The organism is Sphingomonas kaistensis (assembly GCF_011927725.1).
GTDB classification, from domain to species: domain Bacteria; phylum Pseudomonadota; class Alphaproteobacteria; order Sphingomonadales; family Sphingomonadaceae; genus Sphingomicrobium; species Sphingomicrobium kaistense.
In genome coordinates this window covers 1,895,217-1,949,710 of sequence record NZ_JAATJC010000001.1, presented here as the reverse complement: position 1 = coordinate 1,949,710, position 54,494 = coordinate 1,895,217, and the positions used below count along the sequence as shown (strand labels likewise).

The following is a 54,494-nucleotide window of genomic DNA, read 5'->3' as shown; positions in this document are numbered from 1 at the left end:
TCGACCACGAAGAAGCCCTGCTGGGCACGGACCTTGCCGGCCCCGCCACAGGTGTTGCAGCGATCGGGCACGGCGGCGCCGCGCGCGCCATCGCCTTCGCACGGCTCGCACGGAGCCATGGTCTCGATCTCGATCGTCGCCGACTTGCCGGCGAAGCTTTCCTCCAGCGTCAGTTCGAGGTCGTAGCGGAGGTCCGCGCCGCGCGCCGCATTCTGCCGGCCGCCGCCGCCACGCGGGTCCATGAACTCGCCGAAGATCGACGAGAAGATGTCGGAGAAGTCGGGGCCACCGCCGCCGAACCCGCCGGCTCCGGCACCGCCGTTCTGGAACGCGGCATGACCGAAACGATCATAGGCCGCGCGCTTCTGCGGGTCCTTCAGGCAGTCGTAAGCCTCGTTCAATTGCTTGAACTTGGCAGTGCGCTCCGGACAGCCGCCATGGCGGTCGGGATGGCATTCCATCGCCGCCTTGCGGAACGCGGCCTTGATAGCCTTGTCGTCGGCGCCGCGCTGGACGCCGAGCATTTCGTAATAATCGATGTGGACGGTCATGACGCAACCTCAAGCCGTCGTCCCCGCCGAGACGGGCCCAGCGGGGACGACGTAATCATCACGCCTTCTTGTCTTCGTCGACTTCGGAATATTCCGCGTCGACCACTTCCTCATCGGACGCCTGGGCGTTCTCGGCCGTATCGGCCTGGGATTGGTTGGTCCCGCCGCCCTGCTGGCTCTCGTAGATCGCCTGGCCAAGCTTCATTGCGGACTGGGTCAGCGCATTGGCCTTGGTCGTCATCGCGTCCGAATCGCCGTTTTCGATCGCGGTCTTGGTTTCGGCGATTGCGGTCTCGATCTCGGTCTTGACCTCCGGACTGACCTTGTCGCCATGCTCGGCAAGCTGCTTTTCGGTCGAGTGAACGAGGCTCTCGGCCTGGTTCTTCGCCTCGGCCGCGGCGCGACGCTTCTTGTCGTCCTCGGCGAACTGTTCGGCCTGCTTGACCATGTTGTCGATGTCGGAATCCGACAGGCCACCCGAGGCCTGGATGCGAATCTGCTGTTCCTTGCCGGTGCCCTTGTCCTTGGCCGACACGTTGACGATGCCGTTGGCGTCGATGTCGAAGGTGACCTCGATCTGCGGCACGCCGCGCGGCGCCGGGGGGATGCCGACCAGGTCGAACTGCCCGAGGACCTTGTTGTCCGCGGCCATTTCGCGCTCACCCTGGAAGACCCGGATGGTGACGGCGTTCTGGTTGTCGTCGGCGGTCGAGAAGACCTGGCTCTTCTTGGTCGGGATCGTCGTGTTGCGATCGATCATCCGGGTGAAGACACCGCCCAGCGTCTCGATGCCGAGGCTCAGAGGAGTGACGTCGAGCAGCAGCACGTCCTTGACGTCGCCCTGCAGGACGCCGGCCTGGATCGCAGCGCCGATGGCGACGACCTCGTCAGGATTGACGCCGGTGTGCGGCTCCTTGCCGAAGAACTCCTTCACGACCTCACGCACGCGCGGCATGCGGGTCATGCCGCCGACCAGCACGACCTCGTCGATCGCGCTGGCGTCGAGACCAGCATCCTTGAGCGCCTTCTTGCAGGGCTCGAGGGTGCGGTTGATGAGGTCGGCGACCAGCTTCTCGAGGTCGGCGCGGGTGATCGTCTCCACCAAGTGCAGCGGGGTGGTCTGGCCACCCTCCATGCGGGCGGTGATGAAGGGCTGGTTGATCTCGGTCGTCTGGGCCGACGACAGCTCGATCTTGGCCTTTTCCGCAGCTTCCTTGAGGCGCTGGAGGGCGAGACGATCCTTGCGGAGATCGATGCCTTCCTTCTGCTGGAACTTGGCCGCCAGATGCTCGACGATCTTGGCGTCGAAATCCTCGCCGCCAAGGAAGGTGTCGCCGTTGGTCGACTTCACCTCGAACACGCCGTCACCGATCTCCAGCACCGACACGTCGAACGTGCCGCCGCCCAGATCGTAGACCGCGATCGTCTTGCCGTCGTTCTTCTCAAGCCCGTAGGCGAGCGCCGCGGCAGTCGGCTCGTTGATGATGCGAAGCACTTCAAGGCCGGCGATCTGGCCGGCGTCCTTGGTCGCCTGGCGCTGCGCGTCGTTGAAGTAAGCGGGAACGGTGATCACCGCCTGGGTGACCGTCTCGCCGAGATAGGCCTCGGCCGATTCCTTCATCTTCTGAAGCGTGAAGGCGCTGATCTGCGACGGGCTGTAGTCCTGCCCACCGGCATTGACCCAGGCGTCGCCGTTCTGGCCCTTGACGATCTTGTAAGGGACCAGCTCGGTGTCCTTCTTGGTCACCGGGTCGTCGAAGCGGCGGCCGATCAGGCGCTTCACCGCAAAGATGGTGTTGTCGGGATTGGTGACCGACTGACGCTTGGCCGGCTGGCCGATCAGTCGCTCGCCATCCTTGGTGAAGGCGACCACCGAGGGAGTGGTGCGCGCGCCTTCGGCATTCTCGATGACCTTGGGCTTGCCGCCCTCCATCACCGCAACGCAGCTGTTGGTCGTGCCGAGATCGATCCCGATCACTTTCGCCATATTCTTCTACCCTTTCACTCGCCCCCGGACGCCCATTCGAAGGCGCGTCCGTGTCATGTTTCTGGCGGCGATATAGGGAGGGTGAAAGCGGCGACAAGGAGTGGGTGTTGCACGGACGCAATACGGCCTTGCGAACAGCATCAGTGCGCGGGAACCATTCGGGCGCGGGCGCCCAGACCAGCGCCGGGGCGCTTGTCGTTGGGCGTCAGATCATCGCCATGCCGCCGTTGACGTGCAGCGTCTGGCCGGTGACGTAGCCGGCCTCGCGGCTGGCGAGATAACAGACCGCGGCGGCGACATCCTCGCCGGTGCCCATCGCACCGCTCGGGATCTTGCCGAGGATGGCGGCACGCTGCGCCTCGTTCAGCGCATCGGTCATGGCCGAGGCCATGAAGCCCGGCGCCACGCAGTTCACCGTGATATTGCGGGTGGCGAGCTCCTGCGCGACCGCCTTGCTCATGCCGACCAGGCCGGCCTTGGAAGCGACGTAATTGGCCTGACCCGGATTGCCGGTCTGACCGACCACCGACGTCACGCTGACGATGCGGCCGAAGCGCGCCTTCATCATCGGCTTGGCGGCGGCGCGCATCAGACGGAACGCGGCTTCGAGATTGATCGCGATAACGCTTTCGAATTCCTCGTCCTTCATCCGCATCAGGAGATTATCACGGGTCACGCCGGCGTTGTTGACGAGGATGTCGAGCTTGCCGCCGAGCGCCTCGACCGCCTGCGGCACGAGCGCGTCGACCGCCGCTCCGTCGGACAGGTTGCAGGGCAGCGCGACGTGATCGCCGCCGAGACCGGCGCGGAAGCTTTCCAGCTTGTCGGCATTGGAGCCGCTCACCGCCAGCCGAGCGCCCTGGGCAGCCAGGGCTTTTGCAATGGCGCTGCCAAGCCCGCCCGAAGCGCCCGTCACGAGCGCGGTCATTCCTTCCAGCGAAAACATCATGCAATCTCCTTGGCGAGCGCTTCGACGTCTTCCATCGTCACCACGCTCGTGATCTTTGCGTCGGGGGCGATGCGCTTGACCATCGCGCCCAAGACTTTGCCGCCGATCTCGACGAATTCCTCGACCCCGGCGGCGTGCATTTCCAGAACGCTTTCGCGCCAGCGGACCATGCCGGTGACCTGCTCGACCAGCAGTTCGCGGATACGGGCCGGATCGCTGACCGGCGCGGCGATGACGTTGGCGTAGACCGGGACGACCGGGGCCTTGATGTCGGTACCGCCCAGTGCATCGGCCATGGCGTCCGCGGCCGGCTGCATGAGCGGGCAGTGAAAGGGCGCGGACACCGGCAGCAGCACCGCGCGCTTCGCACCATGATCCTTGGCGATGGCGATCGCACGCTCGATTGCGCTGCGGTGGCCAGAGATCACCACTTGGCTCGGATCATTGTCGTTGGCGACGGTGCAGACCTCGCCCTCGGCCGCGGCAGTCGCGATGGCCTGCGCCTTGTCGAGATCGGCACCGAGCAATGCAGCCATCGCCCCCTCACCCACCGGCACCGCCGCCTGCATCGCCTGACCGCGCTTCTTGAGCAGCCGCGCGGTGGTCGAAAGGTCAAAGCTCCCGGCGGCGCAGAGCGCGCTATATTCGCCGAGGCTGTGGCCGGCGACGAAGTCCGCCCTGGACGCCAGATCCAGCCCGAGCGTCCGGAGCACCGCAATGCTGTGCGCCATGATCGCGGGCTGCGCATTCTCGGTCAGCGTGAGGTCGGCTTCCGGCCCCTCGCGCATCACCCTGAAGAGATGCTGGCCGAGCGCTTCGTCGACTTCGGCGAACACGTCGCGCGCGGTGCTGCTCGCGTCCGCAAGGGCCGCGCCCATGCCGACCGACTGGCTGCCCTGGCCCGGAAAAAGAAAAGCGCGCATCAATCGTCCTGTAGCTGCTAACGGATTGCCCGGGGGGCTAGGCGCACGCGGCGCCGATGCCAAGATGGCAGAGGCTAAGCGAATGCACGACCACGTCGAGAATCTGGTGGACCTGGTCGAGGATGCCCCGCCGCCGCCGCCTCCCCCGCCGCCGGCCAAGCGCCTCGGCCGGATGATGAGCCTGGCGATGGTGGTCGGCACCATCGTCGGGTCGGGCATCTATCTCCTCCCGGCGCAGGTCGCGCCTTATGGCCCCAATCTGGTCGTCGCCTTTGTGCTGACCGGGGTCGGGACGTTCCTGCTCGCGCTGTCGATGGCGCGGCTTGCCGCAGCGCTGCCCGGCGGCCCCTACAGTCATATCGCATCGGCCTTTGGCGACCGCGCGGGATTCCTTGCCATGTGGAGCAGCATGCTGTCGCAGGTGACCGCCGCCGCGGCGACCGCCATCGCGGTCGGCGGTGCGATCGGCGAGGCCTTTCCGGGGTCCCGCACGCCGATGTCGGTGACGGTGATCGGTATCTGCGCCTTGCTCGCAATCGCCGCGGTCCAGTCGCGTGGCGCGCGGTCGGCGGGGCGGTTGCAGGTTACGGCGGTATTGATCAAGTTACTTCCGCTGGTGCTGGTGCTGGTGCTCGCCCTGGCGCTGGTGGCGCGCGGTGGAAGCGTCCAGCCACTGGCGCCGGTTCCGCTCAGCCTCGGCGCCATCGTCGCCGCTGCGGCGCTGATGCTGTTCGCCTTCACCGGTTTCGAAGCCGGTTCGATCAGCGCCAACGTCACCGACAAATCGCAGGAATCGGTTCCTGCCGCGACGATCAACGGCACCGCCTTCGTCGCCGTTCTCTACCTTGCCGCGACGCTAGCGGTGCTGTGGTTGCTGCCGAGCGCCATCGCCGCCGCGTCCCCCACCCCGATCGCCGACGCCATCGCGCCCAGCCTCGGCGCCTCGGCGCGGACCATCGTCGCGCTGGTCGGCGCGGTGAGCGCGTTCGGGACGTGCAACGCACTGATCCTGCTGGCGGTGGAGACGGCGCGCGCGCTGGCCTTCGCCGGCGACCTCCCGCAGTCCCTTGCCGCGACCGACCGCAACGGCGTCGCCCGTACCAGCCTGATCGCCAGCATCGGCCTAGCCGCGCTGATGGTCGTCGGAAGCATGAGCGAGGATTTCCTCGCAACCTTCAACTTCGTCGCCCTTGTGTCAGCGGTCGGAGCGCTGGTGCTCTATCTCGCCTGCGCAGCGGCGGCGTGGCGGTTGCGCGTCGTCGGGCCGCTGATCGCCATCCCTGCCCTCGTCTACTCGCTGGCGATGTTCTGGGGATCGGGCGGCGAGGCCGTGCTGTGGGCGGCGGTGCTGGCCGTCGCCGGCCTCCCGGTCCGCTGGATCAGCCGGCGACGGGCGAACGAGGAAGCCGTGCCTCCGGCACCAGCCGCCTGAGCTTTCGCGCAAAGCTGCGCAGCGCGACTTCGGACCGGCCGAGCGGGCCCGGCTCGTAGGAAGGCGAGCGCATCCCCGCCTGCACCCGGGAAATCAGCTCGGTATCCTCGGCATTGACCCGGCGATTGATCCGCCAGTTGAGATAGCGGGCGGCCTTCATCTCGCGCCGGTCGTCGGGGAGAGCGTAGCTGATCTCGCGGATGACCGTCCGCTCCCCCGACAGCGGCAGGAACTGCATGAAGTCGACCTGATCGGGGTAGATGTCGAAGGCGAGGTTTGGCCAGAACTTGAAATACAGCCACTTGCGGCGATGGCTCGAGGGCAGATGCGAGGCCTCGGGGAGAAGCTGCTGATAGGCCCGTTCCGACAGGTTCGAGGACGGCTGCTCGACCAGATCCCCCTCCATCCGGTCGACATGCTCGAACGCATCGACCTTGTAGCCCTGGCCGAACAAGCGGGTCAGGCCGGGGTGGCCGACCGGAATATGCAGCGCGTCCGAATAATTGTCGGCGATGGTCTTCCAGTTGAGCGCGCGGGGCCGCAGCGTGACCCGCCCGATCGCGCGTAGCTGCGCGAAGCGATAGGGAGCGATCTCGGCCTCATGCTCCGCCATCATGGTCGCCACGGACGGAGCGCCGGGTTCCAGCGTGACGAACAGGAAGCCGTGCCAGCGTTCCAATGCGACGGGCTTGAGGCCGAGGGTCGCAGGATCGAGGCCCGGATAGTCGGTGCGGTGCGGCACGCCGACCAGGCGCCCGTCGCGGGCATAGCTCCAGGCATGATATGGACAGGTCAGGACCTTGGCGCAGCCGCCCGTCCCGTCCACCAGCCGCGATCCGCGATGCCGGCAGACGTTGGCAAAGGCGCGCGCTTCCCCGTCGTCGCCCCGGATGACGATGATGCTTTCGCCGAGATAGTCGAGCGTCCGCCAATCGCCCGGCGACGCGATGTCGCTGTCGTGGCACACCACCTGCGGCGCGGCACGGAGGAAGGCGCGCTGTTCGGCCGCGAAGAAGCCTTCGTCCCAATAGACCCAGCCGGGCAGGCTGAGATCGTCGAGCGGGTCGGCGACGGGGCGGAGCTGGGTGGCCATGGCGCTGGATGCCATGCACCACACGTGCCGGTCCAGCCTAGCCCTTGCCCATCAGCGCCAGCACTTCCTTGCGGCTGCGTTCGTCGGAGCGGAAGGTGCCCATCATCCGGCTGGTGGTCATGATCACGCCGGGTGTATTGACGCCGCGCGCCGACATGCAGGCGTGGGTTGCCTCGATAACCACCGCGACGCCCTTTGGCTGGAGGTGCTCGCAGATGCAGTCGGCAACCTCGGCAGTCAGCCGCTCCTGCACCTGCAGGCGACGGGCAAAGCCATGCAGCACGCGTGCCAGTTTCGAGATGCCGACCACCCTTGTGTTGGGAAGATAGGCGATGTGCGCCTTGCCGATGATCGGCGCCATGTGGTGCTCGCAATGCGACTGGAAGGGAATATCCTTCAACAGCACGATCTCGTCATAACCGCCGACCTCCTCGAAGGTGCGGTAGAGATGCGCGGCGGGATCCTCGCCATAGCCGCGGGCATATTCCTTCCACGCCCGGGCAACGCGTGCCGGGGTGTCGAGGAGGCCTTCGCGGTCCGGGTCGTCGCCGGCCCAGCGGATCAGGGTCCGGACCGCCGCAGCAACCTCGTCCGGGACCGGGATCTTGGGAGGCGCCGCGACGAGGTCGCCGTCATCGGGGGTGTCAGACATGGCTGGGCTGGTCCTTCTGGATGTCCGCCGCGACGGCTTGGGCCTGGTGGCGGATATCGGGCACTGCGACGATCTCCCAATACCGGCCTTTGGTCAGCGGACCGAGTGCCCATAGCCGCTCCCCCGCCCGGCTGCGGTCATCGACATCGAGACCCATTGCAAAGGTGTCGGTGCGGATGGCGCCTTGGTCGAGGAGGCTGCGAAGAAGCGGGTCGGCTGTGCGGCGAAGGTCGCCAAGCGGGCCGGTGCAGTTGAAGGCGGCGCCGACCTCGCGGACGACCTTGCGGCCGTCGCGCCTCGAGATCGCGACCTTCAGGCGACCATCAACCGCTTCCATTAGTCCGACCCGTCCGGCGACGATCTCGAGCCGTCCGGCCGCGACAAGCTCGCGAAGCTGCTCGGCAACCTGGGGGGCGATGCGGTGGCGGTGGACGTCCCACCACGGCCGCGCATGTCGCATGAAGCGGCGTTGCTCTTCCGCCGGAAGCTGTTGCCAGAGGGCGTGGCTGTGCGGACGAAGAGCATCGATGACGGCCCTGAAGCCGACCGCGGCGGAACGGGCGCGAAGCCAGCGCCAGAGCGCCAGCACATTGCCCTGGGGAACCTCGTTCAGCTCCACGGGCGCCGGTGCGGCGGGCGGATGCACATGCGCCCGCGGGATCAACCCGCGCCTCGACAGGGCGGTGATGCGGCCCTGGTGGCCCGCCGCGACGAGCGACAGCACCGTATCGACCATGGTCAGCCCGGTGCCCAGGATCAGGACGTCCGAACCTTCAGCGGCGACCCGCTCGACCCCGGCATGCGCCGCGTCGCTCCACGGGTTGTTGAAGAACAGCTCCGGAGGAAGCGCTGCCGAACCCGGGAATGGCGTCGGAGGCTGGTTGCCCTGGGCCAGGACCAACGCCGAGGCCGCGATCCGCCGGCCGTCGGACAGGGTGACGTCCCACCCGTCATCCTGCCGGCGCGCATCCAGCGCCATGGCTTTGACCGCGTCGACCCCCGGTGCAGCGGCAAGCTGTTCACCAAGGTAGCGCCCGAAGGCGCGGCGCTCGACAAAGGTCGCGCCTTCCTCGTCCCCGCACCATCTGGCGAAGTGGTCGGGCTGATCGGGCCAGGCACTCATCTTGGCCGAAGCGACATTGAGCAGGTGCACCGGCTCTGTGGTGGAATAAGCGACGCCCCTGCCAAGGCGCCCCGACCCGTCCACCAGCACCACCGGGACGTTCCCTGCGGCGAGGTGGGCGGCGGTCATCACCCCCGAGAAGCCACCACCGACAATGACGACAGGACGAGCCCCCTCCGGCTCAGATCTCATAATCGGGCCAGGCGTGGGGATCGGGCGCGTCCGCCTTGCGGCGCATCATGTAATCATGGAGCCCGCTGACCGTTCGGCCAGCGGTTTCGGTGAACAATGCGGGTACGACCGCGTGGACCAGACAGGCGACCCCGCCGCCGATCATGCGCAGTCCGATCATCACGGCACCTGTGCCGTGACCTGCCCAGCCCATGCCAAGCGATCGGGGATGGTCGAGGAACAGCCGGCCAATCACATTCGCCTCCCCTGGCGTAGTTGGTGACCCCGACTGGATTCGAACCAGTGGCCTACAGATTAGGAATCTGGCGCTCTATCCTGCTGAGCTACGGGGCCTTGCCGCACCCTTTAGAGGATGGCGGCGGTGAAGATCAACGCAGCGTGGGAGTCAGCGCTGCTCGACCGGCGGAATGGAGCGGCGATGCTTCAGCGCCGGCACCCGGCCGCGGACCTCCGCGATGCGGGCGGGATCGAACTCGGCGAAGGCCAGACCCGGCGACCCGTCCATCAGCAGCAGCAGCTCGCCCCACGGATCGGCGACCAGGCTGTGCCCGTAGGTCGCCCGGCCGTCTTCATGGGCACCGGCCTGCGCCGCCGCGATCACGAACAGCCCCGCCTCGATGGCCCGGGCCCGCAGCAGCACTTCCCAATGCGCCTGACCGGTGGGCACGGTGAACGCGGCCGGCACGGCGATGGTATCGGCGCCCGCTTCGGCAAGCGCGGCAAACAGCGCCGGGAAGCGAATGTCATAGCAGATGGTGAGCCCAAGCCGCCCGACCGGCGTGCCGTCGACCACCACGGCGGTCGTTCCCGGCGCATAGCTGGCCGATTCCCGCCAGCTTTCTCCCGTCGGCAGGTCAACGTCGAACAGGTGCAGCTTGTCATAGGTCGCGCGCACCTCGCCCGCCGGATCGATCACGAACCCGCGGTTGGCGAGCAGGCCGTCGTCGCGCTTGATGGCAAGGCTGCCAAGATGCACCCACACGCCTTCCCGGGCGGCGGCATCGCGCACCGCCCCCAGGACCGGGTCATCCGCTTCGGTCCTGAGGTTGCCAGCCGCCCGCGTCCGGTCACGGTCAAGCAGCCCGCTCATCTCCGGGGTGAACAGCATCGCCGCGCCGCCGGCCCGCGCCTGGTGCACCGCTTCGACCAACGCCTGGCCGTTCCGTGCGGGATCGATCCCGGTCTGCGCCTGAAGCAGTGCGATCCGGCTCATGCCGCGAGCAGGGTGTCCAGCCGTCCCTCACGCTCGAGCGCGAACAAGTCGTCGCAGCCGCCGACATGGCGGCCGTCGATGAAAATCTGCGGCACGGTCATTCGGCCCGACCGCTCGATCATCTCGTCGCGCTTGGGCCCGCCAGCGTCGAGATTGTAGGTCACGGCCTCGATCCCTTTGGCGCGAAGCAGCGCCTCGGCGCGCACGCAGTAGGGGCAGGTGGTCTTGGAGTACATTTCGACGTTGGCCACGGTATCTTGCTCTCCGGCTGTGCTGGGTCTTGGCCCTAGATAGAACTTCAACCGCCAAGTGCCAGACTTGGTGCCCTCACTTCAGAACCCTGGCGAAGGCGAGCAGCTCGACCGAGCCCGCCCCGGCGCGGCGAAGCAGCCGGGCGCAGGCCTCGGCGGTGGCGCCCGTGGTCATCACGTCGTCGACCAGGATGAAGGAGCGGCCCCTGATCTCCGCCCCGGGGCGGATCGCGAACGCATTCTCGACCGTCTTGCGGCGCTGGGCGGGATTGAGCCCTTTCAGCCGCGGCGTGGCGCGGGTCCGGCGCAGGAGGTCGGGATCGTAGGTCCGACCAAGCGCGCGCGCCAGCAGCACCGACTGGTTGAACCCCCTCCCCCACAGGCGCCAGCGGTGGAGCGGAACCGGAACCAGCAGCGCCTCGGGATCAAGCTCGGCGAGCGCCCGCTTCATCGTGCTGGCCATGGTCCGCGCCAGCGCGATCTTGCGTCCGTATTTGAGCCGCATGGCGATCGACCGCGGAATCTCGCCATAGGCCAGTCCCGCCCGGATCCGGTCGAGCGGCCCGCGCGACCCCTCGCACTCCAGGCAGAGGTCCTGCACCCCCGCCGCAAGCGCCAGGCCGCAGCGATCGCAGCCGCCGCCGAGGAAATCGAGGGTGCTCCAGCAGCCGCCGCAGAAGAGATCGACTGCCGGCGTGATGTCTCCGCAACCTGGGCAGCGTGGCGGAAGCGCAAAGTCGAGCAGCCAGCTTCCCGCTGTCCGCACCCCGCGCAAGGCCCCCGCCTGGATCATCGCCCCTTGTCCGTCAGCTTGGGCGATCCCACAAGGGGGCATGGCCGAAACCCTGTTCGACGAGCCGGCACGCCGCCGGCGCCGCCAGCGCGCGCTTTCCCGCGACCCGCGCCCATTCCTTGCCGAACGGATCATCGACGAGTGGCTGGAACGGCTCGCACCGATCAGCCGCCGCTTCGGACAGGTGCTGGTGACCGGCGTCCCCGCCGCGCTGCACCCCCGGCTGGCGATGGTCGGCGACATGATCCGCTTCAGCGACACGATTGACGCGCTTGCCGAGGAGGAAGACGCGAGCCTCGACCTGATCCTGGTCATGGGCGAGATCGACTCCCGCGACGAATTGCCGATGCTGCTGCGGATCATCGCCTCCCGCCTGGCGCCGGGCGGCCTGCTTGCCGGCGCCATTCCCGGTGGACAAAGCCTGCCCGCGCTGCGTGCCGCGCTGCATGCCGCGGACCGCGACGGCGGCGCCTTCGCCGCCCGCAGCCATCCGCGGATCGAACCCGGCGCGCTTGCCGGTTTGTTGTCCGAGGCTGGCCTCGCCGATGCCGTGGTCGACATCGACCGCCTTACCCTGCGCTATCGCTCGTTCGAGCGGCTGATCGGCGACCTGCGCGACCACGGCGCCACCAACACCCTCAAGGCGCGCCCGCGCCAGGGGCTCGGCAAGGCCGGGCTCCATTCCGCGCGATCCGCCTTCGCTGCCGCCGGCGACGGCACAGCGACGACCGAACGGGTCGACATCCTTCATTTCGCAGGGTGGAGCCGGACCGGATAAAAAAGGTCCTTAACCGGAAAGCAAGAACATGCTGCGACTGTTTCGTTAACCGCGCAACACTAGCACCATCTGCGTGGACGTGGACCAGAGGAGGGTGGCTTGGACGCTATCCGAACGATGTTGCGCAGGTTGCGCGCTGACCAGAGCGGCGCAACGGCGATCGAATATGGATTGATTGCAGCCTTGCTTGCAGTCGCCTGCATTACGGGCATGTCTGCCCTTGGGGGCGGCTCGAACGGCATGTGGGGCAAGATCGGGGACTTCGTCGGTACGGCCACCAACAAGGTCAACTGACAGGCGTCGTTCTCTGGTCGTGAAGCAGCCGGTGCCCTCCAGAGGCACCGGCGTCATGCATCGCGTCCGCCGATCAGCGGCGCTGGCCGAACACCACCAGCTTGACCTTCTGGCCCGGGACCAGGCGCGCGTTCGCGGTGAGTCCGTTGAGCGACAGGAACCGCTCGGCCTGGAAATCGCGATACGCCATCCGCCCTGCCAGGCTCTGCACCGTGTCGCCATTGCGGACGGTGTAGACGTCGATCACCCGCGGGCGGATCGCCGATGCTTCCTGCGCGGTGACCCGGCGCAGCGAATTCACCATCGACGTGAAGGGCCCGACGCCCTGCCCGCCGCGGGTCAGCATGGTGAAGTCGTAAGCCGTATTCTGGTTGAACGCATAGGCGAACACACTGACGTCGACGACACCGTTCGAGGTTTGCGCGCGCCCGACCACATATTCGACCGGGATGCCGTTCACCGTGGTGCGATTCTGGTCGACGAGCTGGATCTGGGTCCGTCCACCGGTCAGCTCCTGCAGGCGCTGCTGGATGTAGGCCTGGAGGTTGCCCGAAAAGCGCCCGGTCTTGAACTGGGCCTGGCCGCCCGATCCCTGGATGGACACGGCGTCGGTGCCGTTCTGCATCAGGTAGCCGGTCGGCACGGTGAAGGCGAGGCGAAGGTCCGGATGCACGAAAGTGCGCCCGTCGATCACGCCCTGCGCCGGATCGTCGTCGACGAACACGCCGTCGAGCTGCGCCAGGAACTGATCGCGATTTCGCAGCCCGGTCCCGGCCCGACCCGTCTGGCGGGCAAGCTGCGAGGCCTGAGCGACGCGGTTGTCGCTGTTCGGATGGGTCGTCGCCCATTCCGGCGTGGAGCGGTTCTCCTTACCCTGCACCCGCGCCTCGAGCGCGGTGGCGCGGCCGAGCGCGGCGAGCATGCTGGCCGACGCCGCCGGGTCGTAGCCGCCGCGGGCGAGATAGCTGATGCCAAGCCGGTCGGCGTCATATTCCTGGCTGCGGCTGAAGCGCAGGGTGTTGAGCTGCGAACCCTGCTGGGCGAGCTGCCCGATCGCACTGCCGATCCCGCCACCGATCACCGACCCGATGATCGCGCCGAGGATGCCGCTGACGGCATTGCGCTGCGCCGCCGACTGGCGGGCCTGGGCATGGTTGGCGGCGACGTGGCCGGTTTCATGGCCGAGGACAAAGGCGAGCTCGGCCTCGTCGTTCATCAGGCCCATCAGCTGGCGGGTGATGTAAATGTAGCCGCCCGGCACCGCGAACGCATTCTCGACAGCCGAGTTCAGCGTGGTGAAGCGGAACGCGCCCGCATTGACGCCCGAATAGCTGGCGACGCGGCGGCCGACGCCCTCGACATAGGCCGCACGCGCGCCGGTCTCGGCGCCGCCGAATTCCTGGATCACCGCCGGATGCTGCTGCTGCGCTTCCTGCACGTAGCGCGTGGCAAGGCCGCGGCTGGCAGTCTGGGCGGACAGGGCGACAGGAGCGGCCGCGACCGCCGCTGCGCTCAGGAGGAAAAGGGTCTTGGGCATGAAGATATCCGTACAGAAGGTGGTTTTCGCCTTCCTGAACGGAACGGGGCCGGTCCGGTTCCGGCCATGGGACTGCTGCAGCGGCGGCGCTTAAAGCCGGCCGTGCTGGTCCTCGGTCTGGAACATCCGATCCACCTCTGCGACCAGATCCTTGAGATGGAACGGCTTGCTCAGCATCTTCGCTTCGGGCGCAGTCCGCCCGCTCTGCAGCGCGACCGCGGCAAAGCCGGTGATGAACATGACCCGGATCGAAGGGTCGATCACACCGGCCTTCTGCGCCAGTTCGATCCCGTCCATTTCCGGCATGACGATGTCGGTCAGCAGGAGGTCGAATGATTCGGCTTCCAGCAGCGGCATCGCCTCGGTCCCGCAGCCGACGGCTTTCACGCTGTAGCCGACGCGCTCCAGCGCACGCGCGAGATATTCGCGCATCGAACTATCGTCTTCGGCAAGGAGAATCTTGATCATGAGGAGACACTCTTATGCCCGGAAGCTTTAAGATTTTCTAGGCGGAACAACGCCAGGCCGCTCCGGATACGAAGAAAATAGGCACCGCAGCGACTTGGCCTTATCACCCCCTGCAACTTCATTGCGCCGTGACGGAGCTTCCGCCTTGATCCCCCGCCCCACCGAAGCCGGACGCCTCGCTCCTCCGCGCCTGATCCCCGGGACCGGGCGGTGGCCGATCCTGCTGTCGGTGCCCCATGCCGGCTGCAACTATCCCGACTGGCTGGTCCGCCTCAGCCGCCGCGGCCGGGACAGCCTGCGGCCGCTGGAGGATCCGCTGGTCGACCGGCTGGTGTGGCGGGCGCAGGCGCTCGGCATCGCCTGCGTCATCGCCGATGCCCCGCGCGCCGCGATCGACTGCAACCGGGCCGAGGACGAACTCGACCCGGCGGTGATCAACCTGCCACCTGGAACGGGGCACGACGGCTGGCGGGTGCGGTCCGGGCTGGGGCTCGTTCCCGGGCGGCTGGCCGGTGCGGGCGAATTGTGGCGCAGGCGGATCGGCCGCAACGAGCTGGAGGCCCGGCTCGACACGGCATGGCGGCCTTTTCACCGGCTGGTCGCCGAACAGCTCGCCCTGCTGCACCGCGCGCACTCCGAGGTGCTGCTGCTCGACTGCCACTCCATGCCGTGGCGGGCCGGCCAGGCCGAGCTGGTGATCGGTGACCGCCACGGAACGACCGCGGCGGGATTCGTTGCCGACCTCGCTCGCCAGGTCGCCGAACGGGAAGGCTTCCGCGTCGCCTGCAACGACCCCTACGCCGGCGGCCATGTGGTCGCGGCCCATGGCGCGCCGGTGCGGGGCATCCATGCACTCCAGCTCGAGCTGGACCGGCGCTGCTACCTCGATGCGTCGGGCCGCGAGCCCGGCCCCGGCTTCGACCGCTCGGCCCGGCTTATCCAGGCTCTCGCCGAACGGCTCGGCTCGGCACTGCTCGATCGCCAGGCCCCGCCCCTCGCCGCCGAATAAAAAAAGCCCCCGGCCGAAGCCGAGGGCTTGTAGTTCAAGGGGAACGCAGCCGGTCCGCGAAAAATCACGCTTTCCGGTGCCACCCCAAGGTGGTGGCGACGGCGGGGTGGGGCAAGCCGGGCCGGCCCTCACCCTGCCGCGCTTGAATCACGCCTCGGCGGACTGCAGGGCCGGGCTCGCCACGCCGGCAGGTCCCTTGCCCTGCTCGACCTGGCGGGCGAAGATCTCGCGGGTCTGCGACAGGCTGAACAGGTGCGCGAACAGCAGCGGCAGCAGGCCGCTCTGGTTCATCTTGCGCAGTTCGTCGCCGCGAAGCTCCCGCAGCTTCTCTTCGTCGACCATCTGGAAGCCGCGATAGATGAAGGGCTGCTCGGCGCCTTCGGGCTGGATCGCGACTTCGCCGTCCATCAGCAGGCCGGCCTTCTTGAGCTCGGCCATGAACAGGCCGGTGCGCTGTCCGGCTTCCTCGAACTGCTCGCAGAACTGCAGGATCGCCTTGGTCGCCTCGCTCGGCTGGTCCCCGTCGAACAGCGGCTGACCGTCCTCGAAGTCGCCAACCGCGCCAGACGTCGGATCGACGCACAGCGACAGCTCGTCGCCTTCGCTGTTCAGGCGGGCGAGGAGAAACGGATAACGGCGCAGGTAGGCCGGGAGGTAGGTCTGGCGATCGATCGGCTGGCCTTCGGCGTCGATGAACGTGTTGACGCCCTCGTTGAGCCCCATCAGCGCCAGCGGAACGGGGTCCTCGCCGGCCGAGAAGATGATCGGATAATGGCGCTGGGCGAGCGAAAATTCGTCCACCGTCAGCGGAATGGCGTGAACGTTGGCGGCCCCGGGCAGCGACTGCAGGCCGCGCACCTTCAGCTTGCCATGCTGCTGGCTGCTGACGGGTTCGAGCTGATTGTAAAGGAGCGGAAGGCCGGTGTTCGGCGCAGCGGAAGCCATTGAACTCTCCTGATATCCTGGGATGGGGAAGGCCCGCCAGCCGGCCCCGCTTTAAGACGTGGTGGGCCGCGCTCCTATGCGGGCTTGCGGGTGCTTGCAAGTGTGGCACCATCCTGTGCACAAAAGCCACGCAAGTTCAGCCTGAGTTCAACGCCCGGCACCCAGTTGCATGATCAATCCCCCGGCGCTGCCCGGCGCTTCACCACAGGTGTCCCAAACCTTCATGCTGTTGTCCTTTCCCCTGCTTGCCTGGCTCGCCTCCTTCAGCGGGGTGGCGGAAATGCAACCGGTGGCGGTGACCCGGCTGGTGGTGCGCGAGGAAGTGATCCTGCGGGTACCGGTGATCAGGCCCCGGTTGCGCCGGCCGATGCGGTGGGAAGAGAAAAAGGGACCCAAGTGCATCGGCGCCGACCAGATCGTCGCCGCTGCCCTGGGCGACGAGCGATCGGTCGACTTCCTGCTCAGCGATCGCAGCCGGATCCGGGCGCGGATGGACGAGGATTGCCCGACCCTCGATTTCTACGGCAATTTCTACATCCAGCCCGAAGACGAACGGGTGTGCGCCAAGCGCGACGAGATTCGAAGCCGGATCGGCGGTTCGTGCCGGATCGAGCGCTTCCGGCGGATGGTCCCGAAACCCCTCTGACACCTGCTCCGCCGACCGTTTTCTTGACAGGAACGGCAGTTTGGCCCACGGCGCGAAGCGCCTCGCCTGCCCTTGTTGCACAGCTGGCCTTTTCTCTTATCCGGATATCTTGATGCCTTTTGCCGATCTCGGCCTTTCCGACGACCTGCTGCGCGCCATTGGCGATAGCGGCTACACCGAGCCTACCCCGATCCAGGCCGGTGCCATCCCCCCCGTGCTGATGGGCAAGGACCTGGTGGGCATTGCCCAGACCGGGACCGGCAAGACTGCCGCCTTTGTGCTGCCGATGATCGACATCCTGGGCGAAGGCCGCAGCCGCGCCCGCATGCCGCGCAGCCTGATCCTCGAGCCGACCCGCGAGCTTGCCGCCCAGGTCGCCGAGAATTTCGAGAAGTACGGCAAGTATCACAAGCTTTCGATGGCGCTGCTGATCGGCGGCGTGCAGATGGGCGACCAGATCAAGGCGCTCGAGAAGGGTGTCGACGTGCTGATCGCCACGCCGGGCCGGCTGATGGACCTGTTCAGCCGCGGCAAGATCCTGCTGACCGGCTGCGACCTCCTCGTGATCGACGAAGCCGACCGCATGCTCGACATGGGCTTCATCCCCGACATCGAGGACATCTGCACCAAGCTGCCCAAGCAGCGGCAAACCTTGTTGTTCTCGGCGACCATGCCGCCGGTGATCCAGAAGCTGGCCGCCAAGTTCCTGACCGATCCCCGGCGCATCGAAGTGTCGCGCCCGGCCTCTTCCAACCTCAATATCGAGGCGCGACTGGTCGAAACCCGCAGCGACAAGAAGCGCGACGTGCTGCGCGACCTGCTGCGCGCCGAGGACGTCTCCACCGCGATCATTTTCTGCAATCGCAAGACGACGGTGCGCGAGCTGGCCACCAGCCTCAAGCGTTCGAACTTCGCCGTCGGCCAGATTCACGGCGACATGGAGCAGGCCGCGCGCATTGCCGAGCTCGACCGCTTCAAGGCCGGCGAGATCAATATCCTGGTCGCCTCCGACGTCGCCGCCCGCGGGCTCGACATCAAGGGCGTCAGCCACGTCTTCAATTTCGACGTGCCGTGGCAGCCCGACGATTACGTCCATCGCATCGGCCGCACCGGCCGCGCCGGGGCCAAGGGCAAGGCGTTCACCCTCGCCACCCGTGAGGATGGCGAAGCCGTGTCGCAGATCGAAAAGCTGACCGGCACCAAGATCCAGCGGCTCGGGCAGGACGCCAAGGTGGGAGGCGACGAAGAGCCGGCGCCGGCGCAGGAAGAGAAGCCCAAGGCCAAGCGGCCGTCGCGGCGTTCGGGCAAGGCGGAAAGCGATCGTCCGGGCAAGGCGGAAAGCGACAAGGCCGAGGCCAAGCCGCAGCCCGCGCCGCGTGCCAGCGAGTCGGTGCCCGAGGAAGAGAAGGCACCCTCACCCCGCGCGAGCGAGCCCAAGCGCCGCGAGGAGCCGAAGCCGGCCCCTGCGCCGCGCAAGCCCGCCCCTGCACCACGCGCCGCGGACCCCGCCGGTGACGACGACTGGAACGGCCCGATGCCGAGTTTCCTGTCGGTGTCCCTCGGCAGCTAAGCCATGGACGTCACCGTGTACCACAACCCGGCATGCGGGACGTCGCGCGGCGTCCTCGCCATGCTCGAGGAACGCGGGATCGCGCCGCACGTGATCGAATATCTGAAGACCCCGCCGAGCCGCGAGGAAGTGAGGACGCTTGCAGCGAATGCCGGCGTCCCGCTCCGTGCGCTGCTGCGCGAGAATGCGCCGCCGTATGCCGAGCTCGGCCTTGCCGACGAAAGCCTGCCGGACGACGCGCTGCTGGACGCGATCGGGCAGCATCCGATCCTGCTCAATCGCCCGATCGTGGTGACGCCCAGGGGCACCGCCCTGTGCCGGCCCAAGGAGCGTCTGCTCGACCTGCTTTAAGCGTTATCGCGGCCGTTAACGCTCCACCATCGCCGGCCCGCGCCGAGCCGAGCTTCCCCTCCCCGCGCCGCCGTCTATCTCCATTCTCTCAAGGAGATAGACATGGCCTGGAACATCGCCCGCTCGGAAGCCCTCGCCGATCCCGACGCCGCGCGCCGAAAGGTGCTGGGGCGGCTGCAGCGCCTCAGCGAGCTCGAGGATGCGGAGCTGCAGGTGGTAAACATCCTGATCGACGCGGTGCTGATGGCCGAGGCCTATCGCGGCGCCCGGCACCAGGTGACGTTCCTGCCTGAGATGACCCGCAGCGTGGACCACCTGCTGCGCGACCTCGCAATCCTCGACAAGGCGGACGAGCTGGCGTCGGCCTGAGGCGGCGGACAATCTGCTAGGCGTTCGCCGCCTTGCGGCCCATGATGCCCGCTCGGGGTTCGGGGGGGCAGACGAAATGAAAACGACGATCGCGCTGGCAATCGCAGCGCTGGCACTCGCGCCTCCCGCTTCGGCGAAGAAGGCGGCGCAAGCGCCCCCGGCCCGCGCCTGGAGCCTGCCCGACCGCGAACTGATGGTGCCGGTCGAAGGGGGCCGGGTGTGGGTCAGCATCAACGGCGACCTCAACGCCGCGGCCGCCCCGGTGATCTTCATTCACGGCGGGCCCGGCTCGACCCATACCGCCTTCGGCGGGCTGACGGCGCTTGCCGACCATCGCGCGGTCATCCTCTACGACCAGTTGGACAGCGGCATGTCCGACCATCCCGAAAACCCCGCGAACTGGCGGGTCGAGCGTTTCGTCAGCGAGCTGGAAGCCATTCGCAAGGCGCTCAACGTCGAGCGCTGGCACGTGGTCGGGCACAGCTGGGGATCGGCCATCGCGCTGGAATATGCCGCGCGATATCCCACCCATGTGGCCTCGACCGTGCTGGGCGGCACGTTCATCTCCGCGCCGCACTGGATCCTCGGGACCAATCTCCTGATCCGCGATCTTCCCCTGGAGGTGCAGAAGGATATCCTCGCCTGCGAAAGCGACAGGCGTCCCCCCGCCGCGACCTGCCAAGCGGCGGAAACGGCTTTCTATGCCGCGCACAACGGCCGCCCCGACGCGCCGCCGCCGTCACCCGAAGCCCGCGCTTATGTCGAGCGAACCAAGGGCAAGGGCTTCAACGGCAAGCTCTACAACGCGATGTGGGGGCCGAGCGAATTCTCGGCGCAAGGGATGCTCGCCACCTATGACGGTACCCCGCTGCTCGCCAAGCTGGACGGCAAGCGCACCTTATTCATGGTCGGCCAGTTTGACGAAGCGCGCCTCGACACCGTGCGCGATTACGTGCGGCTGACCGCGGGCGCCGAAATGGCGGTGGTCCCGGGGGGATCGCACGCCTTCTACGCCGAGCGCCCGGCGGAGACGGCAGGCCTGCTGCGCGGGTGGCTGTCGCGCAAGGACGCGAAGTGAGCCTGCCTTCTTAATCAGCCCTTCCGGCCGGCCCGGTAGCGCGCGAGAAAGTCCCGGGCGTGGGCCGCCAGCCGCCCTTCGCCGATCGCGTCGCGCAGGCCCTGCATCATCCGCTGGTAGAACCACAGATTATGCTCGGTCATTAGCATTGCGCCGAGGATCTCCTGGCTGCGCACGAGGTGGTGAAGATAGGCGCGGCTGTAGGTCGAGCAGGCCGGGCATGGGCAGCCCTCTTCCAGCGGCCTCTGGTCCTCTGCGTGGGCAGCGTTGCGGATGTTGAGCGGCCCGTCGGCGGTGAACGCCTGGCCGGTGCGGCCGGAGCGGGTCGGGAGCACGCAGTCGAACATGTCGATGCCGCGGGTGACCGCTTCGACGATGTCGTCGGGTTTGCCGACGCCCATCAGGTAGCGCGGTTTGTCGGCCGGTAGCTGCCCCGGCGCGAAATCAAGGCAGCGCAGCATCGCTTCCTGCCCCTCGCCCACCGCAAGCCCGCCGACCGCATAGCCGTCGAAGCCGATATCGATCAGCGCGTCGGCGCTTTCGCGGCGCAGTTTCTCGTCGAGGACGCCCTGCTGGATCCCGAAGATGGCATTGGCGTCGGCATGGGCCTCGCCGCGGTCGAACTCCTCGCGGCTTCGGCGCGCCCAGCGGATCGAGCGGCCCATCGCCTCGCGCTGTTTCTTCTCGGGCACGTCGGGGCGCACCAGTTCGTCGAACTGCATCACGATCGAGGAACCCAGCAGCCGCTGCACCTCGATCGAGCGTTCGGGGCTGAGAAGGTGGCGGGAACCGTCGAGGTGGCTCTTGAAGGTCACCCCTTGCTCGGTGACCTTGTTGAGGTCGCTGAGGCTCATCACCTGATAGCCGCCGCTGTCGGTCAGGATCGGGCGGTCCCAGCCCATGAAGCGGTGCAGCCCGCCCAGCCGCGCCACCCGCTCGGCGCCGGGGCGGAGCATCAGGTGATAGGTGTTGCCGAGGATGATGTCGGCCCCCGCCGCGCGCACGCCCTCGGGCTTGACCGCCTTGACGGTGGCGGCGGTGCCGACCGGCATGAAGGCGGGGGTACGGATCTGCCCACGCTGCATGGCGATGGTGCCGAGCCGGGCGCGGCCGTCGGTGGCGTGGATGGTGAATTGGAAACGGGAGGACATGGCGGAGCCCCTATCCGGTTGCCCCGAGCCAAGTCGAGGGGCGAGGTTCTCGACTTGGCGCGGACCGAGCGGCTACGGGCGGAGGCGTGATCGACCTCTGGCTCTATCCTCTTCTCACCGGAGTCGCGCTGATCGCGGGCTTTATCGACGCCATCGCCGGGGGCGGCGGACTGATCATGATGCCGGCCCTTCTGGTCAGCGGCGTGCCGCCCCTCCAGGCGCTCGGCACCAACAAGCTGCAGTCGATGTGCGGCACCTTCGTCGCGATGCGCAACTATGGCGCCAAGGGGCTGATCGACTGGCGCGCAAACCTGCCGACCGCACTAATCGTGTTCGCCGGATCGGCCAGCGGTGCCCTGCTGGTGCAATATGTCGAGGCACGCACCCTGGCGCTGGTGATTCCGCTGCTGCTGCTCGCCAATGCCGTCTACATCCTCGTCAGCCCGCGGATGAGCGACGAGGACGCCCACCAGCGGCTCAGTGCCGCCGGCTATGCCCCGGTGGGCGGAGCGATCGGGCTGTACGATGGCTTCTTCGGGCCCGGGACCGGAAGCTTCTTCACCTCCACCCTCGTCGCGCTGCGCGGCTACGGGCTGACCCGGGCGACGGCGCTGTGCAAATATTTCAACTGGACCAGCAATGTCGCGGCGGTGCTTCTGTTCGCCTTGAGCGGCCAGGTGCTGTGGCTGCTGGGCGCCAGCATGGCAGTCGGCGCGATGGCCGGCGGCTGGCTCGGCAGCCACACGGCCATGCGCTACGGCGCGAAACTGATCCGGCCGCTGCTGGTCACCGCCAGCATTGCCATGACCGCGCGGCTGCTGTGGGGTTACTTCAGCGGCGGCTGACGCAGGCTGTCGCGGATCTCGCGGAGCAGCAGCACTTCCTCGGTGGGGCCGGCGGCTTCTTCCTCCTTCATCACCTTGGCCGCGGAGCGGACCAGCAGGAAGATGATGAAGGCGAGGATCAGGAAGTTCACCACCACCGTGATGAATTGGCCGTATCCCAGCAGCGGCACGCCGGCCTTCTTCAGGGCCTCGTAATCGGTCAGCGACCCGGTGTAGCCGGCCGGCACATCGCCAAGGCGCACGAAGTAACTGGAGAAATCGAAGCCGCCGAAGATCGACCCGACCACCGGCATGATGATGTCGTCGGTGAGACTCGTCACGATCGTCCCGAAAGCGGCGCCGATGATCACGGCGACGGCGAGGCCAAGGACGTTGCCCTTGGCGATAAAGGCGCGGAAGTCCGACAACATGCGACATCTCCCCTGGTGGTCGTGGACGCGATGATGACACGGACGGTGCGGCAAAGGCCAGCCTTTAGGCCCGTGGCGCGAAGCAGGGTCCGCGCCTATATCCGGCCCATGCTCAGTGAGGCGCAGCAACGGCGGCAGACGCGGATCGGCCTCGCCCTCGCCGGGGCGATCATCCTTGCCTTCGTCGCGCTGCACGTCTGGTCGGTGTTCTTCCTGACGCTCGGAGGCTGGAACTGGGCGCTGGCCGTGCCGGTGGTGGCGACGTCGACCTGGCTCAGCGTCGGTTTGTTCATTATCGCCCATGACGCGATGCACGGCAGCCTTGCGCCGGGCCGGCCGCGGGTGAACCTGCTGGTGGGCCGGCTGACGCTGTTGCTCTACGCCGGCTTCTGGATGGACCGCCTCCGTCCCAAGCATTTCGACCATCACAAGCATGTCGGGACCGAGGGTGATCCCGACTTCGCCGCCGACCATCCGACGCGATTCTGGCCGTGGTACCTGCAATTCATGGTCCGCTATTTCGGGCTGCGCGAGTTCCTGGTCCTGAGCGTGCTGGTGTGGAGCTACGTGCTGATCCTCGGCGCGCCTCTCGGTAACCTGCTGCTGTTCTGGGCGCTTCCCTCGATCCTCTCCTCGCTGCAATTATTCTACTTCGGCACCTTCCTGCCCCACCGGCACGAGGACGATCCATTTGCCGACGAGCACCGGGCGCGCAGCAACGACTTCGGCGTGGTCGCCTCGCTGCTGACCTGCTTCCACTTCGGCTATCACCGCGAGCATCATCTGAGCCCCGGCACGCCGTGGTGGGCGCTGCCCTCCAAGCGCCGCGAACTCAGCCTCTAGCTCCCACTTTGGCGCGCATCGCCTTTCTCTGCCCGCCGTTCGCGGCGCATCTGGCGAGCTTTCGCGCGCTCGGTGAGGTGCTGCGCGAGCGAGGACACGAGCCCTTCTTCCTGCTCAATGCCGGTGCGACGGGGGCAACCGGCGACATCCCCATCCACCATGTCCCCGCGCGCCCCGGCGATCCCGCGATCGGACGGGTGCTAGCCGCGGCGGAGAAGCCGGGCGGGCTGGTGGCGACCTTGCGGACCATCGCCGACAGCGCGGCGCTTACCGATCAATATTGCGAGGGCGGCCGCGAACGGCTCGCCGCGCTCGGGGCCGATGCAGTGGTCGGCGACCAGATGGAGCCTGCCGGCTTTCTCCTTGCAAAGGCGCTTGGCCTGCCCTTCATCGGGCTTGCCTGCGCGGTCCCGATCGACCCGGCGCCGGGTGTTCCCCTGCCCTTCCTCGACTGGCCATTCGAGCCTTCCGCCGAGGGCAAGCATCGACGCACCGCGACCATCGCGAGCGCGCTCAGCCGCAGGCAGAACCAGGTGATCGCCGGCTGGGCCGAGCGGTTCAGAATCGGGCCTCATGGCAGCCTGCAGGATTGCCTCGGCCCGGTGCAGATCGCGCAAATAGTGCCGGAATTCGACCTGCCGCGCCCACGGCCCCTGCCCTTCGTGCCGGTCGGGCCGTTGCGCCGCGCCGAGGAACTCGCCGACCGTCCGCTCCCCTTCGCCAGGCCCGACAAGCCCTTGGTCTTCGCCACCATGGGCACCCTGCTCGGCGGCGACCTCAAGCTGTGGCGAGCGCTCGCCAGGGCATGCCGCGAAGCCGGGACCGCGCTGGTGCTGGCGCATGGCGGGCGGCTGAGCGACACGGAAGCGGCAAGCCTCGACGTCCACCACGCCGCTGACTTCCTGCCCTATCGCAGTGTGATGAAGGGTGCCGCGCTGGTCATCACGCACGGCGGCAGCAACACGGTTCTGGATGCGCTGGCCTGCGGGGTGCCGCTGTTGGTGCGGCCAGTTGGGTTCGACCAGCCCGGCAACCTCGCTCGGGTCCGCCATCATGGGCTGGGCGAAGAATTGGCCAGCCTGCGCCGGCCGGGCGCGCTGGCCGCGCAGATCAAGCGGCTGGTCGCCGACGATCCGATGCACGACCGCTGCGGCAAGGTCGCCTCGGCCCTCGCCAACGCCGGCGGCACGGCGCAGGCGGCGACAATCGTCGAAAGCGTGCTCTGCCCCTGACGCTCAGCCTTGCGGCAGGAGCAGGCTCGAATCGCCATAGCTGTAGAAGCGATACCCTCCGGCGATCGCGTGGGCGTAGGCGCGCTGCATGGTTTCGAGGCCCATCAGCGCGCTGACCAGCATGAACAGGGTCGACTTGGGCAGGTGGAAGTTGGTCATCAGCCCGCCGACCGCTTTCCAACGATAGCCGGGCGTGATGAAGATCGCAGTATCCCCTTCGAACGGTCGGACCAGCCCGTCCTCTCCCGCAGCGCTCTCGATGAGGCGCAGGACGGTGGTGCCGACGGCAATGATCCGGCCACCGGCCGCGCGCACCGCATTGAGGCGATCGGCTGTCGCGGCGTCGATGCGGCCCCATTCGGCGTGCATCCGGTGATCGGCCGTATCCTCCGCCTTCACCGGCAGGAAGGTGCCGGCACCGACGTGCAGGGTCAGCGTTTCGCGGGCGATCCCCGCGGCATCGAGCGCGGCAAGCAGGCGCGGGGTGAAGTGAAGCGACGCGGTCGGCGCCGCCACCGCGCCCTCGCGCGCCGCGAACATGGTCTGGTAATCTTCCGCATCGTCGGCATCGATCGCACGCTTGGATGCGATGTAGGGTGGCAGCGGCATGGTGCCCGCACGGGTCAGCAGCAGTTCGACCGGCTCCTCTCCGGCGAAGCGTAGCAGGAGGGCGCCGTCGCTGCCCTTCTCCTCGCACACGGCCTCCACCCCGCCGCCGAACGTCACCGTGTCGCCGACCCGCACCCGCCGTGCGTTGCGGACAAACGCCCACCAGGCACGCAGGTCGTGACGCTTGTGCAGCGTCGCGCCGATGGATGCTTCACCGCGCCGGCCTTCGAGCTGCGCCGGGATCACCTTGGTATCGTTGAAGACGAGGACGTCGCCGCGCCGAAGCAGGTCGGGCAGGTCGCGGACGGCGCGATCTTCCAGCCGCTCGCCGTCGACCAGCAGCAGGCGCGAGCTGTCGCGCGGCCGGGCCGGGCGCAGCGCGATATTCTCCTCGGGGAGGTCGAAGTCGAACAGGTCCACCTTCATGGCCCCGCCCCTACTGGCCAACCTCCCCGCGGGGAAGCCGGCGACCTAGCCGCCGAGCGTGGCGCGGACGATTCGGGTCGGTTCGGCCGGCGGCTCGCCCGGCGCGATCTGGTCGACGAAGTTCATGCCCGACACCACGCGGCCGAAGACGGTATATTTCCCGTCGAGCGAGATGCGCGGCACGAACATTATGTAGAACTGGCTGTTGGCGCTGTCAGGGCTCGCCGCGCGGGCGGCCGCGACGGAGCCGCGCAGGTGCGGCAGCGCGTTGAACTCGGCCTTCACATCGGGAAGCTCGCTGCCGCCGGTACCGTCGCCCTTTGGGTCGCCGCCCTGCGCCATGAAGCCGGGGATCACGCGGTGGAACAGCAGGCCGTTGTAGAAGCCCTGCCGGGTCAGCGTCTTGATCCGCTCCACCGCCAGCGGGGCGGCGTCGGGACGAAGCTGGACGACCACCGTGCCGCCGTTCGAAAGCTCGATCGACCACCGGTTGGAAAGATCGGCGGCGACGTTGGCCGGGGCATTGATCGGCAGCGGCGCGGGCGTCGCGGCCGGAGCCTGGGCAAACGCCGGAGTGGAAAGCAGCGCCAGCAGCGGCAACGCGAAAGTGAGCTTCATTTCTTCCCCTTGTGCCCGATCCGGGCGGCCACGTCGGCGGCCACGGCTGGCGTGACGAACTTGTTGATATCGCCGCCATAACGGGCGATTTCTTTCACCAGCCTTGACGCGATCGGCTGAAGCGAGACGTCGGCCATCAGGAAGACCGTTTCGATCCGGTCATTCAGCTGCTGGTTCATCCCGGCCATCTGATATTCGTATTCGAAATCGGCCACCGCGCGCAGCCCGCGCAGGATCATCGCCGCGCCTTCGACCTCCGCGAAATCCATCAGCAGGCTGTCGAACTGGGTGACCGACACGTTGGGCAGGTCGGCGACTTCCCGCTCGACCATCGCCATCCGCTCCTCGACGGTGAACATCGGCTGCTTGGAGGGATTGGTCGTGACCCCGATCACCAGCTTGTCGCACATCCGCGCGCCGCGCTGGATGATGTCGAGGTGGCCGAGCGTGATGGGGTCGAACGTGCCCGGATAAACGGCGGTGCGGCTCACCGGTCGCGCTCCACCGCATAGCGGGCGATGGCGCGGAGCAAGTCCGCTTCCTCGCCGTGACCGTGCAGATGCTCGATCGCCTGGGTGACCAGCATTTCGGCCTGCAGCCGCGCGCGGTCGGGGCCGAGCAGCGACACGAATGTGGCCTTGCCGGCATCGGCATCCTTGTTCAGCTTCTTGCCCGCCGCGCTCTCGTCGCCTTCATGGTCGAGGAGGTCGTCGGCGATCTGGAAGGCGAGCCCGACATTGCGGGCATAACCGCGATAGGGCGCACGGCCATCTTCGGCGACACGGCCCATGATGACCGCTGCCTCCACCGCATATTCGATCAGTGCGCCGGTCTTGAGCTGTTGCAGCCGGGTGATGGCCGGCAGGTCGAGGAACTGGCCCTCGGCGGCGAGGTCCATCGCCTGTCCCCCGCCCATCCCGTCGATGCCCGACGCCTTGGCCAGCTCGACCACCAGCTCGGAGCGGACGAACGGATCCTCGTGCGTGGCATCGTCGGCGAGCAGTTCGAAGGCGAGCGCATGGAAGCAGTCGCCGGCCAGCACCGCAGTGGCCTCGTCGAACGCCTTGTGCACCGTGGGCTTGCCGCGGCGCAGGTCGTCGTCGTCCATGCAGGGAAGGTCGTCGTGGATCAGGCTGTAGACGTGGATCGCCTCGATCGCGGAGCCAGCCCGAAGCGCGCGATCCTCGTCGATCCCGAACAATCGCGCGGCGGCCACCGTCAGGAGCGGGCGAAGCCGTTTGCCGCCGCCGATGCCCGCGTGACGCATCGCCTGGCACAGTCGGTCGCGGCCGTCGCAGCGGTCGGCCAGCGCATCCTCGAACAGGCGGTCGACCCCGGCCGCGATCCGGCGCGCTTCGCCGAGCAGGTCGGTATCCTCGGCAGCGGCTTCCATCATTGCGCCTCGAACGGGCGGGTACCGGCCGGCTGCCCATCGGGCCCGAGCGCGATGGCGTCGATCCGCGCCTGGGCCGACTTCAGCCGTTCCTCGCACAAGCGCTTCAGCCGGTCGCCCTCCTGGTAGAGGTCGATCGACTGGTCGAGCGGCGCTTCGCCGCGTTCCAGCAGGCGGACGATGTCCTCGAGCCGCGCCAGGGCGGCTTCGAACGACAGGGTTTCGGGAGCAGTGGCCATAAGGGAGGGATTAGCTTGCCCCTCCCCAGAAGCAAGCCGCAGCAAGCCCTTACTTGCGGAACGGATCCGCGATGCCGGGCACGATCTCGCCCGGGGCCAGGCCATGCTCGTCGCGCTGGGCGTCGAGGGCGGCGGCTTCCGCGTCGCGGACATGCTGTTCGCGCTCGGCCCGCAGCTGTTCGATCAGGCTGGCGCGATCGGTGTCGAGACGGCCGTCGTCGACCTGCTCGATGCCGGCGGCCTTTTGCGCCTTGGCAACCGCCGCATCCAGTTCGCGCTGCGAGGTCAGGCCGAGGGTAACCGGGTCCTTGGGCTGGATGTTGGCGATGTTCCAGTGGCTGCGGTCGCGGATCGCGGCGATGGTGGTGCGGGTGGTCCCGATCAGCTTGCCGATCATCCCGTCAGACACTTCCGGATGGTTCTTGATGATCCAGGCGATTCCGTCCGGCTTGTCCTGGCGCTTCGACACCGGCGTGTAGCGCGGACCCTTGGTGCGGGTGACCTGCTCGGGCGCCTTGAACATCTTGAGGCTGTAGTTCGGGTCGGCCTGGCCGCGCTCGATCTCCTCATGCGTCAGCTCGCCCGAACGCAGCGGATCGCGGCCGGTCAGCTTGGTCGCTGCCGTATCGTCGGCGATGGCCTGAACCTCGAGGATGTGGAGGCCGCAGAATTCAGCGATCTGCTCAAAGGTCAGGCTGCTGTTGTCGACCAGCCAGGCGGCGGTCGCATGCGGCATGAGCGGGGTTGCCTGGGTTGCCTGGGTTGCCTGCGGGGCTTGGGCCATGGTTAGTCTCCGGACACAAAAAGGGCCGCCCCGATGAGGAGCGGCCGCGTATGCATTACTACTTAGAACGAAAGGGGGGCGTCGGCAAGATCGCCGATCAGTTCTTCGCGTCGAGCTTGGGACCGAACCACACCCCGAAAGACGTCAGCCAGCCTTGCTCGCAGTAACGCGGAATATAGTCGGTGGGCTTGAAGGACTGATCGCATCGGATCGCCCGAGGGGAGAGGTCGGTCTTCCATTCGGGCCAGACCAGCAGGAGATGCTGGGGGTCGGCTCGCCACGCCGCCACTTCCTTCCGCCAGCTCGGGCCTTCGGCATAGATGTCGGTCGGCCTGAGATAGTGCACGACGCCGACGAACAGCAGCAGACCCACCAGCATGCGCGGGGTTCGCCGCTCGGCTGCATCGGCACGGGTTGCGAGGCAAAGGAAGCAGAGCGAAAGCATCACCAGCGGAATGTAATTGTAGCGCGGCCCCGCAAGGGCGAAAAAGGGAGCGAAGGCGGCGCCGGTGACGATCCCGAAGCCGAGGCTGACGGAGGCAACCCCGACCGCTGCGGCAAACAGCCAAAAGGCATCGTCTCGTGCCTTTAGAGTGGCCGCGAACAGTGCGGCGAAGACGAACACCGACAGCGTCCCGAGCACCCACAGATTGGGACCGCCCTTGACCAGGCCAACCGCTGCGGCGAACCCGAAGAAATCGGCGCCGGTCAAACCACTGAACAGCAATACCGGGAGCCGGATGAACATTGCTGCGGCCAGATTGAGCGGGTCGAACGGCACGCCTCGCAGCGGCGTCGAATGGTAGAACAGCAGCATCTGGATCGCTGCACCGCTTGCAAGGATTGCGAACTGCCAGAAGCGCCTGCGGTCACGTTCGACGAGGCCGCGGAGGGCGAAGAGCGGAAGGAAGACGATTGCGGCCGGACCGCAGAGCGGGGCCAGGAAAAGGATCGATCCCTCGAACACTTTGCGAAGGCGACCATTGCCGGCCTCGAGTGCAGCAATCAGACCGACCGCCAGCGCCAGGTGAAACTGGACGTGCATCGCGTTGAGGAAAACCTCTTCGGTCGTCGGCATGAGCACGAGGATCAGCAAGGCGACCAGGCGCACGCGCAGATCGGCGAGCCACGGCGACCTGCTCTTCATGATGAGGATGGCCGGCACGAGCTGCGACAGGAGCCCGACGATCATCGTGAAATAGGGGGCATATTCGAGTGGCAGCGTCCCGCTTCGGACCAGGGTCGCGAGCGCGAGCGTGGAGGCATTGGCCGCAAGGTTCAGATAGCCACCGAAAGGCCGGAACAGGGCCTCGGACGGAAAATGCCAGGCAGAGGCAAGGAACACGGTCGCTTCCTCGTCCTGGAAGCGGCCTTCGCTCCAGGCGAGCGGCAGTCGAAACGCCACGAGAAGGCCGAAGACGAGCAGGGCCGGCAGCCCTAACCTGAGCCATTCTCTCGCCGGTCCAGCAGTCGATTGGATGGCCGTGATACGCGTCATGTAACTCATGATGCCGAACCTAAACCGACATCCTTAACAATCGATCTACCATGAAGGCGCGCTTCGGAGCCATTCGATCGACGAAGCTTTGGCGTCCCAATTCCCGCCGGGCGGGACGATCAGGCCTCGCTTGCCAGCAGCACGATCTTGCCGACGTGGGCCCCCGACTCCATCCGGGCGTGCGCGGCCCCGGCTTGCGCCAGCGGAAAGGTGCGGTCCATCACCGGGCGCAGTTGGCCGCTGTCGACGAAGGGCCAGATTTCGCGGCGTAATTCCTCGGCGACCAGACCCTTGAAGCCGATCGGGCGCGGCCGAAGCGTCGATCCGGTGAGGGTCAGTCGGCGACGCATGACGTCGAGGATGTTGAGTTCGGCCGTCACTCCGCGCTGGGTGGCGATCGACACGTGGCGGCCATCGTCGGCAAGGCAGGAAAGGTTGCGCGGCAGATAGTCGCCGCCGACCATGTCGAGGATGACGTTGGCCCCTGCCCCGCCGGTCAGCCGCTTCACTTCCTCGACGAAGTCCTGCGTCTTGTAATTGACCGCCGCCGCAGCGCCCAGGCCGAGCGCCGCAGCGCATTTCTCGTCGCTGCCGCAGGTCACGATCGCCTTGACGCCGAGCAGCCGGCACAGCGAGATCGCCATGGTGCCGATGCCGCTGGTGCCGCCGTGGACCAGCACCCAGTCCCCCTCGCTGGCAAAACCGCGTTCGAACAAATTGACCCACACGGTGAACAACGTTTCCGGCAGCGCCGCCGCCTCGGCCATGCTCAGCCCGTCCGGCACCGGCAGCGCGGTGGCGGCGGGAGCGATTGCATATTCGGCATAGCCGCCACCCGCGATCAGCGCGGTCACCCTGGTGCCGATGTGATGGGTCGCACCCTCGCCTGCCGCGACGACCGTACCGGCGATCTCCAGTCCCGGGATGTCGCTGGCACCCGGCGGCGGCGGATAGAAGCCGCGGCGCTGGAGAACGTCCGGGCGATTGACCCCGGCCGCGGCGACCCGGACCAGCAGCTCGCCCGCCGCCGGGATCGGCACGGGGCGGGTGACTGGCACCAGCACCTCGGGGCCGCCCGGCTGGCTGATCTCGATGGCCGTCATGACGTCCGGAAGGTCCATAGTGTCCACGTTCCGTTAGGGTTTCGCTAAGCCATAGTCGCTGAACGGGCGCGGCAAAGCGAAATCTTGGCGAAGAAGTCACGCAGCGTGTTGACTTGTCGGACCTCGGCTCCGACCTTGTGGGCATGGACGATGATTTCTTCTCGTCACGCCCCGAGGATCCACTGGTGCTGCTTGCACGCCAGGACCTCGACCCACTCAGCTTCGACGAGCTGGATGCCCGTATCCTCGCCCTCGAGGCGGAGATCGAACGGGTCCGCTCGCACAAGGATACGGTTTCCCGTCACCGTTCCGCGGCCGATGCGCTGTTCAAGCGATAGCCGCCGCACCTGCAGCTTTTTGGCCGCCCTTGCAGCGGCCGCGACGCCTCACAAGATAAGAAGTTAAGAACGCCGGGTGCTTTGTCGCTCCCCGGCCAAGGAGTCCCCCCCAAATGCCCAGTTTCGCCCGCGACCTCGAACAAACCCTGCACAATGCGCTTGGGGAGGCGAGCCGCCGTCGTCACGAATATGCCACGCTTGAGCATCTGCTCATGGCGCTGATCGACGATGGCCATGCTTCCAAGGTGATGACCGCCTGCGGCGTGAACCGCGATGAGCTCAAGGCCACCGTCAAGCAGTACCTGGACGGAGAGCTTGGCGCGCTGGTCGCCGACAGCGGCACCGATCCGACCCCCACCAGCGGGTTCCAGCGCGTGGTTCAGCGCGCGATCCTGCACGTCCAAAGCTCGGGCCGTGACGAAGTGACCGGCGCCAACGTGCTTGTGGCGCTCTTCTCCGAGCGGGAAAGCTATGCGGTCTATTTCCTCCAGCAGCAGGACATGAGCCGGCTGGATGCGGTAACCTACATCAGCCACGGCGTCGGCAAGGGCGAGAATGCCGAAGGCGCCCAGCCCGCGGCCGGCACCGAAACGCCTGAAACCAAGTCGGACAAGCCGGGCGCGGACAAGAAGGAAAGCGCGCTCAAGCAGTTCACCGTCGATCTCAACGAAAAGGCCAAGAACGGCAAGGTCGACCCGCTGATCGGGCGCATGGCCGAGGTCGACCGTACGGTGCAGATCCTCTGCCGCCGGTCCAAGAACAACCCGCTCTATGTGGGCGATCCGGGCGTCGGCAAGACCGCCATCGCCGAAGGCCTCGCGCGCAAGATCATCGAGGGCGACGTGCCCGAGGTGCTGAAGCCCGCGGTGATCTACTCGCTCGACATGGGCGCGCTGTTGGCCGGCACCCGCTACCGCGGCGATTTCGAAGAGCGGCTGAAGTCGGTCGTGACCGAGCTCGAGAAGCTGCCCCACGCGATCCTGTTCATCGACGAGATCCACACGGTGATTGGCGCAGGCGCGACCAGCGGCGGGGCGATGGATGCGTCCAACCTCCTCAAGCCCGCACTGTCGGGCGGGTCGATCCGCTGCATCGGGTCGACCACCTACAAGGAGTTCCGCAACCACTTCGAGAAGGACCGGGCGCTGCTCCGGCGCTTCCAGAAGATCGACGTCAACGAGCCGACGGTCGAAGACACGATCAAGATCATCGCCGGCCTGCGCTCGAGCTTCGAGGAGCATCACAAGGTCCGCTACACCCCCGATGCGATCAAGTCGGCGGTTGAGCTCAGCGCGCGTTACATCCACGACCGCAAGCTGCCGGACAAGGCGATCGACGTGATCGACGAGGTCGGCGCGATGCAGATGCTGGTGCCGGTGGGCAAGCGCAAGAAGGTGATCACGCCCAAGGAGGTCGAACAGGTCGTCGCGACCATGGCGCGCATCCCACCGAAGAGCGTCAGCACCGACGACAAGAAGACGCTCCAGAACCTGGAAGCGGACTTGAAGCGCGTCGTATTCGGGCAGGACCTGGCGGTCGAGCGGCTGGCCTCGGCCATCAAGCTCAGCCGGGCGGGCCTGCGCGATCCCGACAAGCCGATCGGCAATTACCTGTTCTCAGGGCCGACCGGCGTCGGCAAGACCGAGGTGGCGCGCCAGCTCGCCTCGATCCTCGGCATTCCGCTGCAGCGCTTCGACATGTCCGAATATATGGAGCGCCACTCGGTCAGCCGGCTGATCGGCGCGCCCCCGGGCTATGTCGGCTATGACCAGGGCGGCCTGTTGACCGACGCGGTCGACCAGCAGCCGCACAGCGTGCTCCTGCTCGACGAGATCGAGAAGGCGCACCCGGACCTGTTCAACATCCTTCTGCAGGTGATGGACAACGGCAAGCTGACCGATCACCACGGCAAGACCGTCGATTTCCGCAACACGATCCTTATCATGACCACCAATGCCGGTGCGTCGGACATGGCGCGGGAGAGCATCGGCTTCGGGGCGATGAGCCGCGAGGACGTGCAGGAAGACGCGATCCGCAAGATGTTCACGCCCGAATTCCGCAACCGCCTCGATGCGGTGGTGCCGTTCGGTTACCTGCCGCCCGCGGTGGTTGCCCGGGTCGTGGACAAGTTCATCTTGCAGCTGGAGCTTCAGCTGGCGGATCGCGGCGTGCACATCGAGCTCGACGACGAGGCTCGCGAGTGGCTCACCGCCAAGGGCTATGACAAGCTCTATGGCGCGCGTCCGATGGGTCGCCTGGTGCAGGAGAAGATCAAGCAGCCGCTGGCCGAGGAACTGTTGTTCGGCAAGCTGGTCCACGGCGGCGAGGTCAAGGTCCGCCTGAAGGACAACAACCCGGTGTTCGAGATCACGCCTGCGGCACCGGCCAAGGCCACCAAGCCCAAGAGCGCCAAGGGTCGCCGCGCCCGCGTCGCGGAACAGCCGCAGCCGCAGCCGCAGCCGGAGGCCAATGCTCAGCCGGAAACGGGCGAGCAGCCGGAGACCCCGGCAGCCGAGTAAGTCTGAAGTGTCGAAAATGGGAGGAGGTCAGGAGCCGCGTGCTTCTGGCCTCCTTTCTTTAGGAAGCATTCCTGGAGCGCGCCACCGCGGCCTCGAGCAGTTCGACACCGATCAGGTGCGGCGTCTTCCACACTTGTTCACGCCAACCCGCAAGTTCGAGCCGTTCCACTGCAAGGATTAGGGCGAGCCCCTGCTTCTGGCTCCACCATTTGGACCGCGTACCGAAGCCGCTCATCGCCTCGGCGGTGGACAGTGCGCCGCCCTTGGGATCGATTAGCCAGCTATAGCCGACATATTGACCCGCGCCTTCCATCGACAGGAACAGATCCTCGGCCTTGCCGAGCCGCCGGTCCTCACCGACGAACCAGCGGGCCCGGCGCGCTTTCATCTTGGCGAGCGCCTGCCCTGCAAGCGCGCGAGCAGCCTTGTCGTCGGACGCCGCCGCTGCCGCGAACAGCAGCCTCGTCTCCTCCTCGACGGATGCGGAAAAGGCCACATTCTCCTCGAACTGCTGCTGGATGCTGTCGTCCGAAAAGTCCTCGGGAAGCCCTTCTTCCTTCGGCAACTTGCTCAGACGCTCGAACAGCGCCGTCTGCGCGACGTGGCTCGCTTCGTGGAGCAGCACCGCCCTGGTCAATCGATCGAGCCCGAGCGATCCGCCCGGAATCTTTCCCGCGGCCCACAGGCTGGGCAAGGCCATGACAAAGGTCGGGCCTCCCTGCTTGCCCTCACCGGCAAAGCTGGTGACCGTTGCCGGGATGCGGGTGCCGTCGGCCAGCAGCACCTGGCCATCGTGACGGCTGGCCGTCCAGCGTGCGGCGGTGTTGCGCTGCAGGGCTTGGCGGCTTTCCAGTCGGCACCTCGCGTCGAACAGGATCACCGTCACATCCGCCGGCGGGGTCAATTCCGGCAGACGGCGAAGCTGCAACCGCCAGGCCGCGGTAGCAGCGTGGATCCACGCCTTGTCGGCCGGACCGGGTGCGCAGGCCGAAGCCAGCGCCGCCGCCGCCGCCGCCGCAAGGATCACTGCTTGGCGTCGAGCTCGATGGTGCCGCTGGTGCCGCTGCCCTGCGGCGCGAAGCGCATCAGGAAGGTGGCGCCATCCTTGGTCTTGCCCTGCAGCGCGCCCGCGGCCATCGCCGCCTCCACGCCCTGCGCCTTGAACTGGTCGACGAAATAGGTCGCCACTTCCTGCGGAGTCGCCGGCGCGGTGAAGGTGAAGTTGACCTTACCGGGCTGGTCCTTGCCGGCATCGAGATTGAAGCCGGTGAGGGTCGCGCCGGGCATCATCTTGACCCCGTCGATGTCGAAATTGGCGTTGCTCATCACCCCGGTGGGAAGCTTGATCTCACCCTTGGCGAACGGAAGGTTGAAGGCGACACGGCCATCGGCGTCGGCCTTCATCTGGACGGTTTCGTCCCCTTCGGCCGGGTTTCTGACCTCCGCATCGCAAGCGGCTAGCAGAAGCAACGGAGCGAGAGCGGCAATCCTGAGCATGAAAAATCCTCCCCTTGAGGTGTATTGCCTACATAATACGCCGCTGCACGACGTCAAGTCAACCGGAGGCTGGCGCCGCCGCGGGAAAGATGATTGATTGCCGCCAGACACTCAGGGGGACAGGGCATGACGGGCAAGACGATGATGATGCTGGTGGGCGCGCTGCTGGGCAGCGCCTCGGCGGCTCCGGCCATGGCGCAGGCCCCGGCGCCACCTCTCTCGCAGATCGCCGCAGTGACCCCAGCCCCGTCCCCGGTCTTCTCCGGCGGCGACCTGTTCAATCTCAGCTATGCCTCCGACCCACAGGTCAGCCCGGACGGCAAGCGCATCGCCTACGTCCGGATGAGCGCCGACGTGATGAGCGATCGCTATCGCCCGAGCATCTGGCTGATCGACACCGCGACCGGCCGGCAGGAACCGCTTGTCGCGGGCAGCGGCGCCCACAGCAGCCCGCGCTGGTCGCCCGACGGGCGCCGCCTGGCCTATGTGTCGACCTCCGAGGGTCCCGGCGCGCAACTCTTCGTGAAGTGGTTGGACAGCGGCCAGGCAGCCCGCATCACTGGCCTTCCCGATGGCCCCTCCGACATCGCCTGGTCGTCCGACGGCCGCCGTATCGCCTATCTGATGCGGGTGCCCGGCGAAGGGCCGAGCATCGGCAAGGCGCCGCCCAAGCCCGAAGGCGCGACCTGGGCCGAGCCGCTGCAGGTCATCGACCGCCTGCAATATCGCAACGACGGCTCGGGCAACGTCCGCCCGGGTTTCGAGCAGCTGTTCGTGATCGACGCCGACGGCGGCGCCCCGCGGCGACTGACCAGCGGGGGCGTTCCCCTCAACGGCCCACTCGACTGGGCGGGCGACAGCATCATCCTCAGCGGCAATCGCAGCCCGAGCTGGGAACGTGAGCCGGTCGAGAGCAACCTCCTCGCGGTCGACAGCAGCACCGGCGCGGTCACCGAACTGACCCGCCGCAAAGGCCCGGAAGGCTCCGCCTCAGTCTCTCCCGACGGCCGCACCATCGCCTTTCTCGGCTTCGAAGACGACGGCCAGGCCTACAACCAGGCCGGTCTCTACCTGATGAACCGCGACGGATCGGACATGCGGCGGATCGCCTCCGAGTTCGACCGGTCGATCGACAACGTCCAATGGTCGGGCAACCAGCTGGTTATCGGCTTTGAAGAGAAAGGTCACTACCGCCTCGCCCGGGTCAGCACCGCCGGCGCCGTCAGCCCCCTGCCCCACGACCTTGCCGCGCCCGCGGTCGGACGCCCTTACACCGGCGGCGCGTGGAGCGTCGCGCGGGATGGCACGATCGCGTTCACCAGCGGCTCGGCCAGCCGTCCGACCGACATCTCCGTCGCGCGCGGCAACAGCGCCCGGCGGCTGACCGCACTCAACGACCTGTGGCTGTCGGGCAAGCGCCTCGGCGAGGTCCGCACGCTCGATGCCAAGGCTGCCGACGGGACGCCCGTTCCAGGCTGGATCCTGCTTCCGGCGGGCTATCAGGAAGGCCAGAAGGTCCCGACCATCCTTGAGATCCACGGCGGCCCCTACACCAGCTACGGCCCCTATTTCTCGACCGACTATCAACTGTTCGCCGCCGCCGGCTATGCGGTGCTGTTCCCCAACGTGCGCGGATCGACCGGCTATGGCGAAGCCTTCGCCGACGGGATCGAGAAGAGCTACCCGACCCCCAACGAGACCGACCTCATGGCCTCGATCGATGCTGCAGTGGCGGCGGGCTTCGCCGACCCCGACAATTTGTTCATCACCGGCGGGTCGGGCGGCGGGCTACTGACCGCCTGGATGACCGGCCACACCAACCGCTTCAAGGCGGCCGCGGTGCAGAAGCCGGTGATCAACTGGACCAGCCAGGCGCTGGTCGCCGACGGGGTCGGCTTCTTCGGCCGCTACTGGCTTGGTGCCGAGCCGTGGGAGCAGCCCGAAAAATACTGGCAGCGTTCGCCGCTCAGTCTGGCCGGCAAGGTCAAGACCCCGACCCTGGTGATTGTCGGCGGCGACGATCTGCGCACGCCCAATGCCGAGGCCGAGCAATGGTATTCGGCGCTTCGCGTACAGGGCGTCCCGGCGATGCTGGTCAAGGTGCCCGGCGCCTCGCACAGCCTCGACGGGCGGCCCAGCCAGGCCGCGGCCCGGGCATCGGCGATCACCGCCTGGTTCGACCGCTACCGAACCCGCAAGTAAGGGCTTTTCAGGGCGAGCGGGCAGGCGCATGAGGTCGGCGTTCTAGCCGTCCCCGGAGGTTGCACTTGACCCGTTTCGCCCTGCTTCTCGCCGCCACCACGCTTGCCGCCAGCCCGCTCGCTGCGCAGAACTTCTCGATCCCGCGCATTTCGCAGGACATCAAGACGCTCAGTTCCGACGCTTATGAAGGCCGCGGACCGGCCACGCCGGGTGAGGTCAAGACCGTCGCCTACCTCAGCCAGCAGCTCAAGGCGGCCGGGGTGCAGCCAGGCGGCGACGTGGTGAACGGCCAGCGCCAATATACCCAGCGCGTGCCCTTGCTGCAGTCGAACTGGACCGCCGACCCGGTCGTGACGCTGCAGGGCGGCACCGCTGCTGGCCGCCTTGCGCAGGGTACCGACATCGCCGTTCGCGCACCGCTGAACGGAGCGAGCCAGCTCCAGCTCGCCAACGCGCCGCTGGTGTTCGCCGGCTACGGCGTCCAGGCGCCCGAGCGCCAGTGGGACGACTTCAAGGGCATGGACGTGCGCGGCAAGATCCTCGTCGTCTTCATCAACGACCCCGACTTCGACGGCCCGCTGGCCGACGGCGGCCCGGACTTCGGCGGCAAGGCGATGACCTATTACGGCCGCTGGACCTACAAGTACGAACAGGCCGCCAAGCTCGGCGCCGCCGGCGTACTGATCGTCCACGAGGACGCGCCTGCCTCCTACGGCTGGGCGACGGTCAAGAATAGCAACACCAACACCATGTTCGACGTCGTCCGGCAGCAACCCGGAGCCGCGCATCCGGCGATGGAAAGCTGGATCAGTTCGGCGACGGCGGAAAAGATCTTCGCCGCTTCCGGCACCACGCTGGCGCAGGCCAAGGCCGCCGCCCGCCGCCGCGACTTTAAGCCGGTCGAGCTGCCCGTCCGCCTCAACGCTAGCGGCACCGCCACCGCCCAGACCATCACCAGCTACAATGTCGTTGGCCTGCTGCCCGGCACCACCCGCCCGGACGAGACGGTGATCTACTCCGCCCACTGGGACCATCTCGGCGTCGGCCTTCCCGACGCGCGCGGCGACCGCATCTACAATGGCGCCGCCGACAATGCGACGGGCACCGCTCATGTGCTGGAGCAGGCCCGCCAGTTCGCCCGCGAGCCGCGCACCCAGCGCAGCCTCGTCTTCCTGTTCGTCACCGCCGAGGAGAAGGGCCTGCTCGGCACTGAATATTACGTCTCCAACCCGCTCTACGCCTTGGGCAAGACCGCCGGCGTCCTCAACACTGACGGCGGTTCGCTTTATGGTCCGTCGCGCGACTTCTCCATCTCGGGCTCGGCCAAGCTCGGGCTGCTCGACCTGCTGACGGCAGAGGCCGCCAAGCAGAACCGCACCTATTCGCCCGACGAGCGGCCGGAAGCGGGTTCCTTCTTCCGTTCCGACCACTTCCCCTTCGCCAAGCGCGGCGTGCCGGCCATCAGCTGGAACGGTGGGCGCGACCTGGTCAATGGCGGCAAGGCGCGGGCCAAGGCGTTGGCCGATGACTACACTGCCAAGCGTTATCACCAGCCGGCCGACGAATTCGACCCGAACTGGGACTTCACCGGCCTGGTCCAGGACGCCCGGATCCTTCACGCGGTCGGCCGCAACCTTGCCAATTCGACCGCCTGGCCGAACTGGAGCGAGGACAGCGAATTCCGCGGCGCGCGTGACGCTTCCGGTGCCGAGCGCGGCGGCCCCGCCCCCGCAGCGGCGACCACCGCGGCCGGCGAGCGGGGCTAGGCTTCGGCCGGCTCGGCCGATCGGGCGATCGCGTCGAGCCGGCCCAGCACCTCGCTCGAAAGCTGCAGCTCGGCCGCGGCCAGATTCTCGCGCAGGTGCGCCCGCGACGAGGTGCCGGGGATGAGCAGAATGTTGGGCGAGCGCTGGAGTAGCCAGGCCAGCGCCACCTGCATCGGCGTCGCGTCCAGCTCCCCGGCAATTGCCGACAGGTCGTCCGACTGCAGCGGGGTGAAGCCACCGAGCGGGAAGAACGGCACATAGGCAATGCCCGCCGCGGCCAGCTCGTCGACCAAGCCGTCATCCTCGCGGTGCACCAGATTGTACATGTTCTGGACGCAGGCGACCTCTACGATCCCGCGCGCTTCGGCGACCTGCGCCGCGGTCACGTTGCTGACCCCGATGTGCCGCACCAGGCCATCGCGCTGCAACCGCGCCATCGCTTCGACCTGATCGGCAATCGAGCCCTCGGACGGGCCGTGGCCATCGCCCATGATCCGCAGATTGACCACCTCCATGGCGTCGAGGCCCAGCCGCTGCAGATTGTCGCGAACCCCCTGTTCGAGGTCTTCCGGCCGATTCCACGGCAACCAGGACCCATCCTTGCCCCGCCGCGCGCCGAGCTTGGTGACGATCACCAGATCGTCGGGATAGGGATGCAGGGCCTCGCGGATGATCTCGTTGGTGACGAACGGGCCGTAATAATCGCTGGTGTCGATGTGATTGACCCCGCTCGCCACTGCCTCGCGCAGGACGGCGACCGCCTCGTCGCGATCGCGCGGCGGACCGAACACGCCCGGGCCGGCCAGCTGCATGGCGCCATAGCCCATCCGCTTCACCTCGCGGTCGCCCAGCCGATAGGTGCCTGCCTTTGCGACGTCGGTCATTCCGAACTCCTTGTATGAGTGCAGACAGATGGGGTCGCCGTCGCCGTGAAGAAGGGCCGGACCGCATGTCATCGCGCTTGAGGCCTTTGCCCCGCCGCGTTAGTTCTGCCTTTGTTCACAGGCAGGGAGAGTCCCGATGAGCAACGACCTCACGTTCTACACCAACCCCCAGTCGCGCGGGCAGATGGTCCGCTGGATGCTGGAAGAGGTCGGCGTGCCGTACGAGACGGAATATTTGACCTACGGCGGGACGATGAAGGCTGAGCCGTATCTGGCGGTCAATCCGATGGGCAAGGTTCCGGCGATCAAGCATGACGACAAGGTCGTGACCGAGGTGGCCGCGATCTGCGCCTATCTCGCCGATGCCTTCCCCGAAGCCGGCCTTGCGCCGCCGGTCGCCGACCGGGCCGATTATTACCGCTTTCTGTTCTTTGCTGCCGGCCCTCTGGAACAGGCCTTCAGCCTCAAGGCAGTCAATTTCGAGGTCCCGCCCGACAAGCAGGCGCTGTTCGGCTTCGGCAATCACGCCAACACGTTTGTGGCACTGACCAAGATGCTCGAAGGCCGCGAGTATATCACCGGGCAGTTTAGCGCTGCAGACCTCTACGTCGCCTCTGAACTTGGCTTCATGATGATGTTCGGCGGGCTTGAGCGGAAAGAACCCTTCGCAAGCTACGTCGCCCGCTGCACCGACCGCGAGGCCTATCGCCGTGGCAAGCGGAAGGACGCCGAAGCCGCGGAAGCGATGAAGGCACAAGGTTGAGCCCAACCCGGCCCTTGAGCCGGGATGCGCCTTCCCTCAAAGTCCTCCTACGGGTGGGATGACTGCCGCCGGGCGCTGCGCCCGGCGTGACGAGGAGGATGCATGACCGACGACCTCAAGGCCCGCGCGATCGAACTCTACGACCGCTTTACCCACGAGGGCATGCCCCGCCGCGAGTTCATGTCGCGGATGGTGGTGCTGGCCGGAAGCGCCGCTGCCGCCGAAGCGCTGATCGGAAGCATCGCCGCCTCGCCCGCCGCCGCTGCAATCGTTCCCGAGAACGACAGCCGGCTCACCCTCCGCGATCAGACCATCGCCGGCACCAAGGCCTATGTCGCCGAACCGCGCAGCCGCAGCCTCAAGCCGACCGTCATCGTGATTCACGAGAATCGCGGCCTCAACGCGCACATCAAGGACGTGGCGCGCCGCGCAGCCGTGGCCGGCTACCGCGCCGTGGCCCCCGACTTCCTGACCCCGCTGGGCGGCACCCCAGCCAATGAGGACCAGGCGCGCGAGATGATCGGCAAGCTCGACCTCGCCGCGGCCAGCGCGGCCGGCGTCGCAATGGCGCGCGAGCTCGCCAAGTCGAGCCGGGGCGGCAAGGTCGGTGCGGTCGGCTTCTGCTGGGGCGGCGCCTATGTGAACCGGCTGGCGGTCGACGCCGGTGCCGACCTCGACGCCGGGGTGGTCTATTACGGCACCGCGCCCGACCCAAGCCAGGCGGCCAGGGTCCAAGCCCCGCTACTGATCCAGCTCGCCGGCCTCGACACCCGCGTCAACCAGACCGGCTTCCCGTGGGTCGAGGCCCTTCGCGCGGCGAACAAGCCGGTCACGTTCCAGCTCTACGATGGCGTCAACCACGCCTTCCACAACGACACTTCCGCCGAGCGTTACGACAAGGCCGCGGCCGAGCTGAGCTGGCAGCGGACCCTGCGCTTCTTCAAGAAGAACCTCGGCTAGGCGGGAAGCGCACCGCTCGGGCTGGGGCGCTTGCCGGCGGTCCAGCCCGACCAGGAAACCAGCACGCCGAACGCGGCCGCCGCGACCATGATCGGCACCGCCGGGACATCGGCCATGGCGGAATACAGGTTCCGCCAAAGCGCGGTGCCGCCAATGGTCGCAAAGGCAAGCGCGCCGAGCGTGCTCAGCAGGGCCGCCCACAGCCACGGACGCCCGTCGGGGCCCCGGCCGCGCGCGACGAGCAGCGCCGCCGCGGCTGCGATCATCTGCCCGGCGATGAATCCCGGATAGAGGCGGTCAAAGGTTTCTGGCCCGGTCACGCCCAAGGGGATCCCGCTCAGCCGTCCGAAGATCGGCGGCAGGAGGGCGATGGTGGTGGCGAGCATGTAGGCCGAGTGCAGCCGAACCTTCCGGCGATGCTTCAGTGCCTCAAAGTAGAACCATGCCATCATCGCGACGCTGGAAAGGTCGACCCAGGCGAGGCGCGACGCGTAGAGGACGTGGAATGGGCTTCCCGCGTTCATCTTCGCCGCCATGGCGAAGAACAGTCCCGCGCCGCCGGCAAGAAACAGGGGGAACAATGCCAGGCTGCCGAGGCCGGCGAGGCGATGCGTCGCCCGGTCGCCATGCTGGATCGTCCAGCATTGCGCCGCCAGCAGGAGCAGCCAGGAAAAGGCGGTGATGCCGTGGGCGTGGAACTGCCAGGTCGTCGACGCCAGGACCGACCAGTAGCCGGGCCAGAAAGCGAGCCCGATCAGCGGGATCAGAGCCAGAATATACCAGTGAGCATGACGGTAAGGCATCTTCGCATCCCCAGCCTCAGCGGCTCATTCCCCTATGAGCCGAGCCGTCTTTTAAGGCGAATCGCTAACCTGGCGCAAGAATGTGCGTGGCTGGTTTCAGCTCAGGATGATGCGCTCGGCCCAGCCGGAAAGCACCGATTGCTCCTGATCGCCGGTCGCGAACAAGACGATCGTCTCGCTCTCCTTCAAGCGATGCGCGATGAGCGCGCGATATCCGCCCATCTTGCCGGCTTCCCATGCCCAGGGCTCACCGCCGAGGGCGCGAACGCGTCCGCCAAGGGCATAGTCTTCGGCCGACCAGTTGACGTGGGTGAGGAGGCGCCGCGACTGGGGCTGCAGCAGCCGGCCATGGAAGATCCCGTGCGCCGCCCGAACCGCATCGGTGGCGGTTCCGGCGATGTTGCCGCTCGCGGCGATGAAAGCAGGCGCGGGCGATACCTTTCGGCGCGGCGGGGTCGCGGCATCATAGGCGACCGCCAGGGTCGGGAGCTCGGCTTGTCCGATTTGCGCCAGCCGGGCTCCGGTCATGCCGACCGGCCGGAGCACCAGCGAACCAAGCAAGGTCGCAAAGTCGGTCCGCCCGACCGTTTCCAGGATGGCGACCAGCATGACCCAGTTGAGGGCCGCATAGTCCCAGCCCTTGCCCGGCTCGAACATCAGGTCTCCGCCGCCGAAACGCGCGACGATTTGCGCGGCCGTCGCGGTCGATGTGCGAAGCTCGGGCTCGGCTCCCAGCCGGCGGCTCAACAGGTCGGGGACGCCGCTGGTATTCGAAAGCAGGTGCCGGACCGTTACGCGACTGCCTGTGTCGCGGCGGAAAGCGGGAAGATAGTCGACGATCGGAGCGTCGAGCCGAAGCTTTCCCCTCTCCGCCAGACGCAGCGCGGCGACGCTCGCCAGCCATTTGGTTGCCGATCCCCAGCGAAACGTCGTCGCCGCCGTGATGGGGAGACCGCGTTCGATATCGGCCACACCCACGGGTCGAAGCGCCTCGATCCGCCCGCCCCGGGCATAGGCGAGGACGCCATTAAAGCCGGAAGGCAAGTCGATCGCGAGAAGGGCGGCGATGCGCGGTCGGCTTGTCGGCCTGACCCACCCGCTGGCTGGAAGGCCGAGCGAAAGCACCCCGGTCACGAACCCTCTTCGATCCATCACGCAACGCACCCCCGGCGCACGGAACGGCGCCCGACTGTGGCCATGCCCGCGCTGCGCCGATCGGACAAGAAAAAGGGCCCGGCGGTTTCCCGCCGAGCCCTGTTCGCTGTGCCCTTGCGGACGGTACGCTTAGTCGCGGTTGCCCATGAAGCTCAGCAGGAAGGTGAACATGTTGATGAAGTCGAGATAGAGGTTCAGCGCCCCCATGATCACGACCTTGCCCATCATGTCGGTGCCAGCGACATAGGCGTACATGCTCTTGATCTTCTGCGTGTCGTAGGCGGTCAGGCCGGCGAAGATCAGCACGCCGATGGCGCTGATCCCGAACGCCAGGGCGCTCGACTGAAGGAAGATGTTGATGACCATCGCCACCAGCAGGCCGATCACGCCCATGATCAGGAACGTGCCCATGCCGGACAGGTCCTTCTTGGTCGTGTAGCCGAACAGGCTGAGGCCGGCGAACGCCGCAGACACCGCGAAGAAGGTCTGTGCGATGCTCGTCCCGGTGTAGACCAGGAAGATCGAGCTCATCGACAGGCCCATGACGACCGTGAATGCCCAGTAGAGCATCTGCAGGGTCGCGGTGGACATGCGATTGAGGCCGAAGCTCATCGCCATCACGAAGCCCAAGGGGGCGAGCATGATCACCCAGCGCAGCGGGGTCGACAGCACTTGCTGGGCAAGGCCGCTCGACGCGAACAGCAGGGCGACGATGCCGGTCAGCAGCACGCCCGAGGCCATGTAGTTGTAAACGCTCAACATGTAGGACCGCAGGCCCGCATCGCGAGCGGCACGCGGAACGCCGACCGAGACGGCCGGGTCGAACGCGGTCGTCGTTCGAGGGTCAGACCAGTTCTGCATTTTCAAGCTCCATCGTCGGCGGGCCGAAGCGGCCCGTCCACGTCACACTATATCGTGGAGGGGGGTAAAGGTTTCAAGGAATTTCCGTGAGCGGAACGGCGCGGCCGGCCGAGAGACGGTATCGCTGGCCGGCGCTTGCGCAAAAGCCGCCCTTTGCTACTCTTCGCGGCGATTGACGGGGGGATACAAATTGTTCGGTTATTTCACGGCGGTGCTGTCGCACTTCCTTGCCTATTTCGGTGCCGCGCTGCTGCTCGCGGCGGCATTCCTTACGCTCTACATACAATTGACCCCGCATCGTGAGCTGGAGCTCATCCGCGCCGGCAACAGCGCCGCGGCCCTGCAGCTGACCGGGACCTTCCTCGGCTTCGCGCTGCCGGTGGCGGTGGTGATCGGCAACAGCGTGTCCATTCCCGACATGCTGTTGTGGGGCGCCGTCGCGGCGATCGTCCAGCTGCTGGTGTTCGTGGTGATCGCGCGGCTGCTGTTCCGCGGCATCTCCTCCAAGATCGACGAGGGCTGCACCTCCAGCGGCATCTTCGTCGGCGGCATGGGTCTGGGCATCGGCGTGCTCCAGGCCGCCTGCATGGTCCCGTAGGACGATGGAAAAGAAACTCACCCTGACGGTCACCCTTGCCGCGGCGCTCGCCGGGCTGGCCGGCTGCTCGGATGGCGACGACCTTCGCGCGGCGGGGAACACCCGCATCTGCGCCGACGACTGGGGCCAGCGCATCGCCGACGACTATTGCGAACGGCGCGGCGGCGGGAGCTTCTACTACCTCCGCTCGGGCGCTCCGATCCCTTATTATTACGACAACATCCGCGACAAGCGCTACGCTTCCTACGTCAGCCGCAGCCCCCTGGGCGGCGCCTATGTGCGGGCACCTGCGGCGAGCAACATGGCGCGCTCCTCGGCCATTTCGCGCGGCGGCCTCGGCAGCAGCGGCCGCAGCTTCGGACGCGGCGGATAGGCATGCAGCGCCGCAGCCTCCGCCCGCGTGAGGGCTGGCAACGGATCGTCGAGGAACAGGGGCTGGTCTGGCACACCCAGGACGGCAAGCCCTACTGGGACGAAAGCGCCACCTACGTCTTCACCCTGAAGCAGATCGAGACGCTGGAAGCCGCCGCCGAGCGCTGCCACGAGCTTTTTCTCAAGGCCGGTGACCACCTCGCCAAGCGGCCCGAGAAGCTCGCCCGCTTCGGCATTCCCGACTGGGCGATCGACGCTGTGCTGGCCGAATGGAAGCGCGACCGCCCTGCCCTCGACTATGGCCGCTTCGACTTCGGCTGGGACGGCACCGGCGAGCCCAAGCTGTTCGAATATAATTGCGACACCCCGACCTCGATGCTGGAGGCCGGCGTGGTCCAGTGGCAGTGGAAGGAAGAGGTCTTCCCCGACCACGACCAGTTCACGTCGCTGCATGACAAACTGATCGAGCGCTGGCGCTTCATGGCCCGCGACCTCGGCGGCCGCCTGTGGGTGACCCACCACGCCGACGACCTGCACGAGGATACGGTCACCGCGACCTATATGCGCGACCTCGCCGAACAGGCCGGGCTCGAAACGCGCGGGGTGCTGATCGATAGGATCGGCCTCGATTCCGAGGGCCGCATCGTCGACGAGGAAGATTATCTCATCACCGCGCTGTTCAAGCTCTACCCGTGGGAATGGATCGTCGCCGAGAACTATGGCCGCGAGATCGTCCGGCGCATGGACAGCTGCCTGTGGCTCGAGCCGATCTGGAAGATGCTGTGGTCCAACAAGGCGATCCTGCCCCTGCTCCATGAGCTGGAGCCCAAGCACCCCAACCTCCTCCCCGCCGGCTGGGATGCGGCCAGCGTCGGCCCCGACCATGTCGTGAAGCCGATCCTCGCCCGCGAGGGCGCCAACGTCGTGATCGTCGAGGCCGGGCGCGAAACCGCCCGCTCGGAGGGGCCCTACCGGGAGTTAGGACAATTGTACCAGGCGCTCTATCCCCTGCCCTCCTTCGACGGCGCCTATCCGGTGCTCGGCGTGTGGACCGTCGGCGGCGAGGCGGCCGGGCTCGGCATCCGCGAAGGCGGCCGGATCACTGCCGACGATGCCCGCTTCGTCCCCCACATCATCGAGGGCTGACCCATGGCTACCTCCCGCCTTCGCGCTGCGACCGACACCCTGCGCGAACTCGCCCTGCTCTATGTCGCGCTGCTGTCCGTCTGCGCCGTCCTGTTCAGCTGGTTCGAAAGCCGCGCGCTGACCGAAAGCCTGTACTGGGCCGCGACCACCGCCACCTCGACCGGCTATGGCGACATCAGCGCCAAGACGCTGGGCGGCATGATCCTGTCGGTGTTCCTGATGCACGCCTCGATCTTCATCGTCGCACCGATGATCATCGTTCGCTTGATCGAACGGTTGAACGAGGACCGGCACGAATTCACCCACGAGGAGCAGGAACGCATCCTTGCTACCCTCGCCCGGCTGGAAGAGCGTCTGGAGCGTATCGAGGGACGTTAGGCCCCCATGCACCGCTTGTTCGTCGCCCTGCCCGTTCCCGAGGATGTCGCCGACCTGCTGCTCGACCTGGAGGAGGGTCCGGACAGCCTGCGCTGGGTCCATGCCGACCAGCTTCACCTCACCCTGCGCTTCATCGGAGAAGTCGACGGGGTGATGGCCGAGGACATTGCCGCGGCCCTGTCGTCGCTCGCCTTTGCCGCTTTCCCGCTGCGTCTGAACGGCACCGGTTGCTTCGCCCACCGCCGCCACGGCGCCCTGTGGGCCGGGATCGAGCCGCGCGACCCGGTGATGGCGCTGGCTGGAAAGGTCGAGCGGGCAGTGCAGTCCGCCGGCGTGGCGCCCGAAACCCGCGCCTTCCATCCGCACATCACGCTGGCGCGCTGGAGTCGCCCACGGCCCGACGTGCAACTCTGGCTCACTCGCCATGCGGCTCTTACATCCGAGACTTGGATGGTCAGCCGCTTCGGCCTTTACGAAAGCCGGCTTGGCCGGGCCGGCCCCTCCTACACGCTCGTGACCGACATCGAGGCCCGCTGAAGGCCCTACTCTCAAGGAAATTAGGCCGGCCCGCCCCAGGAGGTATCAAGGCGGACCGGCCTCTTCACCGGCTCAGCCGGGAAGGAAAACCTTGTCGGTGACGTGGATCACGCCGTTGGACTGAAGCACGTCGGCCTGGGTCACGGTGGCGGTGCCGCCCGCGGCGTCGGTGACGACGATGTTGCTGCCCGACATGCGTGCGGTCAGCATTCCGCCTTGGACGGTGGTCAGCATCGCGCTGCCGCCTCCGGCGCGGATCCGCTCCATCAGGTCGGCGGCGGTCAGGCGGCCCCCCACCACATGATAGGTCAAGACGCTCGTCAGCTGGGCCTTGTTCTCGGGCTTTAGCAGGGTGTCGACGGTGCCGGCCGGCAAGGCGGCGAAGGCGGCGTTGGTCGGCGCGAAGACGGTGAACGGACCGGCGCCGTTCAGGGTGTCGACCAGGCCGGCGGCCTTGACCGCGGCGACCAGCGTCGTGTGATCGGCCGAGTTGACCGCGTTCGCGACGATGGTGCGGTTAGCGTACATCGGCGCGCCGCCAACGGTGACGGTATCGGCCGGAGCGCTCATCGCCATGCCGGTGTCGGAACCGGTCTCGGCCATGGTCATGCAACCGGCGAGCGGCATCGCGCTCAGGATCAGGATCAGCGGCTTCTTGTTCATCGGAAAACTCCCTGTTTGCCCGACTGCGGGCTCGAAGGAGTTACGGCGCGGCGCCCGCGCCGGATGCAGTGGAGGCTATCCCTGCTGCAACGTTCCGGTGCCCAGCACCTCGCCGGTAGGCAGGCCGGTCGGCGAGCCGCCGGTGGGCTCGTCGGAGATGGCGACGGTCGCACCCAGCGCAATCTGCTGACGGACAGCCGTGGCCAGCACGCGCCGCTGCGGCGCCTCGCCCTCGACCAGGCCGAGCGAGACCGGAGCCTGGCCGGCCGGGATCAGCCACAGTTGCCGGGCCCGGCGATCGGGCACCGCGAGCCGGGCCGGAACGATCAGCAGTTCGCCGCTGTCGGACAGATAGGTCAGGCCGACCACCGCCGTGGTGCCGGCGTCGACCGAAGCGACCAGCAAGGGTCCGCGCACGGGGCTTTCGACCGGCGGGGCGACCGGTGGCGGGGTAACCGTGGTGGGCACCAGCAGCAAGGCCAGCGCAGCCGCGATCGCCGCCCCTCCGCCGATTGCCGCCGCAGCCCGCCACGCGCGGAGCTGCCGCTTGAGCGAAATCACCAGGGCATCGCCGCCGCGCGCCAGCCGTGCCTCGATTCGCGACCACAGGTCTGCGGGAAGCGCACGCTCGGGAAATTCGTCATACCAAGGGGCGAAGCGGCTCTCCCACTGCGCCACCGCGGCGGCGAAGTCGGGATCTTCGACCAGCAGCCGGCGCGCGGCGAGCAATTCCTCGCCGTCCAGCAGCCTGAGGGCCAATTCGCCCGCTTGGATGTCTTTTTCGCTCATCCGTCCAGGCATTTCTTCAACTGCTGCAATCCGCGGCGGATCCAGCTCTTCATCGTCCCCAGGGGCACTTTGCCGCGCTCGGCAAGGTCGGGGTAACTCAGCCCATCAAAGAAGGCCGCGCGAATCGCCGCCTGCTGCCGCGCTTCGAGTTCGTCCATGCAATGCGACAGGCGCCGCGCGGCATCGGCCGACAAGGCGCCCTGCTCGGGATCGGGCCGGTCGTCGACGATCTCAAACGCGAGATCGAGCGGAGCGCCCTGCCGCACCCGCCGCGACGAGCGCAGCCGGTCAATCGCGCGGTTGCGGGCAATGGTCGCAAGCCAGGTGATCGGGCTCGCCCGCTCCGGGTTGAAGCTGGAGGCCCGGTGCCACACGCTGACATAAACGTCCTGCACCGCATCCTCCGCCTCGGCCTCGTCGCCCAAGATACGGTGGCAAATGCCGAACAGTTTCGGCCCGGTGGAATCAACTACCAGCTTGAGCGCGTTACGGTCCCCGCCCGCGACGTCGGCAAGCGCACGGCGCAGCAGCGCCGGCCCGTCGGGCTGCGGTTGGGAACCTTGGCTCAGAACGCGTCTTCCGCAAGCGCCATCAGCGTGTCCCCGCCGGCTTCGATCTGGCCGCGATAGGCGCTCGCCTTGGGCAGCTCGCGCTGCGCATAGAAGCGCGCGGTGGCGAGCTTGGTCTGGTGGAACGCCGCATCCTCACCCGCTTCATTCTCCAGACGCGCCGATACGTCCGCCATCTTGAGCCACATCCAGCCCAAGGTGACAAGGCCCATCAGGTGCATGAAGGGCACTGCGCCGGCCCCGGCGTGGTTCGGATCGGCCATGCCGTTCTGCGCCAGCCACATGGTCGAGGCCTGGAGCTCGCCCAACGCCTTCTCGAGCGGCGCTGCGACGCCCGCCGGATCGCCGTTCTTGCGGGCGTTGGCGATGTCGCCGCCGATGGTCTCGAACAGCAGCCGCACGCCGCGCCCGCCATTCTGGGCCAGCTTGCGGCCGACCAGGTCCATCGCCTGCACGCCGTTGGTGCCTTCGTAGATCTGGGCGATGCGCGCATCGCGGACGAACTGCTCCATCCCCCATTCACGGATGTAGCCGTGCCCGCCGAACACCTGCTGCATGTTGACCGCGGCCTCGAAGCCCTTGTCGGTGAGGTAGCCCTTGATGACCGGGGTCAGCAGGCTGATGAGGTCGTCGGCCTTCTGCCGTTCCTCATCGGTCGCGCCCTTGCGGGACAGGTCGACCTGAAGGCTGCCCCACAGCACCAGCGCACGCGCCGCCTCGTTGAAGGCCTTGGCCTCGAGCAGCATGCGGCGGACGTCGGGATGGACGAACAGATTGTCGGCCTTCGCATTGGGATCGCGAAGCTCGGGCTTCAGCGCCCGGCCCTGGCGGCGGTCCTTCGCGTAGGCAACGGCGTTCTGATAGGCGATCTCGCCCTGCGCCAGGCCCTGCAGGCCGACCCCGAGGCGCGCGGCATTCATCATGATGAACATGGCGGCAAGGCCCTTCTCCGGCTCGCCGACCAGCCACCCGGTCGCCCCGTCATAGTTCATGACGCAGGTCGAATTGCCGTGGATGCCCATCTTGTGCTCGATCGAGCCGCACTGCAGCGCGTTGCGCTCGCCGACCGAGCCGTCGTCATTCACCATGAACTTGGGCACCACGAAGAGGCTGATGCCCTTCACATTGTCCGGCGCGCCGGTGATCTTGGCGAGCACCAGGTGGATGATGTTCTCGCTCATGTCGTGCTCGCCCGACGAGATGAAGATCTTGGTACCCGAGATCTTGTAGCTGCCGTCGGCCTGCGGTTCGGCCTTGGTTTTGAGGAGACCGAGGTCGGTGCCGCAATGCGGCTCGGTCAGGTTCATCGTGCCGGTCCATTCGCCCGACACCATCTTGGGCACATAGGTCTGCTGCTGCTCGGGCGACCCCTTCACCAGCAGGCTCGCGATCGCCCCGGCGGTCAGGCCGTGGTACATTTCGAAGCTCTGATTGGACGACAGCACATATTCGCTGAGCGCGGTCGCCAGCACGTGCGGAAGGCCCTGCCCGCCGAATTCGGCCGGCGCCGACAGGCTGGTAAAGCCAAGCTCGCAGAACTGCTTGTAGGCGTCCTTGAATCCCTTGGGCGTCGTCACCGAGCCATCGTCGTGGCGGGTGCAGCCTTCCTCGTCACCGGTGCGATTGAGCGGCAGCAGGACTTCCTGCGTGAAGCGCGCGCCTTCGTTGAGGATCGCCTCGACGAGATCCGGGGTCGCATCGGCGAAGCCCGGCAGATTGCCGTAATTCTGCATCTCGACGATGTGATCGAGGACGTAGCGGGTGTCGCGAACGGGGGCGTTGTAGACGGGCATGTCTGAGGCTCTCTCCGGAAGGGGCGTTGGTCAGGGTCTAGGTGGGCAAGCGACTGCTATCAACATAATTGTCAGCAAAGCGGATCACCGGCCAGATCGGTGACCGGCTCGGGTTTGTCCATGCGGCTGAAGGTCTTGCCTTCGAAGCTGGCGCCCGGAGCGCAATAGAAGGCGCAGCCCGTCGTAGGTGCGCCGAGAGTCAGGCGGGTCTCGCCTTCGCGGCGAATTTCGACGCGGCAACTGCTGTCTTCTTGCGGCACGAAGAACAGCTTGCCGCCCTGCTCCTCCACGCGCCCGCTCGCCGAACAATTGTTCAGGCCGTCCGCCGCATAGGTGATTACCGCCGCCGCAGCCGCCGTCCCGCCGATGCAAAGACGATCCTTGCCCGTTCCAGCAAAAGTCTGGAGCTCGACTCCCAGCGGCGTCGCCGCGTTGCCGGACGTGTTGACTGCCTGAGACGCCTCATCACTCTGCCCACAAGCGGAAATGAGCAGCAAGAGCGGGATCGAAGCCAAGCGCATGGCCACCTACCTGCCCGCGCCGGCTCGGCCCTTCAACCCCGGTTCAGTCCGCACGCGACAAAGCGCCCGCGCGACCCTATAGGGCGGCTCACACAGCGGACGGGCGACATCCATGTTTTCGACCAATCCCTTCGACGACGACAAACTTCGCGAGGAATGCGGCGTGTTCGGCGTGTGGAACGCCGATGTGGCGGCCAGCTTCGTCGCGCTCGGGCTCCACGCCCTTCAGCATCGCGGGCAGGAAGCGGCGGGAATCACCTCGCTCGACGGCGCCGGTTTTCACTCGCACCGCGCGCAGGGTCATGTCGCCGGCAATTTCGACCGCGACGACATCATCCGCTCCCTCCCCGGCCGCACTGCCCTCGGCCATGTGCGCTATTCGACCACCGGATCGAGCGCGATGCGCAACGTCCAGCCGCTATTTGCCGAGCTTGCCGACGGCGGCTTCGCGGTCGCCCATAACGGCAATATCTCGAACGCGATGAAGCTGCGCCGCACGCTCAACCGCCGCGGCTCGATCTTCCAGTCGACCTCCGACACCGAGGTCATCATCCACCTAGTCGCCACTTCGCACCAGACGCAGATGCTCGACCGGATCGTCGATGCGCTGGGCCAGGTCGAAGGCGCCTATTCCCTCCTGATGCTGACCGAGCAGGGCCTGATCGCCTGCCGCGACCCGCTCGGCATCCGCCCACTGGTGATGGGGCGGATCGGCGACACCATCATCTTCGCCAGCGAAACCGTCGCGCTGGACGTGATCGGCGCCCGCTACGAGCGCGAGGTCGGTCCCGGCGAGATGATCCTCGTCAATGCCGATGGCGTCCGCAGCTTCCGTCCCTTCGCCGCCGCCGCGCCCCGCCCGTGCATCTTCGAGCATGTCTATTTTTCGCGGCCGGACAGCGTGGTGGACGGGATCAGTGTCTACGAAAGCCGCAAGAACATTGGCGCGGTGCTGGCCGAGGAATCAGGGATCGACGCCGACATCATCGTCCCCGTCCCCGACAGCGGCGTCCCGGCGGCGATCGGTTATGCCCAGGCGAGCGGAATCCCGTTCGAGCTTGGAATCATCCGTTCGCACTATGTCGGCCGCACCTTCATCCAGCCGAGCCAGGAAGTCCGCCACCTCGGCGTGAAGCTCAAGCACAATGCCAACAGCGCCTTGATCAAGGGCAAGCGGATCGTCCTGATCGACGATTCGATCGTTCGCGGCACCACCAGCGTGAAGATCGTGCAGATGATGCGCGATGCGGGCGCGCGCGAGGTCCACATGCGGATCGCCTCGCCGCCCACGCGCCACAGCTGTTTCTACGGAGTCGACACGCCCGAGCGCGCCAAGCTGCTGGCCGCGCAAATGGATGTCGAGGCGATGGCCAAGTACATCAACGCCGACAGCCTCGCCTTTATCTCGATCGAAGGCCTGTACCGCGCGCTTGGCGACCAGCGCAGCGCGGAAGCGCCCCAGCGCTGCGACGCCTGCTTCACCGGCGACTATCCGACCCGGCTGACCGACATGACCGAGAAGAAGACCGAGGAGGCCGGCCTGCTGCTGAAGGCGGTGGTCTAGACCCTCGACCTAAAGGGTGATCGACCCGTCCTTGCGGCCCTTGGCGAGCTTCTTGAGCAGCATCTCGCGCTTCAGCCGGCTGATGTGGTCGATGAACAGCACGCCGTTGAGGTGATCGATCTCGTGCTGCAGGCACACCGCCAGCAGTCCGTCGATCTCGCCCTCGTGGCCTTCGCCATCGGCATCCTGCCACTTGGCCTTGATTCGGTCGGGCCGCATCACTTCGGCATATTGATCGGGGATCGACAGGCAACCCTCCTTGTAGGGCACGAAGCTGTCGCTTTCCTCCAGGATCTCGGGATTGATGAAGACTCGCGGGTCCTTGACCGGCTTGCCCTCGGCATCCTCCTCTTCCTGCAGGTCGATCACCAGCAGCCGCTTGGGCACGCCGACCTGCACCGCGGCCAGCCCAATCCCGGGCGCGGCGTACATCGTCTCGAACATATCGGCGATGAGGGTCT

General features: G+C 67.1%; 59 protein-coding genes, 1 tRNA gene and 1 pseudogene (2 of these 61 cut by a window edge). 24 read left to right on the top strand and 37 right to left on the bottom strand.

Going from position 1 to position 54,494, the window contains the following annotated elements; genetic code table 11:
- The 4 genes from dnaJ to fabD all read right to left on the bottom strand — a co-directional run.
- Window positions 1–551: the start of a molecular chaperone DnaJ gene (gene dnaJ / locus GGQ97_RS09535; RefSeq protein WP_168069074.1), read on the bottom strand. 571 nt of this gene lie to the left of the window's left edge; only the first 551 of its 1,122 coding nucleotides appear in the window; the start codon lies at window positions 549–551; its stop codon lies beyond the left edge, outside the window.
- A 58-nt stretch (window positions 552–609) separates the two neighbouring features.
- Window positions 610–2,538, bottom strand: a complete 1,929-nt coding sequence (dnaK, locus tag GGQ97_RS09530; protein ID WP_168069073.1) for a molecular chaperone DnaK — start codon at window positions 2,536–2,538, stop codon at window positions 610–612.
- Between the two features lie 205 nt (window positions 2,539–2,743).
- Complete coding sequence (gene fabG, locus GGQ97_RS09525; RefSeq protein WP_168070934.1) at window positions 2,744–3,484, bottom strand: 3-oxoacyl-[acyl-carrier-protein] reductase; 741 nt, start codon at window positions 3,482–3,484, stop codon at window positions 2,744–2,746.
- On the bottom strand, window positions 3,484–4,410 hold the full coding sequence (gene fabD / locus GGQ97_RS09520; protein WP_168069072.1) for an ACP S-malonyltransferase: 927 nt from the start codon (window positions 4,408–4,410) through the stop codon (window positions 3,484–3,486). Before fabD ends, fabG begins: the two co-directional genes overlap by 1 nt.
- An 82-nt stretch (window positions 4,411–4,492) precedes the next feature.
- Here fabD and GGQ97_RS09515 point away from each other — a divergent pair, with 82 nt between their 5' ends.
- Complete coding sequence (locus GGQ97_RS09515) at window positions 4,493–5,842, top strand: APC family permease (RefSeq protein WP_168069070.1); 1,350 nt, start codon at window positions 4,493–4,495, stop codon at window positions 5,840–5,842.
- On the opposite strand, the gene GGQ97_RS09510 is transcribed toward GGQ97_RS09515, so the two are convergent.
- The 8 genes from GGQ97_RS09510 to GGQ97_RS09475 form a co-directional block, all read right to left on the bottom strand.
- Entirely contained in the window at window positions 5,790–6,935 is a 1,146-nt protein-coding gene (locus GGQ97_RS09510) for an aromatic ring-hydroxylating oxygenase subunit alpha (protein WP_168069068.1), read from the bottom strand. The genes GGQ97_RS09515 and GGQ97_RS09510 overlap by 53 nt on opposite strands.
- A gap of 37 nt (window positions 6,936–6,972) precedes the next feature.
- Window positions 6,973–7,587: a GTP cyclohydrolase I FolE gene (gene folE / locus GGQ97_RS09505; RefSeq protein WP_168069066.1), complete on the bottom strand. Its 615-nt coding sequence runs from the start codon at window positions 7,585–7,587 to the stop codon at window positions 6,973–6,975.
- Entirely contained in the window at window positions 7,580–8,902 is a 1,323-nt protein-coding gene (locus GGQ97_RS09500; protein WP_168069064.1) for an FAD/NAD(P)-binding protein, read from the bottom strand. Before GGQ97_RS09500 ends, folE begins: the two co-directional genes overlap by 8 nt.
- Window positions 8,892–9,137, bottom strand: coding sequence for a DUF6356 family protein (locus tag GGQ97_RS09495; RefSeq protein ID WP_168069062.1), 246 nt, complete (start codon window positions 9,135–9,137; stop codon window positions 8,892–8,894). The genes GGQ97_RS09500 and GGQ97_RS09495 overlap by 11 nt, the downstream gene beginning before the upstream one ends.
- 21 nt (window positions 9,138–9,158) lie before the next feature.
- Window positions 9,159–9,235 (bottom strand) — tRNA-Arg (locus GGQ97_RS09490).
- Between the two features lie 52 nt (window positions 9,236–9,287).
- Window positions 9,288–10,115 carry a carbon-nitrogen hydrolase family protein gene (locus GGQ97_RS09485; RefSeq protein WP_168069060.1) on the bottom strand — a complete coding sequence of 276 codons (828 nt, stop codon included), beginning with the start codon at window positions 10,113–10,115 and terminating at the stop codon, window positions 9,288–9,290.
- The gene (gene grxC, locus GGQ97_RS09480) at window positions 10,112–10,366 is read right to left on the bottom strand and encodes a glutaredoxin 3 (RefSeq protein WP_342448504.1); all 255 of its coding nucleotides are present in this window, start codon (window positions 10,364–10,366) and stop codon (window positions 10,112–10,114) included. Before grxC ends, GGQ97_RS09485 begins: the two co-directional genes overlap by 4 nt.
- A gap of 76 nt (window positions 10,367–10,442) precedes the next feature.
- Entirely contained in the window at window positions 10,443–11,159 is a 717-nt protein-coding gene (locus GGQ97_RS09475; RefSeq protein WP_168069058.1) for a ComF family protein, read from the bottom strand.
- Between the two features lie 40 nt (window positions 11,160–11,199).
- Here GGQ97_RS09475 and GGQ97_RS09470 point away from each other — a divergent pair, with 40 nt between their 5' ends.
- Both GGQ97_RS09470 and GGQ97_RS09465 read left to right on the top strand, forming a co-directional pair.
- Window positions 11,200–11,937: a class I SAM-dependent methyltransferase gene (locus tag GGQ97_RS09470; protein WP_168069056.1), complete on the top strand. Its 738-nt coding sequence runs from the start codon at window positions 11,200–11,202 to the stop codon at window positions 11,935–11,937.
- A 99-nt stretch (window positions 11,938–12,036) separates the two neighbouring features.
- Complete coding sequence (locus GGQ97_RS09465; protein WP_425338718.1) at window positions 12,037–12,231, top strand: Flp family type IVb pilin; 195 nt, start codon at window positions 12,037–12,039, stop codon at window positions 12,229–12,231.
- A 73-nt stretch (window positions 12,232–12,304) separates the two neighbouring features.
- On the opposite strand, the gene GGQ97_RS09460 is transcribed toward GGQ97_RS09465, so the two are convergent.
- Both GGQ97_RS09460 and cpdR read right to left on the bottom strand, forming a co-directional pair.
- Entirely contained in the window at window positions 12,305–13,768 is a 1,464-nt protein-coding gene (locus GGQ97_RS09460) for a M48 family metalloprotease (protein WP_168069054.1), read from the bottom strand.
- 90 nt (window positions 13,769–13,858) lie between these two features.
- Window positions 13,859–14,236, bottom strand: a complete 378-nt coding sequence (gene cpdR / locus GGQ97_RS09455; RefSeq protein WP_029942192.1) for a cell cycle two-component system response regulator CpdR — start codon at window positions 14,234–14,236, stop codon at window positions 13,859–13,861.
- 145 nt (window positions 14,237–14,381) lie between these two features.
- Between cpdR and GGQ97_RS09450 the strand changes: the two genes are divergently transcribed.
- The gene (locus tag GGQ97_RS09450; RefSeq protein WP_168069052.1) at window positions 14,382–15,245 is read left to right on the top strand and encodes an N-formylglutamate amidohydrolase; all 864 of its coding nucleotides are present in this window, start codon (window positions 14,382–14,384) and stop codon (window positions 15,243–15,245) included.
- 147 nt (window positions 15,246–15,392) lie between these two features.
- Here GGQ97_RS09450 and GGQ97_RS09445 read toward each other — a convergent pair whose 3' ends face one another.
- Window positions 15,393–16,190 (bottom strand): SapC family protein, encoded by a 798-nt coding sequence (locus GGQ97_RS09445; protein WP_168069050.1) that lies wholly within the window; start codon window positions 16,188–16,190, stop codon window positions 15,393–15,395.
- A gap of 169 nt (window positions 16,191–16,359) precedes the next feature.
- Between GGQ97_RS09445 and GGQ97_RS09440 the strand changes: the two genes are divergently transcribed.
- The 5 genes from GGQ97_RS09440 (at window position 16,360) to GGQ97_RS09420 (ending at window position 20,204) form a co-directional block, all read left to right on the top strand.
- The gene (locus GGQ97_RS09440; protein ID WP_168069048.1) at window positions 16,360–16,836 is read left to right on the top strand and encodes a hypothetical protein; all 477 of its coding nucleotides are present in this window, start codon (window positions 16,360–16,362) and stop codon (window positions 16,834–16,836) included.
- 112 nt (window positions 16,837–16,948) lie between these two features.
- On the top strand, window positions 16,949–18,406 hold the full coding sequence (locus GGQ97_RS09435) for a DEAD/DEAH box helicase (protein WP_168069046.1): 1,458 nt from the start codon (window positions 16,949–16,951) through the stop codon (window positions 18,404–18,406).
- A 3-nt stretch (window positions 18,407–18,409) separates the two neighbouring features.
- Window positions 18,410–18,757, top strand: coding sequence for an arsenate reductase (glutaredoxin) (gene arsC / locus GGQ97_RS09430; RefSeq protein ID WP_168069044.1), 348 nt, complete (start codon window positions 18,410–18,412; stop codon window positions 18,755–18,757).
- Window positions 18,758–18,859: 102 nt separating this feature from the next.
- On the top strand, window positions 18,860–19,126 hold the full coding sequence (locus GGQ97_RS09425) for a hypothetical protein (protein ID WP_168069042.1): 267 nt from the start codon (window positions 18,860–18,862) through the stop codon (window positions 19,124–19,126).
- 76 nt (window positions 19,127–19,202) lie between these two features.
- Window positions 19,203–20,204: a proline iminopeptidase-family hydrolase gene (locus GGQ97_RS09420; RefSeq protein WP_168069040.1), complete on the top strand. Its 1,002-nt coding sequence runs from the start codon at window positions 19,203–19,205 to the stop codon at window positions 20,202–20,204.
- A 14-nt stretch (window positions 20,205–20,218) separates the two neighbouring features.
- Here the strand turns inward: GGQ97_RS09420 and tgt are convergent, their stop codons facing one another.
- Window positions 20,219–21,355: a tRNA guanosine(34) transglycosylase Tgt gene (tgt, locus tag GGQ97_RS09415; RefSeq protein WP_168069038.1), complete on the bottom strand. Its 1,137-nt coding sequence runs from the start codon at window positions 21,353–21,355 to the stop codon at window positions 20,219–20,221.
- A gap of 86 nt (window positions 21,356–21,441) precedes the next feature.
- Between tgt and GGQ97_RS09410 the strand changes: the two genes are divergently transcribed.
- Window positions 21,442–22,200: a TSUP family transporter gene (locus GGQ97_RS09410; protein ID WP_342448503.1), complete on the top strand. Its 759-nt coding sequence runs from the start codon at window positions 21,442–21,444 to the stop codon at window positions 22,198–22,200.
- Here the strand turns inward: GGQ97_RS09410 and mscL are convergent.
- The gene (gene mscL / locus GGQ97_RS09405; RefSeq protein WP_168069036.1) at window positions 22,182–22,610 is read right to left on the bottom strand and encodes a large conductance mechanosensitive channel protein MscL; all 429 of its coding nucleotides are present in this window, start codon (window positions 22,608–22,610) and stop codon (window positions 22,182–22,184) included. The genes GGQ97_RS09410 and mscL overlap by 19 nt on opposite strands.
- Window positions 22,611–22,682: 72 nt before the next feature.
- Here mscL and GGQ97_RS09400 point away from each other — a divergent pair, with 72 nt between their 5' ends.
- Window positions 22,683–23,453: a fatty acid desaturase gene (locus GGQ97_RS09400; protein ID WP_342448502.1), complete on the top strand. Its 771-nt coding sequence runs from the start codon at window positions 22,683–22,685 to the stop codon at window positions 23,451–23,453.
- 8 nt (window positions 23,454–23,461) lie between these two features.
- Window positions 23,462–24,685: a glycosyltransferase gene (locus GGQ97_RS09395; protein WP_168069034.1), complete on the top strand. Its 1,224-nt coding sequence runs from the start codon at window positions 23,462–23,464 to the stop codon at window positions 24,683–24,685.
- Between the two features lie 3 nt (window positions 24,686–24,688).
- Here GGQ97_RS09395 and queA read toward each other — a convergent pair whose 3' ends face one another.
- The 8 genes and pseudogenes from queA to GGQ97_RS09355 form a co-directional block, all read right to left on the bottom strand.
- The gene (gene queA, locus GGQ97_RS09390; RefSeq protein WP_168069032.1) at window positions 24,689–25,720 is read right to left on the bottom strand and encodes a tRNA preQ1(34) S-adenosylmethionine ribosyltransferase-isomerase QueA; all 1,032 of its coding nucleotides are present in this window, start codon (window positions 25,718–25,720) and stop codon (window positions 24,689–24,691) included.
- A 54-nt stretch (window positions 25,721–25,774) separates the two neighbouring features.
- Window positions 25,775–26,338, bottom strand: a pseudogene (locus tag GGQ97_RS09385) (peptidylprolyl isomerase); the annotation flags it as partial.
- Entirely contained in the window at window positions 26,335–26,829 is a 495-nt protein-coding gene (coaD, locus tag GGQ97_RS09380) for a pantetheine-phosphate adenylyltransferase (RefSeq protein WP_168069028.1), read from the bottom strand. The pseudogene GGQ97_RS09385 and the gene coaD, both read right to left, overlap by 4 nt.
- Window positions 26,826–27,731, bottom strand: a complete 906-nt coding sequence (locus GGQ97_RS09375; RefSeq protein ID WP_245197928.1) for a polyprenyl synthetase family protein — start codon at window positions 27,729–27,731, stop codon at window positions 26,826–26,828. Before GGQ97_RS09375 ends, coaD begins: the two co-directional genes overlap by 4 nt.
- Entirely contained in the window at window positions 27,731–27,970 is a 240-nt protein-coding gene (locus tag GGQ97_RS09370) for an exodeoxyribonuclease VII small subunit (RefSeq protein WP_168069024.1), read from the bottom strand. The genes GGQ97_RS09375 and GGQ97_RS09370 overlap by 1 nt, the downstream gene beginning before the upstream one ends.
- A gap of 49 nt (window positions 27,971–28,019) precedes the next feature.
- Entirely contained in the window at window positions 28,020–28,706 is a 687-nt protein-coding gene (locus GGQ97_RS09365; protein WP_209022828.1) for a DUF1013 domain-containing protein, read from the bottom strand.
- A gap of 145 nt (window positions 28,707–28,851) precedes the next feature.
- Entirely contained in the window at window positions 28,852–30,252 is a 1,401-nt protein-coding gene (locus GGQ97_RS09360) for a hypothetical protein (protein WP_168069020.1), read from the bottom strand.
- 119 nt (window positions 30,253–30,371) lie between these two features.
- A complete protein-coding gene (locus GGQ97_RS09355; RefSeq protein WP_245197927.1) occupies window positions 30,372–31,373 on the bottom strand; it encodes an NAD(P)H-quinone oxidoreductase in 1,002 nt (333 codons plus the stop codon).
- Window positions 31,374–31,468: 95 nt separating this feature from the next.
- Here GGQ97_RS09355 and GGQ97_RS09350 point away from each other — a divergent pair, with 95 nt between their 5' ends.
- Window positions 31,469–31,693, top strand: a complete 225-nt coding sequence (locus GGQ97_RS09350; protein WP_425338717.1) for a DUF1192 domain-containing protein — start codon at window positions 31,469–31,471, stop codon at window positions 31,691–31,693.
- 113 nt (window positions 31,694–31,806) lie between these two features.
- The gene (clpA, locus tag GGQ97_RS09345) at window positions 31,807–34,212 is read left to right on the top strand and encodes an ATP-dependent Clp protease ATP-binding subunit ClpA (RefSeq protein WP_168069018.1); all 2,406 of its coding nucleotides are present in this window, start codon (window positions 31,807–31,809) and stop codon (window positions 34,210–34,212) included.
- A 58-nt stretch (window positions 34,213–34,270) separates the two neighbouring features.
- On the opposite strand, the gene GGQ97_RS09340 is transcribed toward clpA, so the two are convergent.
- Both GGQ97_RS09340 and GGQ97_RS09335 read right to left on the bottom strand, forming a co-directional pair.
- Entirely contained in the window at window positions 34,271–35,239 is a 969-nt protein-coding gene (locus GGQ97_RS09340; RefSeq protein WP_168069016.1) for a hypothetical protein, read from the bottom strand.
- Window positions 35,236–35,709, bottom strand: coding sequence for a hypothetical protein (locus GGQ97_RS09335; RefSeq protein WP_168069014.1), 474 nt, complete (start codon window positions 35,707–35,709; stop codon window positions 35,236–35,238). The genes GGQ97_RS09340 and GGQ97_RS09335 overlap by 4 nt, the downstream gene beginning before the upstream one ends.
- A 126-nt stretch (window positions 35,710–35,835) precedes the next feature.
- On the opposite strand from GGQ97_RS09335, the gene GGQ97_RS09330 reads away from it, so the two are divergent.
- Both GGQ97_RS09330 and GGQ97_RS09325 read left to right on the top strand, forming a co-directional pair.
- Window positions 35,836–37,911: a S9 family peptidase gene (locus GGQ97_RS09330; protein WP_168069012.1), complete on the top strand. Its 2,076-nt coding sequence runs from the start codon at window positions 35,836–35,838 to the stop codon at window positions 37,909–37,911.
- 65 nt (window positions 37,912–37,976) lie between these two features.
- Window positions 37,977–39,677 (top strand): M28 family metallopeptidase, encoded by a 1,701-nt coding sequence (locus GGQ97_RS09325; RefSeq protein WP_168069010.1) that lies wholly within the window; start codon window positions 37,977–37,979, stop codon window positions 39,675–39,677.
- On the opposite strand, the gene GGQ97_RS09320 is transcribed toward GGQ97_RS09325, so the two are convergent.
- Window positions 39,674–40,561, bottom strand: coding sequence for an aldo/keto reductase family oxidoreductase (locus tag GGQ97_RS09320; protein ID WP_168069008.1), 888 nt, complete (start codon window positions 40,559–40,561; stop codon window positions 39,674–39,676). The genes GGQ97_RS09325 and GGQ97_RS09320 overlap by 4 nt on opposite strands.
- A gap of 136 nt (window positions 40,562–40,697) precedes the next feature.
- On the opposite strand from GGQ97_RS09320, the gene GGQ97_RS09315 reads away from it, so the two are divergent.
- Window positions 40,698–41,324: a glutathione S-transferase family protein gene (locus GGQ97_RS09315; RefSeq protein WP_168069006.1), complete on the top strand. Its 627-nt coding sequence runs from the start codon at window positions 40,698–40,700 to the stop codon at window positions 41,322–41,324.
- A 102-nt stretch (window positions 41,325–41,426) separates the two neighbouring features.
- The gene (locus tag GGQ97_RS09310) at window positions 41,427–42,284 is read left to right on the top strand and encodes a dienelactone hydrolase family protein (protein WP_168069004.1); all 858 of its coding nucleotides are present in this window, start codon (window positions 41,427–41,429) and stop codon (window positions 42,282–42,284) included.
- Here GGQ97_RS09310 and GGQ97_RS09305 read toward each other — a convergent pair.
- The 3 genes from GGQ97_RS09305 to GGQ97_RS09295 all read right to left on the bottom strand — a co-directional run bounded on the left by GGQ97_RS09305 (window position 42,281) and on the right by GGQ97_RS09295 (window position 45,103).
- Window positions 42,281–43,087, bottom strand: coding sequence for a hypothetical protein (locus GGQ97_RS09305; RefSeq protein ID WP_168069002.1), 807 nt, complete (start codon window positions 43,085–43,087; stop codon window positions 42,281–42,283). The two genes, GGQ97_RS09310 and GGQ97_RS09305, sit on opposite strands and share 4 nt — an antisense overlap.
- A 96-nt stretch (window positions 43,088–43,183) precedes the next feature.
- Window positions 43,184–44,221, bottom strand: a complete 1,038-nt coding sequence (locus tag GGQ97_RS09300; RefSeq protein WP_168069000.1) for a serine hydrolase — start codon at window positions 44,219–44,221, stop codon at window positions 43,184–43,186.
- Window positions 44,222–44,371: 150 nt separating this feature from the next.
- Entirely contained in the window at window positions 44,372–45,103 is a 732-nt protein-coding gene (locus GGQ97_RS09295) for a Bax inhibitor-1/YccA family protein (RefSeq protein WP_168068998.1), read from the bottom strand.
- Window positions 45,104–45,293: 190 nt separating this feature from the next.
- On the opposite strand from GGQ97_RS09295, the gene GGQ97_RS09290 reads away from it, so the two are divergent.
- From GGQ97_RS09290 to thpR, 5 genes are read left to right on the top strand one after another with little or no spacing between them, the layout of a single operon-like run.
- On the top strand, window positions 45,294–45,701 hold the full coding sequence (locus GGQ97_RS09290) for a DUF350 domain-containing protein (protein WP_209022826.1): 408 nt from the start codon (window positions 45,294–45,296) through the stop codon (window positions 45,699–45,701).
- 4 nt (window positions 45,702–45,705) lie between these two features.
- Complete coding sequence (locus GGQ97_RS09285) at window positions 45,706–46,074, top strand: hypothetical protein (RefSeq protein ID WP_168068996.1); 369 nt, start codon at window positions 45,706–45,708, stop codon at window positions 46,072–46,074.
- 2 nt (window positions 46,075–46,076) lie between these two features.
- Window positions 46,077–47,219: a glutathionylspermidine synthase family protein gene (locus tag GGQ97_RS09280; RefSeq protein WP_168068994.1), complete on the top strand. Its 1,143-nt coding sequence runs from the start codon at window positions 46,077–46,079 to the stop codon at window positions 47,217–47,219.
- 3 nt (window positions 47,220–47,222) lie between these two features.
- Entirely contained in the window at window positions 47,223–47,597 is a 375-nt protein-coding gene (locus GGQ97_RS09275; RefSeq protein WP_168068992.1) for a potassium channel family protein, read from the top strand.
- A 6-nt stretch (window positions 47,598–47,603) separates the two neighbouring features.
- Window positions 47,604–48,134 (top strand): RNA 2',3'-cyclic phosphodiesterase, encoded by a 531-nt coding sequence (gene thpR, locus GGQ97_RS09270; protein WP_168068990.1) that lies wholly within the window; start codon window positions 47,604–47,606, stop codon window positions 48,132–48,134.
- A 72-nt stretch (window positions 48,135–48,206) separates the two neighbouring features.
- Here the strand turns inward: thpR and GGQ97_RS09265 are convergent, their stop codons facing one another.
- The 5 genes from GGQ97_RS09265 to GGQ97_RS09245 all read right to left on the bottom strand — a co-directional run bounded on the left by GGQ97_RS09265 (window position 48,207) and on the right by GGQ97_RS09245 (window position 52,469).
- Window positions 48,207–48,737, bottom strand: coding sequence for a fasciclin domain-containing protein (locus tag GGQ97_RS09265; RefSeq protein WP_245198146.1), 531 nt, complete (start codon window positions 48,735–48,737; stop codon window positions 48,207–48,209).
- Window positions 48,738–48,872: 135 nt separating this feature from the next.
- On the bottom strand, window positions 48,873–49,586 hold the full coding sequence (locus GGQ97_RS09260; protein WP_168068986.1) for an anti-sigma factor: 714 nt from the start codon (window positions 49,584–49,586) through the stop codon (window positions 48,873–48,875).
- Complete coding sequence (locus GGQ97_RS09255; protein ID WP_280740560.1) at window positions 49,583–50,062, bottom strand: sigma-70 family RNA polymerase sigma factor; 480 nt, start codon at window positions 50,060–50,062, stop codon at window positions 49,583–49,585. The genes GGQ97_RS09260 and GGQ97_RS09255 overlap by 4 nt, the downstream gene beginning before the upstream one ends.
- An 89-nt stretch (window positions 50,063–50,151) precedes the next feature.
- The gene (locus GGQ97_RS09250) at window positions 50,152–51,948 is read right to left on the bottom strand and encodes an acyl-CoA dehydrogenase C-terminal domain-containing protein (RefSeq protein ID WP_168068984.1); all 1,797 of its coding nucleotides are present in this window, start codon (window positions 51,946–51,948) and stop codon (window positions 50,152–50,154) included.
- Window positions 51,949–52,019: 71 nt separating this feature from the next.
- Window positions 52,020–52,469 (bottom strand): hypothetical protein, encoded by a 450-nt coding sequence (locus GGQ97_RS09245; RefSeq protein ID WP_168068982.1) that lies wholly within the window; start codon window positions 52,467–52,469, stop codon window positions 52,020–52,022.
- Between the two features lie 112 nt (window positions 52,470–52,581).
- Here GGQ97_RS09245 and purF point away from each other — a divergent pair, with 112 nt between their 5' ends.
- Window positions 52,582–54,033 (top strand): amidophosphoribosyltransferase, encoded by a 1,452-nt coding sequence (gene purF, locus GGQ97_RS09240; protein ID WP_168068980.1) that lies wholly within the window; start codon window positions 52,582–52,584, stop codon window positions 54,031–54,033.
- A gap of 9 nt (window positions 54,034–54,042) precedes the next feature.
- On the opposite strand, the gene def is transcribed toward purF, so the two are convergent.
- Window positions 54,043–54,494: the 3' portion of a peptide deformylase gene (gene def, locus GGQ97_RS09235; RefSeq protein ID WP_168068978.1), read on the bottom strand. Its footprint extends 85 nt past the window's final position; 452 of the gene's 537 nt are visible here — the last part of the coding sequence; the start codon falls outside the window, past its right edge — the gene reads right to left on this strand; it ends in the stop codon at window positions 54,043–54,045.

Bases quoted from the DNA above. Each gene is read 5' to 3' on its own strand.
- cpdR (WP_029942192.1), bottom strand. From the start codon at position 14,236: ATGATCAAGATTCTCCTTGCCGAAGACGATAGTTCGATGCGCGAATAT.
- GGQ97_RS09305 (WP_168069002.1), bottom strand. From the start codon at position 43,087: ATGCCTTACCGTCATGCTCACTGGTATATTCTGGCTCTGATCCCGCTG.
- GGQ97_RS09460 (WP_168069054.1), bottom strand. From the start codon at position 13,768: ATGCCCAAGACCCTTTTCCTCCTGAGCGCAGCGGCGGTCGCGGCCGCT.
- GGQ97_RS09510 (WP_168069068.1), bottom strand. From the start codon at position 6,935: ATGGCCACCCAGCTCCGCCCCGTCGCCGACCCGCTCGACGATCTCAGC.
- folE (WP_168069066.1), bottom strand. From the start codon at position 7,587: ATGTCTGACACCCCCGATGACGGCGACCTCGTCGCGGCGCCTCCCAAG.
- GGQ97_RS09475 (WP_168069058.1), bottom strand. From the start codon at position 11,159: ATGATCCAGGCGGGGGCCTTGCGCGGGGTGCGGACAGCGGGAAGCTGG.
- GGQ97_RS09335 (WP_168069014.1), bottom strand. From the start codon at position 35,709: ATGCTCAGGATTGCCGCTCTCGCTCCGTTGCTTCTGCTAGCCGCTTGC.
- GGQ97_RS09355 (WP_245197927.1), bottom strand. From the start codon at position 31,373: ATGGACCTTCCGGACGTCATGACGGCCATCGAGATCAGCCAGCCGGGC.
- GGQ97_RS09250 (WP_168068984.1), bottom strand. From the start codon at position 51,948: ATGCCCGTCTACAACGCCCCCGTTCGCGACACCCGCTACGTCCTCGAT.
- GGQ97_RS09275 (WP_168068992.1), top strand. From the start codon at position 47,223: ATGGCTACCTCCCGCCTTCGCGCTGCGACCGACACCCTGCGCGAACTC.
- purF (WP_168068980.1), top strand. From the start codon at position 52,582: ATGTTTTCGACCAATCCCTTCGACGACGACAAACTTCGCGAGGAATGC.
- GGQ97_RS09285 (WP_168068996.1), top strand. From the start codon at position 45,706: ATGGAAAAGAAACTCACCCTGACGGTCACCCTTGCCGCGGCGCTCGCC.
- mscL (WP_168069036.1), bottom strand. From the start codon at position 22,610: ATGTTGTCGGACTTCCGCGCCTTTATCGCCAAGGGCAACGTCCTTGGC.
- GGQ97_RS09280 (WP_168068994.1), top strand. From the start codon at position 46,077: ATGCAGCGCCGCAGCCTCCGCCCGCGTGAGGGCTGGCAACGGATCGTC.
- GGQ97_RS09435 (WP_168069046.1), top strand. From the start codon at position 16,949: ATGCCTTTTGCCGATCTCGGCCTTTCCGACGACCTGCTGCGCGCCATT.
- queA (WP_168069032.1), bottom strand. From the start codon at position 25,720: ATGAAGGTGGACCTGTTCGACTTCGACCTCCCCGAGGAGAATATCGCG.
- fabG (WP_168070934.1), bottom strand. From the start codon at position 3,484: ATGTTTTCGCTGGAAGGAATGACCGCGCTCGTGACGGGCGCTTCGGGC.
- GGQ97_RS09360 (WP_168069020.1), bottom strand. From the start codon at position 30,252: ATGACGCGTATCACGGCCATCCAATCGACTGCTGGACCGGCGAGAGAA.
- GGQ97_RS09295 (WP_168068998.1), bottom strand. From the start codon at position 45,103: ATGCAGAACTGGTCTGACCCTCGAACGACGACCGCGTTCGACCCGGCC.
- GGQ97_RS09245 (WP_168068982.1), bottom strand. From the start codon at position 52,469: ATGCGCTTGGCTTCGATCCCGCTCTTGCTGCTCATTTCCGCTTGTGGG.
- GGQ97_RS09320 (WP_168069008.1), bottom strand. From the start codon at position 40,561: ATGACCGACGTCGCAAAGGCAGGCACCTATCGGCTGGGCGACCGCGAG.
- dnaK (WP_168069073.1), bottom strand. From the start codon at position 2,538: ATGGCGAAAGTGATCGGGATCGATCTCGGCACGACCAACAGCTGCGTT.
- GGQ97_RS09260 (WP_168068986.1), bottom strand. From the start codon at position 49,586: ATGAGCGAAAAAGACATCCAAGCGGGCGAATTGGCCCTCAGGCTGCTG.
- GGQ97_RS09370 (WP_168069024.1), bottom strand. From the start codon at position 27,970: ATGGCCACTGCTCCCGAAACCCTGTCGTTCGAAGCCGCCCTGGCGCGG.
- GGQ97_RS09500 (WP_168069064.1), bottom strand. From the start codon at position 8,902: ATGAGATCTGAGCCGGAGGGGGCTCGTCCTGTCGTCATTGTCGGTGGT.
- GGQ97_RS09265 (WP_245198146.1), bottom strand. From the start codon at position 48,737: ATGGCCGAGACCGGTTCCGACACCGGCATGGCGATGAGCGCTCCGGCC.
- GGQ97_RS09470 (WP_168069056.1), top strand. From the start codon at position 11,200: ATGGCCGAAACCCTGTTCGACGAGCCGGCACGCCGCCGGCGCCGCCAG.
- GGQ97_RS09440 (WP_168069048.1), top strand. From the start codon at position 16,360: ATGATCAATCCCCCGGCGCTGCCCGGCGCTTCACCACAGGTGTCCCAA.
- thpR (WP_168068990.1), top strand. From the start codon at position 47,604: ATGCACCGCTTGTTCGTCGCCCTGCCCGTTCCCGAGGATGTCGCCGAC.
- GGQ97_RS09420 (WP_168069040.1), top strand. From the start codon at position 19,203: ATGAAAACGACGATCGCGCTGGCAATCGCAGCGCTGGCACTCGCGCCT.
- fabD (WP_168069072.1), bottom strand. From the start codon at position 4,410: ATGCGCGCTTTTCTTTTTCCGGGCCAGGGCAGCCAGTCGGTCGGCATG.
- GGQ97_RS09375 (WP_245197928.1), bottom strand. From the start codon at position 27,731: ATGGAAGCCGCTGCCGAGGATACCGACCTGCTCGGCGAAGCGCGCCGG.
- GGQ97_RS09330 (WP_168069012.1), top strand. From the start codon at position 35,836: ATGACGGGCAAGACGATGATGATGCTGGTGGGCGCGCTGCTGGGCAGC.
- tgt (WP_168069038.1), bottom strand. From the start codon at position 21,355: ATGTCCTCCCGTTTCCAATTCACCATCCACGCCACCGACGGCCGCGCC.
- clpA (WP_168069018.1), top strand. From the start codon at position 31,807: ATGCCCAGTTTCGCCCGCGACCTCGAACAAACCCTGCACAATGCGCTT.
- GGQ97_RS09485 (WP_168069060.1), bottom strand. From the start codon at position 10,115: ATGAGCCGGATCGCACTGCTTCAGGCGCAGACCGGGATCGATCCCGCA.
- GGQ97_RS09310 (WP_168069004.1), top strand. From the start codon at position 41,427: ATGACCGACGACCTCAAGGCCCGCGCGATCGAACTCTACGACCGCTTT.
- GGQ97_RS09445 (WP_168069050.1), bottom strand. From the start codon at position 16,190: ATGGCTTCCGCTGCGCCGAACACCGGCCTTCCGCTCCTTTACAATCAG.
- GGQ97_RS09425 (WP_168069042.1), top strand. From the start codon at position 18,860: ATGGCCTGGAACATCGCCCGCTCGGAAGCCCTCGCCGATCCCGACGCC.
- GGQ97_RS09315 (WP_168069006.1), top strand. From the start codon at position 40,698: ATGAGCAACGACCTCACGTTCTACACCAACCCCCAGTCGCGCGGGCAG.
- GGQ97_RS09365 (WP_209022828.1), bottom strand. From the start codon at position 28,706: ATGCCGCATGCGACCGCCGCCTGGCTGGTCGACAACAGCAGCCTGACC.
- GGQ97_RS09515 (WP_168069070.1), top strand. From the start codon at position 4,493: ATGCACGACCACGTCGAGAATCTGGTGGACCTGGTCGAGGATGCCCCG.
- arsC (WP_168069044.1), top strand. From the start codon at position 18,410: ATGGACGTCACCGTGTACCACAACCCGGCATGCGGGACGTCGCGCGGC.